The organism is Aeromonas sobria, assembly GCF_050266975.1.
In the GTDB taxonomy this organism is placed as follows: Bacteria; Pseudomonadota; Gammaproteobacteria; order Enterobacterales; family Aeromonadaceae; genus Aeromonas; species Aeromonas sobria_B.
Map to the genome: position 1 here is coordinate 1 of NZ_JBKISU010000022.1, position 57,671 is coordinate 57,671.

The window sequence follows — 57,671 nt, forward strand, 5'->3', positions numbered from 1 at the left end:
CATGGAGCCGACCAGGATCAGCGCCACCACGCCGAGGGCGATACACCGCACGGGATCTTGCGCCAATCCAGCCGAACGACCTTACGCCAGCTTCTTGCGGGTCACCCAGAGACTCAGCCCCATGGAGCCGACCAGGATCAGCGCCACCACGCCGAGGGCGATACACCGCACGGGATCTTGCGCCAATCCAGCCGAACGACCTTACGCCAGCTTCTTGCGGGTCACCCAGAGACTCAGCCCCATGGAGGCCACCAGAATGAGGGCCACCACGCCCAATGCGATGCCGGTCGGTATCTTGAAGATGTCGAGCAGCAGCATCTTGACCCCGATGAACATCAGGATGCAGGCCAGGCCGTATTTGAGCAGGGCGAAACGCTCGGCGACGCCGGCCAGCAGGAAGTACATGGCGCGCAACCCCATGATGGCGAAGATGTTGGAGGTCAGCACGATGAAGGGATCCGTGGTCACCGCGAAGATGGCCGGGATGCTGTCCACCGCGAAGATGAGATCGCTCACCTCCACCAGCACCAGGATGAGCAGCAGCGGCGTGGCGTAACGCACCCCGTCACGCCAGACGAAGAACTTCTCCCCCTCCAGGCGCTCGGTCACCTTGAAGCGGCGCCGCATCCAGCCCAGCAGGGCGTTGTTTTCCAGATCCGGCTCCTGGTCGGCGGCCCACAGCATCTTGGCCCCGGTCAGCAGCAGGAAGGCGCCAAACAGATAGAGGATCCAGTGGAACTGCTCGATGAGCCAGCTGCCCGCGAACACCATGCCGGCCCGCATGACGATGGCCCCCAGCACCCCGTACAGCAGCACCCGGCGCTGCAGCTCGGCCGGGATGGCGAAGTAGCCAAACAGCATCAACCAGACGAAGACGTTGTCCACCGCCAGCGCCTTCTCGATGAGGTAACCCGAGAGAAACTCCAGCCCCTTCTGGTTCGCCATCTCCCGCCCCAGGTGCAGGTCGGCCCAGTACCAGATGGCCAGGTTGAACAGCAGGGCCACGCTGACCCAGACCAGGGACCAGGCGCCCGCCTCCTTGAGGGAGACCTTGTGGGATCGGCCGCCCCCCACGAACCGCAAATCGACCCAGAGCAGGGTCAACACCAGGGCGAAAAACCCCAACCACATCCACCATTCACCCATGTTCAGCTCTCCTTGAAACGACAAAACCCACGACCGGGAGGCGTGGGTTTGCGTTTGGAGCAGCGTCACCTTGCCTCTCGGCAAGGTCTCACTTACAGCCGATTGGCATCGACTGCCCGGGTGCCGGGTGGCTTGCTGCGCAAACACACCGTAATGACGACAGACCGGCGAGAAGTTACTCCCCTTGTGGGGCGGATGGTAACAGCCTCGCACGGCGGCGCCAAGGCGCATCTTCACTCAGGCGCAAAAAAGAGGGGCGCCCGACGGGCGCCCCTGGCAGAGCCCTGGCCTCAGAGGGGATCCACTTTCAGGCAGGAGACGGCGTGATCGAAGTTGCCCTCAAGCACGGGCCGGGTCTTGGCGCACTCCGGGCCCGCCACCGGGCAGCGGGTGCGAAACACGCAGCCGGACGGCGGATTCATGGGGGACGGCAGATCCCCCTCCAGGATCTGGATGACCTTGCTGCGCTCGAGATCCGGGTCCGGGATGGGCACCGCCGACATCAGGGCCCGGGTGTAGGGGTGCAGGGGATTGGCGTAGATCTCCTTGCCCTTGCCCAGCTCCACCGCGTTGCCCAGATACATCACCAATACCCGATCCGAGATGTGTTTCACCACGGACAGGTCGTGGGCGATGAAGATGAGGGACAGCCCCATCTCCTTCTGGATGGACTTGAGCAGGTTGACCACCTGGGCCTGGATGGAGACATCCAGCGCCGAGACCGGCTCGTCGCAGATGATCATCTTGGGTTCCAGGATCAGGGCCCGGGCGATGCCGATGCGCTGGCACTGACCACCGGAGAACTCGTGGGGGTAGCGGTTCACCAGGTTGGGCAAGAGGCCCACCTTGGTCATCATGGCCCGCACCCGGCTCTCCACCTCCGCCTTGGGGAGCTTGGGGTAGAAGGTGATGAGGGGCTCGGCGATGATGTCCCCTATGGTCATGCGCGGATTCAAGGAGGCCAGGGGATCCTGGAAGATCATCTGGATCTCCTTGCGCTTTTCACGCAGGGCGTTCTGCTCGAGCTTGGTCAGATCCTGGCCGAGCCACACCACCTTGCCGTCGGTGGCCGGCACCAGGCCGATCAGGGCCCGGGCGAAGGTGGACTTGCCGCAGCCGGACTCCCCCACCACGCCGAGGGTCTCCCCCTCGTAGAGGCGCAGGGTCACGCCGTCCACCGCCTTGAGGGTGGAGGGCTTGGCCCAGGGCCAGGCCTTGTCGCTCTTGATGCTGAAGTGGACCTTGAGGTCGGACACCTCCAGCAGCAGTTTCTTGTCAGTACCCATTTAGTTCACTCCCTTGACCATGGCATCGGACACCCAGTGGCACGCACGGGTGCGGCCGTCGTTGAAGGGCAGCAAGCGCGGCGACTCCTGGCCGCAGCGCTCGTGCGCGCGGTGGCAGCGCTCCTGGAAGGGGCAGCCTTTGGGCAGACGCAGCAGGTTGGGCGGGTTGCCCGGTATGGTGGGCAATATCTCCCCCTCGGTGTCGAGGCGGGGAATGGCCCGCAGCAAGCCTTCGGTATAGGGGTGGCTCGGGCGATAGAAGATGTCGTTGACCCGGCCGTACTCCATGGTGCGCCCGGCATACATTACCAGCACCTTGTCGCAGATGCCGGCCACCACGCCCAGATCGTGGGTGATCATGATGATGGAGGTGTTGAATTCGCGCTTGAGCTCGTTCATCAGGGTCATAATCTGGGCCTGCACCGTCACGTCCAGTGCCGTGGTCGGCTCATCGGCGATGAGCAGCTGGGGCCGGCACAGGAGTGCCATGGCGATCATCACCCGCTGGCGCATGCCGCCGGAGAACTCGTGGGGGTACATGTTCATGCGCTGGCGCGACTCTGGGATCTTGACCGCGTCCAGCATGCGCACCGACTCCTCGAACGCCGCCGCCTTGGTCACCCCCTTGTGCAGCATCAGCACTTCCATCAGCTGATCCTTCACCTTCATGTAAGGATTCAGCGAGGTCATGGGGTCCTGGAAGATCATGGCGATCTTCTCGGAGCGGATACGGTTGAGCTTGGCTTCGGGGAGATTGAGGATCTCCTCCCCCTGAAACTTGGCCGAGCCGGTGATGATGCCGTTCTTGGCCAGCAGCCCCATGATGGCGAATGCGGTCTGGGACTTGCCCGAACCGGACTCGCCGACGATGCCGAGGGTCTCGCCTGCCGCCAGAGAGAAGTTGAGGTCGTTCACGGCCACCACGTTGCCGTCCGGGGTCTTGAACTCCACCCGCAGATCTTTTACATCCAGTAAATTCATTGAAAAATTCCTTATCGATCGCTCGTGATGCTTGCCTGCCCAGTCCGCTGGCGCCGCGCGCTCAGCGGATGGGGCTTGTGGCGCCTTTGGGGTCTTATCGAACCCTTGAGGTCTTATCGATCCCTTGAGGTCTTATCGATCCCTTGGGGTCTTATCGATCCTTTGGCGCCTTACCGATCCTTTGCCGTCTTATCGATCCTTTGGATCGAGGGCATCACGCAGGCCGTCCCCGAGGAAGTTGAAGCAAAACAGGGTCACCACCATGAAACCGGCGGGGAACAGAAGTTGCCAGATGGCCACCTCCATCGACTTGGAGCCTTCATCCAGCAGGGCACCCCAGCTGGTCATGGGCTCTTGCACCCCGAGGCCGAGGAAGCTCAGGAAGGATTCGAACATGATCATGCCCGGCACCAGCAGGGTGGCGTAGACCGCCACTATGCCGAGCACGTTGGGCACTATGTGGCGGGTGATGATCTTCCACTTGGAGACGCCGCACACATGGGCCGCCTCGATGAACTCCTTGCTCTTGAGGCTCAGGGTCTGGCCGCGAACGATCCGCGCCATGTCGAGCCAGCTCACCGCGCCGATGGCGATGAAGATGAGCGCCAGGTTGCGGCCGAAGAAGGTGACCAGCATGATGACGAAGAACATGAAGGGGAAGGCGTTGAGGATCTCCAGCACGCGCATCATCAGGCTGTCGACCCGGCCGCCGATGAAGCCGGAGGTGGCGCCATACAGGGTGCCGATGATGACGGCCACCAGGGCCCCCATGATGCCGACCATGAGGGAGATGCGCCCCCCCAAGAGGGTGCGCACGAACAGATCGCGCCCCAGGCTGTCGGTGCCAAACCAGTGGCCCGTCTCCATGTCAGGGGCCGCCTGCATGGCGCCCCAGTCCGGATCGTCGAAGGTGTATTGGGACAGGTGGGGCCCGACGATCACCGCCAGCCCGATGAGGGTGAGAATGATGAGGCTCACCAGTGCGGCCCTGTTGCGCAGGAAACGGCGGCGGGCATCCTTCCACAGGGAACGCCCCTCCACCACTTCCACTTTTTGCGCGAACGCCTCCACGGCTTCGCGTTTCTCAGTTGTGACAACCATGATGTACTCCCGGCTTAGTAACGGATCTTGGGATCGATGAAGGCATAGAGAATATCGACCACGGCGTTAAAGGTGATGGTCAGCGCCCCGACCAGAATGGTCAGGCCGAGCACCATGGAGTAATCACGGTTGAGCGCACCGTTGACAAACAGCTGGCCAATCCCCGGCAAACCGAAGATGGTCTCGATCACCACTGAACCGGTGATGATGCCCACGAACGCCGGACCCAGGTAGGAGACCACCGGCAGCATGGCCGGACGCAGGGCGTGTTTCAGGATGATGTGGCGCAGGGGCAGGCCCTTGGCACGGGCGGTGCGGATGAAGTTGGAGTTCATGGTCTCTATCATGCTGCCGCGCATGATGCGGGAGATGGCGGAGATGTAGTACATCATCATGCCAAACACCGGCAGCACCATGAACTGCACCCCGCCCCCCTGCCAGCCACCGGCCGGGAACCAGCCGAGATAGATGCTGAAGAAGAGCACCAGTAGCGGCGCCAGCACGAAGCCGGGGATCACCACCCCGGCCATGGCCGACGACATCAGCAGATAGTCGATGAGGGTGTTCTGCTTGAGGGCCGCTATGGTGCCGAAGGTGACCCCCAGCAAGACCGCAAACAGGAAGGCGAAGGCCCCTATCTTGGCGGAGACCGGCAGCGCCTGACTCACCAGATCATTGACCGAGAAATCCTTGTATTTGAACGAAGGCCCCAAGTCACCTTGAACCAGGTTGCCCAGGTAGGTGAGGTATTGGGTGCCGATGGGTTTGTCCAGGCCGTACTTGGCCTCTATGTTCGCCAGCACTTCCGGCGGCAATGCCCGTTCGCTGGTAAAGGGGTTACCGGGGGCGAAGCGCATCATGAAGAAGGAGACGGTGATCAGGACCAGCAGGGTCGGGATCGCTTCCAACAGACGTTTGAGGATGAATTTCAACATAGACATTTCCTGTCCTGTACTGCTTCCAAAGGGTCGCGGTTTTAATTAAGGCCCGCGCCGTGGCGGGCCTGCTTGTTATGCGACTGGTCGGGTTACTCAGTGGGCAACGACGTACATGTCTTTGCTGTAGAGGTTGTCGAGCGGGTTGGCCGGGTAGCCACCCACATAGGGTTTCACCATGCGGGCCGTCACGTACTGATAGATGGGGGCGATGGGCATGTCCTTGACCAGGATCTCTTCGGCCTGGGCATAGAGCTTGTTGCGGGACGCGTCGTCGACCTGATCCCGAGACTCGTCCATCAGCTCGTCGAACGTCGGGTTGGAGTATTTGCCGTCGTTGTTGCCGTGGGTGGTCTGCATCAGATCCAGCATGGAAGAGGCTTCGTTGTAGTCCGCAATCCAGCCGCGACGGGCCACATCGAACTGACCCTGCTTGAGGGTTTCCAGGTAGGTCTTCCACTCCTGGTTCACCAGGCTCACCTGCACGCCCAGCTTCTTCCACATGGAGGCGACGGCCACGGCCACCTTCTTGTGGTTGTCGTCGGTGTTGTAGAGCAGCTCGAACTTGAGCGGGTTGCCCGGGCCATAACCGGCCTCGGCCAGCAGGGCCTTGGCCTTGGCATCGAGCTCGGCCTGACTCAGCTTGGACCACTCGGGCGCCACCGGCTTGAAGCCGTCCACGAAGTCCGGCACCAGGGCATAGCTCGGGGTCTGACCCTGCCCCATCACCTTGTCGGCGATCACGTTGCGATCGATGGCATAGGTGAGGGCGGTACGCACCCGGGCATCGTCATAGGGTTTGCGCTTGGTGTTGAAGGTGTAGTAGTAGGTGCCCACATAACCGGTCACCTTCAGCTCATCGGGCTTCTCTTTCTTCATCTGTTTGAAGCGTTCGATGGGCATCTGATAGGTCATGTCCACCTCACCGGCCAGATAGCGGTTCAGCTCGGCGTTGGTGGACTGGATCGGCAGATAGGTCACCTTGTTGATGACGGTCTTGGCGTCGTTCCAGTAGTGGGGGTTGCGCTCCACATCGACCCGCTCGTTGACCACCCAGTCCTTCAGCTGGTAGGCACCGTTGGAGACCATGTTGCCGGGCTGGGTCCACTTGTCACCGAACTGCTCAATCACCTTCTTGGGGACCGGATAGGTGGTGGTGTGGGAGAGCATGCTGACGAAGTAAGGGATCGCTTTTTCCAGCTGCACCTCGAAGGTGTGATCATCGACCGCCTTCACCCCCAGGGTATCGGCCGGCTGCTTGCCCGCGATGATCTCGCTGGCGTTGACTATGGTCGGGATCTCCATGTACCAGGAGTAGGGAGACCCCGTCTTGGGATCCACCGCCCGCTGGAAGGCGAAGACGAAGTCATGGGCGGTGACGGGATCCCCGTTGGACCACTTGGCATCCTTGCGCAGGTGGAAGACGAAGTGCTTGTTGTCCTTGGTCTCCCAGGATTCGGCGACGCCGGGCAGCACTTCACCCTTGGGGCCCGAGCTTATCAGGCCTTCGAACAGGTCACGTTGAATATTGGATTCGACCGTTCCTTCGGTCTTGTGCGGGTCCAAGGTGGCGGGCTCGGAGCCATTGCCTTTGACCAGGACCTGCTCGGGGGCGAGCTGGGTGCCGGCGGGAACATCAGCGGCGTGGGCCAGGGAGGCTCCACCGAATAGCGCGGCCAATAAAAGGGTATTAATCATTGTTTTTTTATGAGTCATTTCCATTACTCCAACAAGAACATTCCATGCGTTTGTTCATCATGCGGGCCGAGGCACGCAGTCAGCATAATTCCCTGTCATTTCTGATAATGCAATAGATAGCATCAGGGCAGACGTGCGAGTTTGGTTAAATAAACAACTTTCAGCGAATTATTCAGCATTTAAATAGGCTGTGACGGTGTTTTTATATACAAAAACTGCTCGATTCTAGGAAATGGTTTACGAAAAAGAAACAATAAAAAGCCGGTCACAGGGACCGGCTACGACAAAACTGACTCATCTCACATCAGGCTGGGAAAGACTCCCTTGATCCCCGCCACCATGATCTCGATGCCAAGGGACATCATGATGAGGCCCATGATCCGGGTCACCACGTTGATGCCGGTATTGCCCATCAGCTTGAACAGCAAGGGGGCGGCGCGGAAGATGAGCCAGGAGCAGAAAGAGAAGATGACCACCACCAGGGACATGCCGAGCAGCTGCTGCCAGTGGCTCTGGCTGGCATAGACGATGACCGAGGAGATGGCGCCGGGTCCCGCCATCAGCGGCAACGCCAGCGGCACCACGGCAATGGATTCACGGGCGGCCAGCTCCCCCTTCTCCTGCTTGTTGTGTTTCACCTCCCCCAGCTTGCCCTGCAGCATGGACCAGGCGATCAGGGTGATGAGCGAGCCCCCTGCGATGCGAAATGACGCCAGCGAGATGCCGAAGCCATCGAGGATCAGCTGCCCCATGTACATGGCCACCAGCAAGATCACCATGACGGCGATGTTGGCCGTGGTATTGGTCTTCATCCGCTCGGACGGGGTCTGGTGATTGGTCAGGCTGACGAAGACCGGCAGCAGACCGAGCGGGTTGATGATGGCGATCAGGCCAATGAAAAACTTCAGATATAACGAGAAATCGATGTCAGCCACGGATGTCATCCACACAGGAGCGGCCACAAGGCCGGGGGTAATAAATTGTGCGTAAATTTACCCCATCGCGAGTAGGGTCACCAATCAAATAATTTCAGGCTGAAGCGGGCTCTCCAGTTAGTTCCTCTAATGTGTTATCAAATTTCGACATAAACGTTTGTTAAAAAACATTGTAGTGAATTAACATTTTGATAAACTCTCTTCGAACTTTATCTCGCCGTGGATCCTGGCGGCAATATTTCATCTCACGAAAAGAGGAGTTTGCAATGATAGATACGGATGTCACGCTGGATTGGCAACTCGATACCCTGCCGGCGGAGCGGGTTGCCGCCCTGACGCGGTTTTTCGGACAACTCCCGATCGACCCCTATATCGACGGCGATTTTCGCCGCCGCCGCTATGGCCGCTTCGAGAAACAGGGCCAGGGCTTTCACCGCCTCGACAACGGTGTCTTCTTCCAGGCCGCCGCCATCAACAAGTTTCTCGGGGATGTGCCGCGCACCTATGCCGATCTGGTGCCCGGCTTCGCCGAGCACGACGCCTTCCAGGCCATGCTGGCCGCCTTCGTGCGCCACACCGCCCTGGCGGATGGCCGCGAGATAGGGGTGCATCAGATGCGGATCTGCGCCGTCTCCGGCAGCGAGACCCCACCCGCCCCCGAGGGGGTGCATCAAGACGGCTTCGACTTCATCGGCGTCTTCTTCTGTGGCAGCCAGGGGGTCAGCGGCGGAGAACTTCAGCTCTATCATGGATTAAGGCAACCACCTTTTTTCCAACAAGCATTAACAACCGGCGAGTATCTGGTGCTCGACGATCGCCGTTTCTACCACAATGCGGCCCCCATTCTACCCACCGAGCAGCAGGGCCACTGGGATGTTGTCGTTTTAACTGCTTGATTTTAATGGCGTGAATGACCTTCACGCCCCCTCCTCTCCCGGCACTCCCCCTTCCCACAAGCCCGTAACATGCTCAAAACATGTATTGTGAAATAAAATTTCTTTTGTTCTTTTGTTACACATGATCCAGATCAAGCTTCGTCGACGGGAGACGACCCATAATCGATACCGAAAGCAGTTCAGTAAGACGTGTAAATACCCCATAGGGGTCAAGTCAACCTTGACACGGCGTCTATAATTGCCGGGCATTGCCAAGGTCTTACTAAACAGTTTTTCAAAATCATCAGGAGATAAACATGGCAGTAACCAATATGGCTGAACTGGATGCACTGGTTGCCCGCGTCAAAGAAGCACAGCGTGAATTCGCCAGCTTCTCGCAAGAGCAGGTAGACAAGATCTTCCGCGCCGCCGCCCTGGCCGCCAGCAATGCCCGTATCCCCCTGGCCCAGATGGCCGTGGAAGAGTCCGGTATGGGCATCATCGAAGACAAGGTCATCAAGAACCACTTCGCCTCCGAATACATCTACAACAAATACAAAGAAGAGAAGACCTGCGGCATCCTCAGTGAAGATGACGAGATGGGCACCATCACCATCGCCGAGCCGGTCGGCATCATCTGCGGTATCGTACCGACCACCAACCCGACCTCCACTGCGATCTTCAAGTCCCTGATCTCCCTGAAGACCCGCAACGCCATCATCTTCTCCCCGCACCCCCGTGCCAAGAACTCCACCAATACCGCCGCCAAGCTGGTACTGGATGCAGCCGTCGCCGCCGGTGCGCCGAAAGACATCATCGGTTGGATTGATCAACCGACCGTTGAGCTCTCCAACGCCCTGATGAAACACAACGACATCAACCTGATCCTGGCCACCGGTGGCCCGGGCATGGTGAAAGCCGCTTACTCCTCCGGCAAGCCCGCCATCGGTGTGGGTGCGGGCAACGTCCCCGTCGTCATCGACGAGACTGCCGATGTGAAGCGCGCCGTCGCCTCCATCCTGATGTCCAAGACCTTCGACAACGGCGTAGTCTGTGCCTCCGAGCAAGCCGTCATCGTGGTTGACGCCATCTATGACCAGGTGAAAGAGCGTTTCGCCACTCACAACGGTTATGTGCTGACCAAGGAAGAAGCGGACAAGGTGCGCAAGGTCATCCTGATCAACGGCGCCATGAACGCCAACATCGTGGGCCAGCCTGCCACCAAGATCGCCGAAATGTCCGGCGTGACCGTGCCTGCCACCACCAAGATCCTCATCGGTGAAGGTCTGGAAGTGTGTGAAGAGGAAGAGTTCGCTCACGAGAAGCTCTCCCCGACTCTGGGTATGTTCCGTGCCAAGAACTTCGAAGAAGCCGTCGAGATGGCCTGCAAAATGGTCAACCTGGGTGGTATCGGCCACACCTCCGGTCTGTACACCGACCAGGATCGCAACGCCGACCGCATCAAGTACTTCGGCGACAAGATGAAGACCGCCCGAATCCTGATCAACACCCCGACCACCCAGGGTGGTATCGGTGACCTGTACAACTTCGCCATTGCCCCGTCCCTGACCCTGGGTTGCGGCTCCTGGGGTGGTAACTCCATCTCCGAAAACGTGGGTCCCAAGCACCTGATCAACAAGAAGACAGTCGCAAAACGGGCAGAAAATATGCTGTGGCACAAACTTCCGAAATCCATCTACTTCCGTCGTGGCTCCCTGCCGATCGCCCTGGGCGACCTGGAAGGTAAAAAGCGCGCACTGGTCGTGACCGACCGCTTCCTGTTCAACAACGGCTACGCCGACGAAGTGGTTCGTCTGCTCAAGGGCCTCTCGATGGAAGTGGAAGTCTTCTACGAAGTGGAAGCCGACCCGACTCTGTCCGTGGTACGCAAGGGCGCCGAGATGGCCCACTCCTTCAAGCCGGACGTTATCCTGGCACTGGGCGGTGGTTCACCCATGGATGCGGCCAAGATCATGTGGGTCATGTACGAGCACCCGGAGACCGCATTCGAAGATCTGGCCATGCGCTTCATGGACATCCGCAAGCGTATCTACAAGTTCCCGAAAATGGGCGTGAAGGCCGAGCTGGTCTGCATCACCACCACGTCCGGTACCGGTTCTGAAGTAACCCCGTTTGCGGTCGTGACCGACGACGCCACCGGCATGAAGTACCCGCTGGCCGACTACGAGCTGACCCCGAACATGGCCATCGTCGATGCCAACCTGGTGATGGGCATGCCCAAATCCCTGTGCGCCTTCGGTGGTATCGATGCAGTGACTCACGCCATGGAAGCCTATGTCTCCGTGCTGGCCAACGAGTACTCCGACGGTCAGGCGCTGCAAGCCCTGAAACTGCTCAAAGAGTACCTGCCCTCCAGCTACCAGAACGGTGCCAACGACCCGGTTGCCCGCGAGAAGGTGCACAACGCCGCCACCATCGCCGGTATCGCGTTCGCCAACGCCTTCTTGGGTGTGTGTCACTCCATGGCCCACAAACTGGGTGCCGAGTTCCACATCCCGCACGGCCTGGCCAACGCCCTGCTGATCAGCAACGTCATCCGCTACAACGCGAACGACAACCCGACCAAGCAGACCGCGTTCTCCCAGTACGACCGTCCGCAGGCTCGCCGTCGTTATGCCGAAGTGGCCGACCATCTGGGTCTGACCGCCGCCGGTGACCGCACCGCCGCCAAGATCGAGAAGCTGCTGACCTGGCTGGATGAGCTGAAGGCCACCCTGGGCATCCCGGCCTCTATCCGTGATGCCGGCGTGACCGAAGCCGACTTCCTGGCCAAGGTTGACCAGCTGGCCATCGAAGCCTTCGATGACCAGTGCACCGGCGCCAACCCGCGCTACCCGCTGATCAGCGAGCTCAAAGCCATCCTGATGGACACCTACTACGGCCGTCCCTTCAGCGAGGAGGCCCAGGTGGTCGCCAAGGTTGAGGCCAAGGTCGAAGGCGGCAAGAAGAAAGCCAAGGCCTGATAAGCCGCCGCAGTGACTCAAAAGCCCGCGCTCATGCGCGGGCTTTTTGTTTGTCTATCTCTCTAATTTTGCTAGCTTGTGAGTAGGGTTTTGGCGAGGGAGTGCGTCATATGGCGCTGATAGAAGCATCCATAGAGCAGCTGCGGGTGGGTCACTATGTGCACCTGCCCGTGGGCTGGCAGCAGCACCCTTTTCTGTTCAACGCCTTCAAGATCAAGGATCAGCAGCAGCTCGACATCATTCGTCACCTGGATCTGGCCCTGCTCACCGTGGACACCGACAAGAGCGACCTGCCCCTGGCCCCCCTGCTGCACGGGGAGCCAGCCGTGGTCACGGCGCCGGATGTCCCTCCCCCCGCTCCCCTCACGACTGACACCCGCTTTGACGAGAAACGCTGGCGCCGCTCCCTGCGGGCGGCCGAGAAGGCCTATGGCCAATCGATATCGGATCTGCGCGAGGCGCTCGGCGCCCTCAACCTGAAACCGGACGAGGGGCTGGCCAACACGGCCCAGCTGGTGCGCACCCTGGCCGCCCGCCTGGCACAGCATGAGGGGCCCCTGGGCCTGCACCTCATTCGCACGCCCCACAGCGACATCCTGCTGCAACACAGCCTCAACGTCGCCTTCATCGCCATGCTGATGGCCCGCGAGCTGGGGATGCCCCCCCTGGTGGTCGAAGAGGTCGGCCTGGCCGGCCTCATCCACGACATCGGCGAGCTGAGGGTCCCCTCCCAGATCAGCCAGAAACGGGGCGAGCTGACCCGGGCCGAGCAGAACTACCTCAACATGCACCCCCAGTACGGACTGGAGATGCTCAATCAGCTGCAGGCCTTCGAGCCCAGGATCCGTCAGGCGGCCCACCTGCACCACGAACGGCTCGACGGCAGCGGCTTTCCGCTCGGGATCAAGGGAGGAGAGATACCGCCGCTGGCGCGACTCATCGGTCTGGTGGACTACTTCGACGAACTGCTGCACCCCAGAGGCGCCAGCCAGCCGGTCACCCCCAATCAGGCCATCAGCCTGCTCTACAAGCTCTCCCAGAAGAAGTTCGAACAATCCATGGTCAAGCTGCTCATCAAGCTGCTCGGCGTCTATCCCCCCGGCACCCTGGTACAGCTCTCGGACGGCGCCCTGGCCCTGGTGATCAGCACGGAGCCGACCCGCCCCCTCAGCCCCAAGATCCTCCCTTTCATCAAGGGCCAGCGAACCGAGGGGGTTAGCCTCATCGATCTGCGCGAAGATGGGCGCACCATCACTGCCGCCCTCAAGCCGGAGGAGCTTGATGAGGCCCAGCGCCACTTCTTCAATCTGGGGCGACGTTGCTGTTATTACTTTGCATTCTGAGTTATCCCCAGAAGCTGGGGATAACTCATTGGACAAACCTGAATAATTGCTCGAGCCCCTCCAGAATCGTCCGCCATTGGAGCTGGATAAAAAACGCCCAGCCTCGCGGCCAGGCGGAGCATGCCACCTCCGTGTGGCGCATCCTCGGGATGCATTCATGCTCACCACTTGAATACCAATTGTTTCTCATTTACACAAATATCAATTTAACTCACTGATTTTATATGTTTTTATTTCCACTCTCTGGCAAAATACTCAACAGGGTGCCGACTGAGCGGCCGCAGAACAAGATCCTGATCACGGTTTTCTAGCGATGGTTACCATTTGGCTCTCTCGCCATGAGGAACACTTTTTATGCAATTGATCCTCTCCCTGTTGCAGCAGATGAGCGTCTTTCTGGTCATCGCCTATCTCTTCTCCAAGACGCCCCTGTTTCGGCCACTGACCCACTTCTCGGTGCGCCTGCCCCACAAGGTACTCATCTATGTGCTCTTCTCTGGTTTCTGCATCCTCGGCACCTATGTGGGACTGGACATAGACGATGCCATCGCCAATACCCGGGCGGTGGGCGCCGTGCTCGGGGGTCTGCTGGGGGGCCCATTGGTCGGCCTGCTGGTCGGGCTGACCGGCGGCCTGCACCGCTACAGTCTGGGGGGCTTTACCGATCTGGCCTGCGCCATCTCCACCACCTGCGAGGGGCTGCTGGGGGGCCTTGTCCACTGGCGCCTGATGCGGGCCGGGCGGATGGATGCCCTGTTCGAGCCCAGAACCGCCTTCTTCGTCACCCTGGTGGCCGAGGTGATGCAGATGATCATCATACTGCTGGTGGCAGCCCCCTTCGACAAGGCGCTGCTGCTGGTGCGCACCATCGCCACCCCCATGATCCTGGCCAACTCCTGTGGCGCCGCGCTCTTCATCAGCATGATCCGCGATCAACAACAGATGTATGAGAAGTTCTCCCGGGTCTTCTCGGCCAAGGCCCTCACCATCGCCAACCGCACCGTCGGCATCATGAGCCGGGGCTTCACCAGCGATGCCAGCGAGAAAATCGCCCACATCATCAAGGAGGAGACCGGGGTCGGCGCCGTGGCCATTACGGATACCGACAAGATCCTGGCCTTCATCGGCACCGGGGAGGATCACCACAAGCCCGGCACCCCCATCACCTCCCGTCTCACCCAGCAGGCCATCAGCGAGAACCGGGTGCTGTTTGCCGATGGCAACAGCCAGCCCTATCGCTGCAGCATCTCCTCCCACTGCGAGCTGGGCTCCGTGCTGGTGATCCCCCTGCAGGGGGACATGGGGGTGATAGGCACCATCAAGCTCTACGAGCCCAAGACCCGGCTGTTTCTCAAGATCAATCACACCCTGGGGGAGGGGATCGCCAACCTGCTCTCCCAGCAGCTGCTCAGCGGCCGGATAGAGCAGCAGCAGCGGCTGCTGATGCAATCCGAGCTCAAGCTGGTACAGGCCCAGATCAACCCCCATTTCCTGTTCAACACCCTCAATACCATCAGCGCCATCACCCGCAGCAACCCGGACAAGGCCCGGGAGCTGCTGTTGCACCTGTCGCGCTTTTTTCGCAACAACCTCAAGCGCCAGAGCGGACTCGCCACCCTGCAGGAGGAGCAGGAGCACTGCCAATCCTACCTGGAGATAGAGCTGGCCCGCTTTGGCGACCGCCTGACCGTCATCAACGAGATCCCGCCCCATCTGGCCCAGCTGCGCCTGCCAAGCTTCACCCTGCAGCCCCTCATCGAGAATGCCATCAAGCACGGCATCTCCACCCTGCTCGGCCAGGGACGGCTGCGGCTGCTCGCCCAGGAGCACCAGGGGTGCGTGACCATCAGCGTCGAGGACAACGCCGGCTGCTGGCAGCCGGGGGCGAACGGCGACGGGCTCGGCCTCTCCATCGTCGACAAGCGGCTAAAGAGCGCCTTTGGCCCCCAATACGGCATCAAGATTCGCTGCGAGCCCGACCACTGGACCCGGGTCTCCTTCACCCTGCCCAAGGAGAGCACATGACCCCTTGCCCCCCGCAAAGAGACTGGCAAGGCCCCCGCGCCGAGGAGACAGGCCGGGCCGACGCCAGAGCCCCTTTCCCCCCGCAAAGAGACTGGCGAGGCCCCCGCGCCGAGGAGACAGGCCGAGCCGACGCCAGAACCCCTTTTCCATCACAAGGTGACAGACGAGGCCCCCGCGCCGAGGAGACAGGCCGATCCGACGCCAGAACCCCTTTTCCACAACAAGGCGACAGACGAGGCCCCCACGCCGAGGAGACAGCATGATCCGCACCCTGATCGTCGACGATGAACCCTATGCCCGGGACGAACTGGCCCTGCTGCTCGGCCAGGATCCCGCCATCGAGATCCTGGGCCAGGCGGCCAATGCCCTGGAGGCCCTCACCCTCATCAATGCCCTGAAACCGGACGTGGTGTTCCTCGATATCCAGATGCCCAAACTCAGCGGCATGGAGCTGGTGGCCATGCTCGATCCCCTGCCCCGCATCGTGTTTGTCACCGCCTTCGACGAGTACGCCATCCAGGCCTTCGAGGAGAACGCCTTCGACTACCTGCTCAAGCCGGTGGAGCCTGCCCGCCTCGCCAAGACGCTGGCACGCCTCAAGCAGGACATGCACCCCCAGCCCGTGGCCGCCCTGGCGCCGGCCATTCGCCACATTCCCGGCTATCTGCACAACCGGGTGCGGCTGCTGCCCATCGACCAGGTGGAGTACGCCTTCTCGGATCTGGGCGGGGTGCACGTGGCCTGCCAGGGGGAGCTGCTCCATACCCAGCTCACCCTCAAGGCCCTGGAGGAGAAGAGCCCGCTGCTGCGCTGCCATCGCCAGTACTTGATCCACCCCGCCGCCATCTTCGAGATAGCCCTGCTCGACAACCAGTTGGCCGAGATAGTCACCCCCAGCGGGGCCCGCGTGCCGGTCAGCCGCCGTTACCTCAAGGAGCTCAAGGAGCAGTTCGGCCTCAATTGAGCGTTATATCAACGCGGCACCGTGAGCGGGATCACAGATGCCCGCCGCTCGCGCCGCTACATGGCCGCTCAGGCTTTTTCACATGCGCTTTACACACCCGTCCCCTAGACTCCCCTTGCACACCACAATAACAAGCATTGGAGCGTAACAATGGTCTGGTTCTTCCTCTGTGTCGGCCTGCTGGTCGCCGGCTATTTCATATACGGTAAGTTCATCGAACGGATATTTGGCCCGAAACCCGAGCTCAAGACCCCCGCCATCACCATGGCAGACGGGGTGGACTATGTGCCCATGTCCGACAAGAAGGTCTACCTGGTACAACTGCTCAACATCGCCGGAGTCGGCCCCATCTTCGGCCCCATCCTGGGGGCCCTCTACGGCCCGGTCGCCATGCTCTGGATAGTGTTCGGCTGCATCTTCGCCGGTGCCGTCCATGACTACTTCTCCGGCATGCTGTCGGTACGCGCCAAGGGCGCCTCGGTGCCGACCGTGGTCGGCGAGCACCTGGGCACGGTCGCCAAGCACTTCATGAACCTGTTCGCCGTCATCTTGCTGATGCTGGTGGGCGTGGTGTTCGTGCTGAGCCCGGCGGGGCTTCTGGCCAGCCTCACCTCCACCGATCTGGTCTACTGGATTGGCGCCATCTTTGCCTACTACATACTCGCGACCATAGTGCCCATCGACAAGATCATCGGTCGCTTCTACCCCATCTTCGGCGCCCTGCTGGTGTTCATGTCCGTGGGTCTGGTCATCGGCCTCATGGTCTCGGGCAAGGGGTTCTACAACACAGGGATGGACTTCTCCAACCTGCACCCGACCGATCTGCCGCTCTGGCCGCTGCTGTTCATCACCATCGCCTGTGGCGCCGTGTCCGGCTTCCACGCCACCCAGTCGCCGTTGATGGCCCGCTGCATGCAAAACGAGAAATCCGGCCGCTTCATCTTCTACGGCGCCATGATTGGTGAAGGGGTCATCGCCCTGATCTGGTGCACTCTGGGTCTCTCCTTCTACGAGAGTACGGATGCCCTGAACGCCACCCTGGCCAGCGGCGGCCCCTCCGCCGTGGTCCACGAGGTCTCCACCGGCCTGCTCGGCACCGTCGGCGGCATCCTGGCCATCCTCGGCGTGGTGATCCTGCCCATCACCTCCGGCGACACGGCGTTTCGCAGTGCCCGCCTGATCGTGGCGGACTTCCTCAACATGACCCAGAAGCCCATCGTCAAGCGTCTGCTGATCGCCATCCCCATGTTCGTGGTGGGCTACCTCATCTCCAAGGCGGAATTCGGGGTGATCTGGCGCTACTTTGGCTGGGCCAACCAGACCACGGCGGTGATCATGCTGTGGGCCGGCGCCGCCTACCTGGCCAAGGAAGCCAAGCTGCACTGGGTCTGCACCATACCGGCCATGTTCATGACCGCCGTGGTCATCACCTACCTGGCCAACGCCCCCATCGGCTTTGGCATGGAGATGGGTATCTCCACCATCATTGGTCTGGCCTCCACCGCCGTCATCACGGTCGCCTTCCTGCTGAAGTACCGCCCGGCCCTGGTGAGCAATCCCAACGAGAGCTGACCCGCACCCAACAGACAGGCAACGACAAAAGGCCCGGCATCACTGCCGGGCCTTTCTCGTTGCGCCCCCGACGCGGTTGGCTGGCTCAGTTGCCGGCCCCCCCCTCCTCTTTGGGCGCTTCGGCCGGCGCCTGGTACCACTGCTCCCTGGCCACCAGCACCGCCTGCTCGGGCTGGGCAATGAAGTTGGGGGACATGATCTGCACGCCAAACTCGTTGAACACGTCCTGGATGTGGCCGTGAAGCTCGGTCTTGACCACGGCGGGCAGCAAGCCCGGCTTCATCCGCACCTGCAACTCGTACTCCACATACCAGTCCTGCAAATTGAGCTGGCGCACCAGGGGGGCCTGCTCCTGGTTGAGCTGCTCGCAGCGCCGGGCCGCCAGCTCCAGCATGGCATGGACCTGGCGCCAGGGGGTGTCATAGCCGATGGTCACCTTGGTGAGCAGGGCCACCCCCTTCTCCCCCGCCAACCGGGTGAGGTTGGTCACCTTGCCCCCCACCACCACGGCGTTGGGCAGGGTCACCTCGTGATCCTGGCGGGTCACCAGCTTGGTGGAGAGGGCGCTGAGCTCGGTCACCATCCCCTCCACCTCGCCAATCTGCACCAGATCGCCGGGGCGCAGGGCGCGGGAGTAGATGAGCACCAGGCCGCTCATGGCATGGTTCATGATGCCGGCGGAGCCCAGGGTCACCATGAGGCCGAAGAAGACGCTCACCCCCTTGAAGGCATCGGAGTTGGCCCCCGGCAGATAGGGGTAGGCCACCGTCAGGGCAAACAGCCAGATCACCACTGAGAGCAGGCGCCGGGTCGCCCCCACCGTCTCGGCGTGCAACCCCTGCACCCGGAACTGGCCACGCTCGATGCGATCGAAGACGATGGCCAGCATGCGGATGAACAGGCGAGTGATGACGAAGATGAGCAGCACAGTCACCAGCCCGGGCATGGCGGCCATGATCCCCCCCAGCATGTCGGCGCACAGGGCAAAGAGGGAGGACCCCAGTCGCTCGCTCCAGGCCCGGGTCTGGGGGAAGAGCGCCAGCACATAGGTGAGCCAGCCATAGGCGAGCATGAACAGCAGCAGCAGGGTGATGATCCCAAGCAGGCGGACCTCCACATTGCCCGCCACCTGGCGCCATTGATGGGGGATCAGCCCCTTTTGCAGCAGGAGGCGATGGGCCAACCACTTCCTGAACCGCCTGTGCCCCCATTGCAGTGACCAGACCAGGCCGAAGAAGATCAGACTGGCCAGCAGCGCCATGCCGCCGGCCTTGAGCAGATAGGGGGTGGAGTGCAACTCCAGGTACTTGAGCCGCACCTTGTCGAGTCGCGCCCGGACGCGCTCGCTCGCCTGATCCAGGGTCAGCTCATCCAGGGCCTCGAGATCCCCCTCCACCAGCACCAGGATCCGCTTGCCATTGACCAGAAACTCCCGCGTATCCTGACCAAAGCGCATGGCGCTCACCAGGGTGATGGGGTGTTCAAGGTCGGACGCCTGCAACCGTTTGAGCCGCTCCTTGACCAGGCGCACCCGGGCCGCCCCGTCCAGGCGCCCGAACTTGGCCTGCAGCAGAACGATGGGTTCATGGAGCAACACCAGGGTCTGCGCCTGCTCCTGTTCGGTGGGCGCCAGCCTGGGTTCGGCGCCAAAGGCCAGCGTGACCAGGGACAGATTGACCAGTACCAGCAACAGCCCGACCCATAACGCCTGCACTGCAAATTTATTTTTCATCTCGCCACACCCGCCTCCCTGCCCATGGTCCACCTGGCTTTACTCGGTCCATGCCCTGGTGCCAAGTCACATTCCGTGTGAAGAAAACCGCCGTTCCCCCTCTCCATAATAGGTCCCTGAATGAAGACTGTACCGCCAAGATCCGCACCTAATTTCCTCTTTGTGCTGGGAAAACATACTGTCATCATGGCGACGGATAGACTGTGGATGCTAGGCTGACATTGGCCTTGCCACTGGGATGCAAACGGGAGAGAAAGATGGCACTTGATTATATTGCCCTGGGTATATTGGTGTTCGTTGTCTTGGTCATGTTTTACGGAATCATCGTCATTCACGATATTCCCTATGAAATAGCCAAGCATCGCCAACACCCGCACCAGGATGCCATTCACGTGGCGGGCTGGGTCAGCCTGTTTACCCTGCATGTGCTCTGGCCCTTCCTCTGGATCTGGGCCACCCTCTATCGCCCCGAACGCGGTTGGGGTTTCAATCAGCGGTTGCAGAAAGATGAGAACGAATTAGCCTCGCTGAAGCAGGAGCTGGCCGACTTGAAGAGCCGCATCAACAATATCGAACAGAGCGAACAACAGGGATAACCCATGGACTTTCTATTAATCCTGACCTACACGGCCCTGTGTGTGGCCGTCTTCAAAATATTCCATATCCCGCTCAATAAATGGACTGTGCCCACTGCCGCACTGGGTGGCATCATCATCATTGGTACTCTGATCATGCTGATGAACTACAACCATCCCTATTCTGAACTGGCACGCAATTACTACGTCTCCACCCCCATCGTGCCCCTGGTCAAGGGCCGTGTCACCGAGGTGCCGGTGCAGGCCAACCAACCGGTGAAGCAGGGTGACGTGCTGTTTCGCATCGACGCCGAACCCTTCCAGCAGAAGGTCGCCAGCCTGACGGCACGGCTCGCCTCCAATCAGGATTACCTCAAGGCGCTCGACGCCAGGAAGCGCTCCGCCAGCCTGGACCGGGATCGCGCCCAGGAGCTGATGCGACGGGGCATCGGCAAGCAACGTGATCTGGATGTGACCCAGGCCAATGTGGATGACATCATCGCCCAGATAGACCAGCAAAAAGCCGCCCTGGATGATCTCAATGCCCAGCTCAAGATCGCTCAATATGATCTGGAGCAGACCGTGGTCCATGCCCCAAGCGACGGCCATGTGGTACAGCTGGCACTGCGCCCCGGTATGATCGCCGCCCCCTTCATGTACCGCCCCGTCATGACCTTCATCCACGAGGATGCCAATGCCTATGTCGGCTGGTTCTGGCAAAACAGCATGCAGCGTCTCAAAGCGGGCGATGAGGCCGAAGTGGTGCTCGATGGCATCCCTGGTCGCATCTTCAAGGCCAAGGTGCAGTCCGTGATCCCTGCCATGGCGCCAGGCAACATCCAGGCTCAGGCGGGCCTCATCGATCAGAGCTCGGCCCAGGTGCCGGGTCGCCTGCCCATCGTCCTCGAAATCACCGACCCCGAATGGGCCCAGTACCAGGTGATCGCAGGCTCCAGCGGCCAGGCCGCCATCTATACCGAACACTTCCACCATGTGGCCGTCATGCGCAAGATCCTGATGCGCATGGGCAGCTGGCTCAACTACCTGTTCCCCTTCCACTAAGCGCACCTTGGTGGTACCTGCGGGCCGGCAATCATGCCGGCCCGCTGTTTTTGTGGCCCCAAGATCCCTATAATGGCGCCATCCTGCGCCGCACCATGTCCACACGCCACGCCCTCATGTTCGTTCTCAGACCCTACCAGACCGACGCCGTCAACGCCGTCATCCGCCATTTTCGCCAGCACCCGGATCCCGCCGTGGTGGTGCTGCCCACCGGTGCGGGCAAGAGCCTGGTGATCGCCGAGCTGGCCCGCAAGGCCCGCGGCCGGGTGCTGGTGCTGGCCCACGTCAAGGAGCTGGTGGAGCAGAACCACGGCAAGTACGAGGCCTGGGGGCTCAAAGCCGACATCTTCGCCGCCGGCCTCAACAGCAAGCAGGCGAGCGCCCAGGTGGTGTTCGGCTCGGTGCAGTCGGTGGCCCGCAACCTGGATGCCTTCGATGGTGCCTTTTCCCTGCTCGTCATCGACGAGTGCCATCGGGTCTCGCTTGATGACGACAGCCAGTACCATCAGGTGATCGGGCATCTGAAAGCCGCCAACCCGGCCCTCAAGATCCTGGGCCTCACCGCCACCCCTTACCGGTTGGGTCTGGGCTGGATCTACCGGCGTCACTACCACGGCATGGTCAAGAGCCACGGCGAGCGGCTGTTTGGCGACTGCGTGTTCGAGCTGCCCCTGCGCTTCATGGTGAAAAATGGCTACCTGACGCCGCCGCGCATGGTCGATGCCCCCATAGTCCATTACGACTTCAGCAAGCTGGTGGCGCGGGAGAACGGCCTGTTCAGCGAGGCGGACCTCAATGGCGAGCTCAGGCGCCAGGAGCGGGTCACCCCCCACATAGTGAGTCAGGTACTGGAGTATGCCCGCGAGCGGCAGGGGGTGATGATCTTCGCCGCCACCGTCGAGCACGCCCGGGAAATCCAGGGGCTGCTCAGCGCCCAATCCCAGCGCGCTGCCCTCGTCACCGGCGAGACCCCGGGCCCGGAGCGCGATGCCCTCATCAACGCCTTCAAGGGGCGGGAAATCAAGTTTCTGGTCAACGTGGCGGTGCTCACCACCGGCTTCGATGCCCCCCATGTGGACCTCATCGTGATGCTCAGGCCCACCGAGTCGGTCTCGCTCTACCAGCAGATCGTCGGCCGGGGCCTTCGCCTCTCGCCGGGCAAGACCGATTGCCTGGTACTCGATTACGCCGGCAACAACTTCAACCTGTTCGCCCCCGAGGTGGGGGAACCCAGGCCCCACGCCGGCACCGAACCGGTGCAGGTGCCCTGCCCCGCCTGCGGCTTTGCCAACACCTTCTGGGGCAAGACCGACGAAGAGGGCAAGGTAGTCGAGCACTACGGCCGCCGCTGTCAGGGGCTGTTTGAGGATGACGAGGGCCACCGCGAGGAGTGCGACTACCGCTTTCGCGCCAAGATCTGTCCCGGTTGCGGCAGCGAAAACGACATCGCCGCCCGCCGCTGCCAGCACTGCGATCAGTTGCTGGTGGATCCGGACGACAAGCTCAAGGAGGCCCTCAATCTCAAGGACTGCATGGTGATCCGCTGCGCGGGGCTGACCCTGGCCGCCGGGCGTGGCAAACAGGGGGAGCGGCTGGAGGTGACCTATCACGACGAGGATGGCCTCACCCTGATGGAGTACTTTTCTTTCCACACTCAAGGGGCGCAACGCTTGTTTCAACAACGCTTTGTGCGTCATCATTGGCCCGCCCCGAGCCTGGAGCCCGAATTCACCACCCTGGCGAGCGTGCTGGCGGCAGAGCGCCAGTTTCGCCACCCGGATTTCGTCATCGCCCGCAAGTCGGGGCGTTTCTGGCAGGTGAAAGAGAAGATTTTTGATTACGACGGCCGCTACCGCACCGCCAACGCCCCTGGCTAGGACGGTGTCTGGCCCAAACAGATGAATATCTTGGTTTTCAGGGTTGGCCTTCCAGTGCCAGCCCCTTCGTTACGTTAGAGGATGTTATGCAGCGGCTCTTGATAGGTGTGTGTGCTCTCGTTTCCCTGGCGGCCCAGGCCGCCCCGCTGACCCCGCCCCAGGGCGGCCAATATGCCGTGATAGTGCAAGGCAACAACGGGGTGGAGTTCGCCCGTCACGCCGACGACATGATAGCCCCCGCCTCCACCATGAAGGTGCTGACCGCCCTGGCGGCCCGCCTCGAGCTCGGGGCCGATTTTCGTTTCAGTACCGAGATCCAGGCCAAACCCGGCGCCCGGCAGGGCAACGCCCTCAATGGGGATCTCTGGATCAACTTCGTCGGCGACCCCACCTTGTCGCGCATGGATCTGCTCGCCCTGTTCAAGCAGCTGGGCGTCACCCGCATTCAGGGCAACGTCTACGTCAACACCGGCGCCTACAACGGCTATGAGCGCGGCAACGGCTGGTCCTGGGGGGATCAGACCCTCTGCTTCGCCGCCCCCGTCTCCTCGGTCATCATCGACAAGAACTGCGCCTACGGCACCATCACCGCCACCCAGATAGGCAGGCCCGCCACCGGCAACGTGGCCACAGGGGTGCCCATCAGCATCAGCGCCGAGAACGTGGAGGTGATGAGCTATGGCGACATGGCACGTCAGTTCTGCGCCCTGGAGGTGGACATGGCCAAGGGCAATCACTACGAGCTCAAGGGCTGCATCACCCCAAGCAAGGAGCCCCAGGGGCTGCGCTTTGCCATCCACGACGTGGAGGCCTGGGGCTGGGACAACATCCGCTGGGCCATGGACAGGGCCGGCATCCGGCATGATGGCCTGCTGCGGGTCACCCACAAGGCCCCACAGGGCGCCGAGACCCTGGCGACCCACGCCTCGGCCCCCCTGCCGGTGATGCTGGCCAGGATGCTGAAAAAATCCGACAACACCTATGCCGATACCTTCTTGAAGACAGTAGGCCGTCACTACTACAACAAGCCGGGCAGCTATCGCAGCGGCACCATGGCGGTGCGTGCCATCCTGACCAAGCACGGCATCAACCTGGGCAACGCCACCCTGGCCGACGGCTCCGGGCTCTCCGCCCACAACCTCATCAGCGCGCGCCAGATGCTGTCGGTGCTCAGCTTCATCCAGAAGAACGACGCCGAGCTCGACTTCATCAAGCTGCTGCCGAGTTCCCAGGTGGACGGCACCCTGGCCTGGCGGCGCAGCGTCACCGCCCCCATGATGAAAAACAAGGTACATGCCAAGACCGGCACCATCACCGGCACCTCCAACCTGGCCGGCTTCATCGACACCGCGGGCGGTCAGCGCAAGGCCTTCGTGATGTTCCAGCGCGGCCTCTCCCAGGATCCGGCGACCCACGAGCGCTATCGCGCCAGCAAGGCGCCCTGGCCCTGGACCGTGTTCGAAAAAGGGGTGCTGGAGAGCATCTACCAGCAGCAACCCATCCAGATCGCCGGGCAGTAATGGGCACGGGCCGCCTTGCCAGCAAGGCGGCCCCATCACCCTGAACCCTGTTCGAGAAAGGGGTGCTGGAGAGCATCTACCAGCAGCAGCCTATCCAGATAGCCGGGCAGTCAATCCCAAATCGCCGGGCAGTGATGGACACGGGCAATCGAGCACCGCGAACAGGCGTATCGGAATTTTCAGCTTTGACTGGCCAGAAGCCGAGGCTATCCTGTCACCCGCCTCGTCTCAACGGCCTTACCTAACGGAGAGAAAAATGTTTGTAGAGATTTATGGTCGTCCCGGTTGCCCCTACTGCGTGCGCGCCAAGATGCTGGCCGAGCAACTGCGCGAAGCGCGCGACGATTTTGACTTCAACTACGTGGATATCAACGTGGCCGGGCTCACCAAGGACGATCTGGCCGCCAAGGCGGGCAAACCCGTCACCACAGTGCCGCAGATCTTCCTGGATGAGCAGCACATCGGCGGCTGCACCGATTTTGAGGCCTATGCCAGCGCCCACCTGGGCCTGTGACCAGACAGCTGTCCATGAAAAAGGCGCCCAGAGCGCCTTTTCTTATGCCGGCGTCCGGGTTTACGCCACCCGGGTGAAACGGCTCACCACCTGCCCCTGATACTCTGTGCTCCCCATGAACATGGTGAGCGGGCGGGCGTAGACGGCATCATCCTGCTCGGATTGGTAGACAACCAGGGCCTCCCCGGTTTCGGTGTGCCGGGCCAGGGTCAGCACCCGATAAAATCCCCCCTTGCAGTGACGATAACGCCCCGGGCCCGGCAAGGGGCCCCGCTGTTCCTGATCCATTCCCATCTCCCAGTCCATCTCCAGGGCCCCGTGGCCCGCCTGTACCTGCCCGCCCGACTGATGATGCCAGAGCCCGCCAGGGGGGAAAACGAGCGTTTTTCACGCAAGCCAATCGTGCCATAAGCACGCGCTAATTCAACACACTCGCTGTTGATATCAATGCCTTCCCTCATCTTTCACTGGTTATGTCGCCACCGAGCAAACGATCATGCTGAATTTAACAAAACAGCAACCCTGTTTGAATGCTAAAAATCAGGGAATTATTCTAAAAAGAAGATTGTTCTAGCATTCAATTCTGTGAAGAATAGAGGCAAAGAAATTTGATACTAAAAATCGCCTTTTTCGCCAACGCGCCCCAGGGGATCTCGTTCACTATGTTCACCATCGACAAGTCGCACAAGCTCGACGATGTCTGCTATGACATTCGCGGCCCGGTGCATAAAGAGGCTCGCCGTCTCGAAGACGAAGGCCACCGCATCATCAAGCTCAACATCGGCAACCCGGCTCCGTTCGGCTTCGAAGCGCCGGAGGAGATCATCAAGGATGTGATCCTCAACATGCCCCAGAGCCAGGGCTACTGCGACTCCAAGGGGCTGTTTTCTGCCCGCAAGGCGGTGATGCAGTACTACCAGCAGAAGGGGATGCGCAAGGTCGACATCGACGACATCTACATCGGCAATGGCGCCAGCGAGCTGATCGTGATGGCCATGCAGGCGCTGCTCAACAACGGCGACGAGATGCTGGTGCCCTCCCCCGACTACCCGCTCTGGACCGCCGCCGTCACCCTCTCCGGTGGCCATGCGGTGCACTACCGCTGCGATGAAGGGGCCGACTGGTATCCGGATCTGGACGACATCCGCGCCCGCATCACCCCGCGCACCCGCGGCCTGGTGCTGATCAACCCCAACAACCCGACCGGCGCCGTCTACGGCAGCGAGTTCCTGCTGGAGGTGATCGAGATCGCCCGCCAGCACAACCTCATCATCTTCGCCGACGAGATCTACGACAAGATCCTCTACGACGACATCTCCCACACCAGCGTCTGCACCCTGTGCGACGACGTCATGGTGGTCACCTTCAACGGCCTCTCCAAGGCCTACCGTGCCTGCGGCTTTCGTCAGGGCTGGATGGTCATCACCGGGCCCAAGGGCCGCGCCAGGGGCTACATTGAGGGGCTGGAGATGCTGGCCTCCATGCGGCTGTGTGCCAACGTGCCCATGCAGCACGCCATCCAGACCGCGCTCGGCGGCTACCAGAGCATCAACGAACTGATCCTGCCGGGCGGGCGCCTGCGCCGCCAGCGGGACAAGGCGTGGGAGCTGCTCAATGAGATCCCGGGGGTCTCCTGCGTCAAGCCCAAAGGGGCGCTCTACATGTTCCCGCGCCTCGACCCCAAGGTGTATGACATCCGCGACGACCAGAAGATGGTGTTCGATCTGCTGCAACAGGAGAAGCTCCTGCTGGTGCAGGGAACCGGCTTCAACTGGCCCGCGCCGGATCACTTCCGCCTGGTATTCCTGCCCCGGGAAGAGGAGCTGGAAGAGGCCATCGGCCGCCTCGCCCGCTTCCTGAAAGATTACAAGCAGTAAGATTGCAACCACCGGCATGACAAAGAGAGGCTCCCGCGGGAGCCTCTCTGGCTGGCGGCCTCTCCCGCAGGGGCCAGGCCGGATAGCAAAGGGCCCCGTCTGCAGCAGACGGGGCCCTTTCTCATGGCGAAGGCGAAAGCCTTACAGCTCGATCACGTCGAACTTCACGTCCGGATTGACATCCGCATCGTAATCCACCTCGTCCAGACCAAAACCGAACAGGCGCAGGAACTCCTGCTTGTAGCCGGTGTAGTCGGTGAGCTCACTGAGGTTCTCGGTGGTGATGGAGGGCCAGAGATCGCGGCAGGTCTGCTGCACGTCGTCCCGCAGTTCCCAGTCATCCATGCGGATACGGGCCTGATCGTCGAGCGCCAGCTCGGCGCCGTACAGACGGGTGCGCATCATGCGATCCACCTGCTCCATGCAGCCCTCGTGGATGCCCTTCTCCTTCATGATCTTGAAGGCCATGGAGATGTAGAGCGGCATCACGGGAATGGCGGAAGAAGCCTGGGTCACCACGGATTTGAGCACGGCCACGTGGGCGGTGCCGCCCTTGGCGGCCAGATCGCCACGGATGGCGGTGGCGGCGCGGTCCAGATCTTCCTTGGCGCGCCCCAGGGTGCCATGCCAGTAGATGGGCCAGGTCAGATCGGTGCCGATGTAGGAGTAGGCCACGGACTTGACGCCGTCAGCCAGCACGCCTGCATCGCGCAGGGCAGACATCCACAGCTCCCAGTCCTGGCCGCCCATGACGGTGATGGTGCTCTGGATCTCTTCCTCGTTCGCCGGCTCGACGGTGGCGGTGATGATCTGATCCTTGTTGGTATCGATGGCGGTGGTGGTGTAGGTCTCGCCGATGGGTTTGAGGGCGGAGCGCACCACTTCACCGGTGTCCGGCAGCTTGCGCACCGGGGAGGCCAGGGAGTAGACCACCAGATCGATTTGACCCAGATCCTGCTTGATGAGCTCGATCACCTTGGCGCGGCACTCGTGGGAGAAGGCATCACCATTGATGCTCTTGGCGTAGAGGCCCGCCTCTTTGGCGGCCTTGTCGAAGGCGGCGGAGTTGTACCAGCCGGCGGAGCCCGTCTTGGTCTCGGAGCTCGGCTTTTCGAAGAAGACACCTATGGTCGCGGCGCCGGAGCCAAAGGCGGTGGCGATGCGGGAAGCCAGGCCGTAACCGGTGGAGGCGCCGATCACCAGCACCTTCTTGGGCCCATTCTCGATGGTGCCCTTGGCCTGGGTGTAGGCAATCTGACGGCGAACATTGGCTTCACAGCCAACCGGATGGGTGGTGGTGCAGATAAAGCCGCGAACCTTGGGTTTGATGATCATGTGTTTTCTCTTATCCGTTTGATGGATGAAATCGGGCATAAGATACCTCATCTTGCCGAGATAAGGTGCTCTGATGTGTTGAACGGCCGGGAAAATAGACAAAAAAGGGGGCCCCGGGAGGGGCGATCCGGATCTCGGCAGGCTGGTCCATCCCTCGGCCGCCCTGGCGCCACCCCCGATCGCGGCCGTGCCACTTGCCGGTAAAGCGGACATAAACAACATGAAAACAGCGCATTACCCCCAATTACCCTCTGCTGTCGGCGAGGTAGTTGTACTAGTATTGAGCCGGTCGGATATCGTCAGAACAAAGCGTCAAAGGGGTCTCACGGAGGAGCGCCACATGTTTTGGAAACACACGGACAGCAATGAACAACGCGAAGAAACCGCAAGAGTCGCCGGGCTGGACGCCTTCGAGCAGGCGATCCAGTCCCAGGCGCCCTATATCCAGTTCACCCCGGACGGCATAGTCACCTTGGTCAACGATCGCTTCCTCGCCATCATGGGGTATCGGCGCGACGAGGTGCTGGGGCAGCACCACAGCACCCTCTGCTTCCCCGATGACGTCAAGACCCGCGACTACGAAGCCCTGTGGCAGGATCTGCGCAAGGGCACCTTTCGCAGCGGCCGCTTCATCCGCCAGGCCAAATCGGGCCAGGCCATCTGGCTGGAGGCCACCTATTTCCCCATCGTGGTCGAGGGCAAGGTGGTGCGGATCGCCAAGGTCGCCTCGGACGTGACCCGGCAGCAATCCTCCCTGGAGCGCAGCCAGGCGCTGCTGGCCGCCCTGGACAAGTCCCTGGCCGTCATCGACTTTCAGCCGGACGGCACCGTCATCACCGCCAACCAGAATTTCCTCCACTGCTTTGGCTACCGGCTCGAGGAGGTGACGGGCCAGCATCACCGGCTGTTTTGCGATGAGGACTTCTATCGCCAGCACCCCCACTTCTGGCGGGACCTGGGCACGGGCAACATCCAGTCCGGCCTCTTCATGCGCCTGGGGCACCAGGGTCAGAAGATCTGGCTGGAGGCCACCTACAACCCCATCTTCAACCACGAAGGCAAGGTGGTGAAAATCATCAAGCTGGCGAGCGACATCACGGAGCGGGTCGAGCAGGCCCTCTCGGTGCGCGAGGCGGCCAAGAAGGCCTGCGCCATCGCCAGCGAGACGGTCGCCAGCGCCGACAAGGGGCGAGAGGTGATCGACAAGGTGCTGGACACCTCCCGGCACATCAACAGCTCGGTCGAGGAGGTGACCCAGCAGATAGAGCGGCTCAACCAGCAGTCCAGGAGCATAGAGTCCATCATCTCCACCATCAGCGGCATCGCGGATCAGACCAATCTGCTGGCCCTCAATGCCGCCATCGAGGCGGCCCGGGCGGGGGAACAGGGACGGGGCTTTGCCGTGGTCGCCGACGAGGTGAGGCAGCTGGCGGCCAGAACCTCCTCCTCCACCAACGAGATCGTCTCCGTCATCAAGCTCAACTCCCAGATCACCTCCACCATCACCCAGACCGTCAGCGTGGTGTCCGACAAGGCGATGGCCGGGCAGGAGCAGGCCAACATCGTCTCCGCCGTCATCAAGGAGATCATCGAAGACGCCAACTCCGTCTCCGACACGGTCAAAAACCTCTCCATATGAATCACTCCCGACGAGGCGCCACCCCGGTGTCTCGTCGGGGGCGATGGCCTCAAGGGACCCGTCCCCGCCCCCCAGGGTTGGACAATTCACTAATAACCCTGCGGGCTTGCGGTTGTTTCTGACCCCCTAACATCAGATAATACCGCCCGCCTTCACAGCGGATAATCCAAATTCTGATGACTGAGTACCTGCTTTTACTGATTGGCACCGTGCTGGTGAACAACTTCGTGCTGGTGAAATTCCTCGGCCTCTGCCCCTTCATGGGGGTCTCGGGCAAGCTGGAAACCGCCATCGGCATGGGGCTGGCGACCACCTTCGTGCTGACTCTGGCCAGCGCCTGCTCCTATCTGGTGGAACACTATATTCTGCTGCCGCTCTCGGTTGGCTACCTGCGCACCCTGGCCTTTATTCTGGTCATCGCCGTGGTGGTGCAGTTTACCGAGATGGTGGTGCGCAAGAGCAGTCCGACCCTCTATCGCCTGCTCGGCATCTTCCTGCCCCTCATCACCACCAACTGCGCCGTGCTGGGGGTGGCGCTGCTCAACATCAACGAGCGCCACAACTTCATCCAGAGCATCATCTACGGCTTCGGCGCCGCCGCCGGTTTCGCCCTGGTGCTGGTGCTGTTTGCCGCCATGCGTGAGCGCCTGGTGGCCGCCGACATCCCGGCACCGTTTCGTGGCGTATCCATCGCCATGATCACCGCAGGCCTGATGTCCCTTGCCTTCATGGGCTTTACCGGCCTCATCAAGATATAGCGCTATGACTCACTTATTGTTTGCCATCCTGGTTCTGGCGCTGTTGGCCCTGGCCTTCGGCCTGATCCTGGGATTTGCCGCCATCAAGTTCAAGGTGGAGGCCGATCCCATCGTCGATCAGCTCGACGCCCTGCTGCCCCAGACCCAGTGCGGCCAATGCGGCTACCCGGGCTGCAAACCCTATGCCGAGGCCCTCGCCAATGGCGATGCCGTCAACAAGTGCGTCCCGGGTGGCGATGCCACCATGCGCAAGATTGCCGACCTCATGGGGGTCGAACCCCTGGCCATGGGGGACGGCCACGCCGCCGTGCCCATCAAGAAGGTCGCCTTCATCCATGAGGATCAGTGCATAGGGTGCACCAAGTGCATCCAGGCCTGTCCGGTGGACGCCATCGTCGGCGCCACCAAGGCGATGCATACGGTGATCACCGATGAGTGCACCGGGTGCGACCTCTGCGTCGATCCCTGCCCCACCGATTGCATCGAGATGATCCCGGTCCCCACCACGGTCGATAACTGGAAGTGGGATCTCAACAGTGTCGTTATCCCGGTCAAGATGGTGGAGTAGTCATGCAGTCTGTAATCGAACGCATCAAGGCCGGGGCCCTGTGGGATTTTCATGGCGGCATCCATCCCCCCGAGAACAAGCAGCAATCCAGCCTGAGTCCCGTGGTGCAGGCGGGGCTGCCCCCCGAACTCATCATTCCGGTGCGCCAGCACGCGGGCCTGGCCGGCGAACTGCTGGTCAAGGTGGGAGACAAGGTGAAGAAGGGCCAGCCCCTCACCGCCTTCGAGCGGGGCCGCTTCGTGCCGGTCCACGCCAGCAGCTCAGGGGTCATCAGCGCCATCGGCCAGCACACGGTCGCCCACCCCTCCGGCCTCTCCGATCTCTGCATCACCCTGATCCCCGACGGGGAGGACGCCTGGTGCGAGCGCCAGCCCCAGCCCGATTACTGGAATCTCGACCGGGTCAGCCTGCTCGAGCGCATTCAAGGTGCCGGCATAGCGGGCCTGGGTGGCGCCGTCTTCCCCACCCACAGCAAGCTCGATGGCCACGGCCAGCTCACCGAGATCCTCATCATCAACGGCCTGGAGTGCGAGCCCTACATCACCACGGATGACCGTTTGATGCAGGAGTATGCGGACGAGATCCTGGAGGGTATCCGGGTGCTCAAGCACCTGCTCAAGCCCAAGCTCTGCCTGATCGGCATCGAGGACAACAAGCCCGCCGCGGCCAAGGCCTTGCGCCAGCAGATCAGCGAAGAGGACATCCTGGTGCGGGAGGTCCCCACCAAATACCCCTCGGGCGGCGCCAAGCAGACCATAGAGCTGCTGACCGGTCGTCAGGTGCCCAAGGGGGGCCGGGCGGTCGATATCGGCATCATGGTACTCAACGTCGCCACCGTGTTCGCCATCAAGCGCGCCATCGTCGATGGCGAGCCGCTCATCGAGCGCATCGTCACCCTCACCGGAGACGCCTTCAAGCAGCCGGGCAACGCCTGGGTACGCCTCGGTACTCCGGTGCGCTGGCTGCTGGGGCGCTTCGAGTTGCAGCCGGAGCCGGGACAAAGGGTCATCATGGGGGGCCCCATGATGGGCTTCACCCTGCCCCACGCCATGGTGCCCGTGGTCAAGGCCACCAACTGCCTGCTCGCCCCGACCCGGGCTGAGCTGCCCCCACCCGAGCCGGAGCAGTCCTGCATCCGCTGCAGCGCCTGCGCCGACGCCTGCCCCGCCACCCTGCTGCCCCAGGAGCTCTACTGGTACAGCCGGGCCAAGGAGTATGACAAGGCAGAGAAGCTCAACCTGTTCGACTGCATCGAGTGCGGCGCCTGCGCCTGGGTCTGCCCGAGCCAGATCCCCCTGGTGCAGTACTACAAGATTGCCAAGGACGACATCCGCGAAGCCCGAGAGGAGGCCGAGAAGGCCGAACGCGCCCGCTTGCGTTTCGAGGCCAAGCAGGCCCGCTTCGAGCGGGACAAGGCCGCCCGCGAGGCTCGCCATGCCGAGGCCGCCGCCCAGCGCCGCCAGGCCATGACGGCCGCCACCGGGGAAGATCCCGTGGCCGCCGCCCTCGCCCGGCTCAAGGCAAAACAGCAAGCGACCCCAATCGAAGGCGCCCCGGACAACACGGCCATGGCCGCCGCCCGGGAGGCCCGCAAGCAGGAGGCCCTGGCACGCCGCGCCGCCAAGGCGGCCGAGGTCAACTCCCCCATGACAGAGCCCGCCCCATCCGAGGAGCCGGATCCCAAGAAGGCCGCCATCGCCGCCGCCCTGGCCCGCGCCAAGGCCAAGAAGGCCACCCAGAGCGCCGGGGACCAGGCCGCAGGCGACTCAACCGCCGCGCCCCTCGTCTCGAGCGAGGCGCCGAGCGAGCCGGTGACGGGATCTGCCCCCGAGATCGACCCCAAGAAGGCGGCCATTGCCGCCGCCCTGGCCCGCGCCAAGGCCAAGAAGGCCGCCCAGGCTGCCGAGGACCAGGTCGCAGGCGACTCAACCGCCGCGCCCATCGCCTCGAGCGCGGCGCCGAGTGAGCCGGTCGTCGAGCCCGCCTCAGAGGTCGATCCCAAGAAAGCGGCCATTGCCGCCGCCATCGCCCGCGCCAAGGCCAAGAAGGCCGCCCAGAGCGCCGGGGACCAGGCCGCAGGCGACTCAACCGCCGCGCCCATCGCCTCGAGCCAGGCGCTGAGCGAACCGGTCGCAGAGTCCGCCCCCGAGGTTGACCCCAAGAAGGCGGCCATTGCCGCCGCCATCGCCCGCGCCAAGGCCAAGAAGGCCGCCCAGAGCGCCGGGGACCAGGTTGCAGGCGACTCAACCGCCGCGCCCATCGCCTCGAGCGAGGCGCCGAGCGAACCGGTCGCAGAGCCCGATCCCAGGAAAGCCGCCATCGCCGCCGCCGTGGCAAAAGCCAAGGCCAGAAAGGCGGCCGAGGCCAAGGAGGCCCCCGCAGCACAGCACTGCGCCGAAACGGCCCCTGGCGCCGAGTCCGCCCCCGAGGTCGACCCCAGGAAAGCCGCCATTGCCGCCGCCGTGGCAAAAGCCAAGGCCAGAAAGGCGGCCCTCGCGGGCGCCACCACAGACAACGAGACGGTCAGCCCGGCTGACAGCAAGAGGGATACCTGAGTCATGTTCACTATCGCGAGCGCCCCCTTCGCCCACAACCGCAAGCAGACCCAGACTCTGATGCTGCTGGTGATCCTGGCCTGCCTGCCCGGGCTCGCCGCCCAGATCTGGTTCTTCGGCTGGGGCTCCGTCATCCAGATAGCCCTGGCCGCGGTCACCGCCCTTGGCTGCGAGGCCCTGGTGCTGCGCCTGCGCGCCCGGCCGATCAAGCCCGCCCTGCTCGATGGCAGTGCCCTGCTCACCGCCGTGCTGATAGGGCTGGCCCTGCCGCCCCTGCTGCCCTGGTGGATGACCCTGGTCGCCACCGCCTTCGCCATCATCATCGCCAAGCACCTCTATGGCGGCCTGGGCCAGAACCTGTTCAACCCGGCCATGGTGGCCTATGTGCTGCTGCTGGTCTCCTTCCCGGTGCAGATGACCAGCTGGCTGCCGCCGTCCGACATCGCCGCCTACGGCATCGGCTTTGGCGATGCCGTCTCCACCATCTTCACCGGCTTCAGCCTGGACGGCTACAGCATGACCCAGCTCAAGCAGGGGGTGGATGGCCTCACCATGGCCACGCCGCTCGATACCCTCAAGACGGGACTGGGCCAGGGGCTGACCGCCAGCGAAGTGATGACGCATTCCGTGTTCGAGGGATGGGGCGGCATCGGCTGGAGCTGGGTCAACCTGGGCTACCTGCTGGGCGGCCTTTTCCTGCTGCAACAGAGGGTGATCGCCTGGCGCATCCCGGTGGCCATGCTGGCCAGCCTGTTTGCCGCCGCCACCCTGGGCTATCTCATCAGCCCGGACGCCACCGCCACCCCCATGTTCCACCTGTTTTCCGGCGCCACCATGCTGGGGGCCTTCTTCATCGCCACCGATCCGGTCAGCGCCTCGACCACGGCCCGGGGCCGCCTCATCTATGGCGCCCTCATCGGCGTGCTCATCTACCTCATTCGCCGTTTCGGCGGCTATCCGGACGCCATCGCCTTCGCCGTGCTGCTGGCCAACCTCTGCGTCCCCATGATAGACAGCCTGACCCGTCCCACATCCTATGGGGAGCGTCGCAAGTGATAGCCGTATTCCATCCCCAACGCCCACATAGTGCAGTCAGCCAATCTCTGCGTATCCCCGTGGAGATTGACAGCCTGACCCGTCCCACATCCTATGGGGAGCGTCGCAAGTGACAACCATGTCCCAGGCCCAACGCCCACATAGTGCAGTCGGCCAACCTCTGGGTATCCCCGTGGATAGACAGCCTGACCCGTTCCACATCCAATGGGGAGCGTCGCAAGTGACCCGTGTTTTTCCCCTCTCCCAAGGAGCGCCCCTATGTTGACCAGCATGCGCAACCATGGCCTCACCCTGGCGCTGTTTGCCCTCGTCTGCACCAGCGTCGTGGTGGCGACCCATCTGCTGACCCAGGACAAGATTGCCCACCAGCAGCAGCGGGAGAAGCTCAATACCCTGAGCGCCCTGCTGCCGGTGGGCAGTTATGACAACGATCTGGTGGCCAGTTGCAAGCGGGTCAGCAGCCCGCTGCTCGGCACCAGCCAGCCCATGCCCCTCTACACCGCCACCCTGGCCGGCCAGGTGACCGGCTACGCCATGGAGACGGTGGCGCCCGATGGCTACAGCGGCGCCATCCGCCTCATCGTCGGCACCGATGCCGGCGGCAAGGTCCAGGGGGTGCGGGTGCTGGCCCACAACGAGACCCCGGGCCTTGGCGACAAGATAGAGCTGAAAAAATCGGATTGGATTGAGAGCTTCGTCGGCAAGTTCCTCACCCAAGACAACGAGGCCAGCTGGGCGGTCAAGAAGGATGGCGGTGACTTCGATGCCTTCACCGGCGCCACCATCACCCCCAGGGCCGTGGTCAAGGCGGTTGCCAACCTGCTGCGTTTGCAACAGACTCACCCTGCCTTGTTGCAAGATGCGCCCCCCTGCGACGGGGCCGGAGAGAACCCATGAATCATCAACCCCAAGCGGGCGAGATCAAGGAGCTGATGCTCCAGGGCCTGTGGAAGAACAACCCCTCCCTGGTACAGGTGCTGGGGCTCTGCCCCACCCTGGCCGTCTCCTCCACCTTCACCAATGCCCTGGGGCTGGGGCTGGCCACCATGGCGGTGCTGATAGGCTCAAACCTGGCGGTCTCCCTGGTGCGTCACTGGGTGCCGCGGGATATCCGCATCCCCATCTATGTGATGATCATCGCCTCCCTGGTGACCTGCGTGCAGCTGCTGATGAACGCCTACACCTATGGCCTCTATCAGGCCCTTGGCATCTTCATCGCCCTCATCGTCACCAACTGCGTCATCATAGGCCGGGCCGAGGCCTACGCCTCCAAGCAGCCTCCCCTGCTGGCGGCCCTCGACGGCCTGATGATGGGGCTGGGCTTCACCCTGGTGCTGCTGTTGCTGGGGGCCATGCGCGAGATCATCGGCATGGGCACCCTGTTTGACGGCGCCGAGCTGCTGCTGGGGGACTGGGCCCGATCCCTGCGCATCGAGATCTTCTCCCACGAGTCCGCCCTGCTGCTGGCCATCCTGCCTCCCGGGGGCTTCCTTGGCCTGGGGCTGCTCATCGCCGCCAAGAATGCCATCAACGACTGGCTGGGACGCAAGCAGGCGACCGAGCAGGCCCCTGGCCGCGTGCCGGCGCCGGGCGCCCGCGCCACCGAGCTATAGAAACGACAGAGTGTGAGCAAGAGATGAACAACGACAAGCGCCGCCAGATCCTGACCCGGCTGCGGGAAGACAATCCGGCGCCCAGGACAGAGCTCAACTACAGCACGCCGTTCGAGCTGCTGATCGCCGTGCTGCTGTCGGCCCAGGCCACGGACGTGGGGGTCAACAAGGCGACCGCCAGACTCTATCCGGTCGCCAATACCCCGGCCGCCATCCTGGCCCTCGGGGTCGATGGCCTCAAGGAGTACATCAAGACCATAGGCCTGTTCAACACCAAGGCCGAGAACGTCATCAAGACCTGCGCCATCTTGCTCGAACGCCATGGCGGCGAGGTGCCCGAGAACCGCGAGGCCCTGGAGGCCCTGCCCGGCGTCGGGCGCAAGACCGCCAACGTGGTGCTCAACACGGCGTTTGGCTGGCCCACCATTGCCGTCGATACCCACATCTTCCGGGTGTCGAACCGCACGGGCCTGGCGGTGGGCAAGAACGTGGATCAGGTGGAAGAGAAACTGCTCAAGGTGGTGCCGGCCGAGTTCAAGCTGGATGTGCACCACTGGCTGATCCTGCACGGGCGTTACACCTGCCTGGCGCGCAAGCCGCGCTGTGGCTCCTGCATCATCGAAGATCTGTGCGAATACAAAGAGAAGGTCTACCCGGAGAGCTGACGGCGGTCCTGATATTCAACCGTTAGCCTCACGACCTAGATTGAAGGCTGTACCCATCACCAACCCGGAGAATTGAGCAATGAGAATGCTGCATACCATGCTGCGAGTGGGCGATCTGCAACGCTCCATCGACTTCTACACCCGCGTGCTGGGCATGACCCTGCTGCGCAAGAGCGAGAACAGCGAGTACAAGTACACCCTGGCCTTCGTCGGCTACGGTGACGAGAAGAGCGAGGCGGTCATCGAGCTGACCTACAACTGGGGCGTGAGCGAGTACGAGCTGGGCTCGGCCTATGGCCACATCGCCCTGGAAGCGGACGACATCTATGCCACCTGCGACGCCCTGCGCGCCGCCGGCGCCAAGATCACCCGCGAACCGGGTCCCGTCATGGGCGGCACCACCGTCATCGCCTTCGTGGAAGACCCCGACGGCTACAAGATTGAGCTGATCGCCAAGAAAGATGCCGGCCACGGCCTGGGGGAGAGCGTCTGACCGGCGCCCCTTCCCATCAAAAAGAGCGCCAGGGCGCTCTTTTTTCATCTCTGATGGCGGCGGTCAGGACAGTCAGATGGCACCGCTACGCCCCATGCTGATCACCACGCGCCGGTTCTTGGCTCGCCCCTCCTCCGTCTCGTTGGAGGCGACGTGCTGCTTCTCCCCATGACCTTCCACCGAGATCTTGCCCTCCTCCAGACCCAGGTCGAGGAACACCTTCTTGATGGCGTCGGCCCGCTTCTCGGAGAGCTTCTGGTTCGGCCAGCGCCCGCCATAGCTGTCGCTGTAGGCGTCGATCACCACCACGTCTATGGTGCTGTCCGCCTTGATGAACTCCCCTATCATGGCGAGGCGGCGCCGTGAGGCGGCGGAGAGGCGATCGCTGTTCTTGTCATAGGTGAGCACGCTGAAGGCGATGTCGTTGAAGCTGTAGGGCAAGAGGCCGTTCAGGCAATCCATGAAGGCCTGGTATTTGACCCGGAAGTTGACGCTGGAGAGGGAGACCCGCACCGCCCGGTTCTGGCGATACCAGTCCCGGTACTGGAAGGTGGGCATGCGGCCGCTCTCCAGCTCGTCGAGCATGGTCCAGGCGGTCTGGCCATCCACCAGGCCATCGAACTGCTTGAAGAAGCGGATCTGACTGATGTCGCGCCCGGCCAGCCCCGGACGCCAGCTGGGGGGCATGCTGCCCAGGCTCACCGTCTGGGTCTGTGCCTGCTGGCGCAGGCCGCTCAGTTCGAAGTCGAGGTTGATCTTGCGCCCGGCCCGGGTGACGAAGGCCCCGGTGCCCCACCCCGGGATGGGGTGCTCCAGGCGGCACTCGATCTGGCTGTCGGCGGTCAGGCGCCAGACGGATTGATCCAGGCCGGCACCGAATTCGGTGACCCCCGCCTGCAACTGCATGCTCACCGACATGCCGACCAATCCCACAATCCAAGCGTTCAACTGCCTGCCCTCCATACCATCTCGGATTATCTATCGGCAGAGGCAGGACAAGCTTTAGGGCAAAACCCTCAGCGGGGGGTCTCCATCAATTTGAAGCTGGCGATGCGCCCCGCCAGCTCGCGGGCCAGCTGATCCAGCTCGGCGCTGTTGCGCTGCAGCATGTCGGAGTGCTGGCGATGGGCCTCGTACACCTCCCGAATGGTCATCACGTTGTGCTGGATGTCGTCCGTGACGTAGCGCTGCTGCTCGGTGGCGGTGGCCACCTGGGCGCTCATGTCGCTCACCTTGCTCACCTCGCTCACGATGTAACCCAGCTCGCTCCCCGCCCGCCTGGCCTCGGTCACGCTCAGGCCCGCCTGCTCGCTGCCCAGGTGCATGGCGGTCACCGCCTGGAGGGCCCCCTGGCGCAGGCGGGTCAGCATCTGCGCTATGTCATCCGCCGCCTGCTGGGTGCGCGAGGCAAGGGCCCTCACCTCTTCGGCCACCACGGCAAAGCCACGGCCGGACTCACCGGCACGGGCCGCCTCTATGGCCGCGTTGAGGGCCAGCAGGTTGGTGCGATCCGAGATCTGCTTGATGAGGCTCAAGGCCTCGCCGACCGACTCCGTCTCTGCCTGCAGATTGTCCACCAGCTGCCGGGTATCGACCAGGGTGCCCGCCACCTGCTCGATGGCATCTATGGTCTGCACCACCTCCTTGTCCCCCTGATGGGCCCGGCCGATGGCCTGCTGGGTCGCCAGGGAGGTCTGGGTGGCATTGCGCGCTATCTCGGCCACCGTCGAGGCCATCTCGGTGGCGGCGGTCGCCACCAGATCCACCTGGCCAAAGCCTCTGGCCACACCGGCATTGACCTCCGCTATCACGCCGGCCGAGGCGGCGGCGCTGCGGGCCAGCACCTCGCAGGAGCGGCGCACCGCCAGCAGCAAGCCTTCGAGATGGGCGAGAAAGTGGTTCAGATCCCGCGCCAGGGCCCCCAGCTCGTCCCCGGCGTGCCAGTCGACCCGCACCGTCAGGTCGTTATCCTGCACCAGTCCCTTGAAGGTCTGGTGCAGCGCCATGAACCCCAGATGCAGACTCCGCACCACCCGCCAGCAGACCAGGGTGGTCAGCACCACGCACAGCAGCACCCCGAAGGCGGCCCAGCCAAGATCCCTGGCGCTCTGGGCCCGCATCTGCTCGACCCGGTCAAACAGCTGCTGATAGAGGCGATCCTCGCTCTCCTTGAGCAGGGCTATCTTGTCCGTGCTAAGGGCAAACCAGGCCTCGGCATCGATGCCAAACCCGCCGCTGGCCGCCTTGTCCAGCGCCAGGGTCTCCATGGCAGCCACCTTGGCCACCACGGGCGAGGCCAGGCTGTCGGCCAGCAGCTGGCGCTGAGCCGGGCTCGCCACCGCCTGGAAACGTTCGAGATAGGTCTGCTGGGCCGCCAGCAGGGAGATGAACTGCTGCAACAGCGCCGGGGTGAAGCTGTCGCGGGCGAACACATTGCTCAGTGTGGCCCGCTCCAGCCCCATCCGCTCCTTGCTCTGCAAGAAGGCGGCGTAGGCATTGGTCTGCAGCGCTATGGTGGCGTCCTGGCTGTTGAGGCTCACCCCGTCCACCACCGCCAGCAGCCGGGTGATGAGGCGGGTATAGACGCCGACCTGCTCCGCCACCTCGACCCCCAGGGCATCGACCCGCTCGCGGATGGCTGTCAGGCCCGCCAGCTCCTGCTGCACCTGCACCAGCGCCAGCAGGGCGGGATCCTGGCGAAAACGCACCAGCAGGGTGTCGACCACCTTGCGCTGGGTCGGCAGGGCATCGCGAAACTTGCCTCCGCCAGAGCCGAGGAAACCGGCGGACATGCCGCGCTCCTTTTGCAGCTCATGGGCCAGCTGCGCCGCCTCTCGCACCACATGGAGCGAGGCCAGCGCCTGACTCATCTCCTGCTCGACCCGGTAACGCTCGTAGACGTATCGACCGGAAAAAAACAACAGGGCCAGCAGTGGCAGACAGACCACCAGCACCATCTTGTGCGCCAATCCCAGCTTTCTCATCGTGTCTTCCCATCCTTGGTTGAAGTGGCCAATTATAAGCACAAGCCCCCCCATCACATCCATCCTCTCGCTCATGACGGTGCAGGAGGGACAAGGGCCCGCTTTTTTGCCATAATGCCGCCTCATTTCAAGCCGACCGAGATCCCATGACCGACGCCGTTAACACTCTCAAAGGCCGTTTCCGAGGCTTTTACCCCGTCGTCATCGATGTTGAAACCGCCGGATTCAATGCCAAGACGGATGCCCTGCTCGAAATTGCCGCCTACACCCTCAAGATGGACGAGGCCGGCTGGCTGATCCCCGATCAGATCTTCCACTTCCACGTCGCGCCCTTCGAGGGGGCCAACCTGGAGAAGGCGGCGCTGGAATTTACCGGCATCGACCCCTACAACCCGCTGCGCGGCGCCGTGGACGAGAAGGAAGCCCTCACCGAGATCTTCAAGGGGATCCGCAAGGGCATGAAGGAGCAGGATTGCAACCGCGCCATCGTCGTGGCCCACAATGCCCCCTTCGACCATGGCTTCGTCATGGCCGCCGCCGAGCGCGCCGGGCTCAAGCGCAATCCGTTCCACCCCTTTGCCACCTTCGACACCGCCGCCCTCTCGGGCCTGGTGCTGGGTCAGACGGTGCTCGCCAAGGCGTGCCAGAGCGCCCGCATCCCGTTTGACAACAAGGAGGCCCACTCCGCCCTCTATGACACCGAGCGCACCACTGAGCTCTTCTGTCATATCGTCAATCGCTGGAAGGCACTGGGGGGCTGGCCCCTGGCCGAGGCCGAAGATGGCGTGGATGAGGCCGCCCAGGGCGCGGCGGCATCCGGACAATAGCGCTGCGCTGACCCTGCCGGCAAAGGCGGCTTCATCCCCCTTTCTTGAGGTCGGTCAGTCAGCATGATTCAACGGTTTACGTGAATTTTTACTCGACTTTTGGGCCAGTTTTCGCAAACTAACGCCCTTTCACACGCCAGACAACAACGCATCATTATAAGGAAGTCACATGAATCCTGTTGTTATCGCAGTCTCGCTGATGCTGGTGCTCAGCCTGCTGCGGATCAATGTGGTCGTCTCACTGTCGGTCAGCGCCATCGTCGGCGGCCTGGTCGGCGGCCTCTCCCTCGAACAGACCCTGAGTACCTTCAGCGGCGGCCTGGGGGGCGGCGCCGAAATCGCCCTCGCCTACGCCATGCTGGGGGCCTTCGCGGTGGCCATCTCCCGCTCCGGCATCACGGATCTGCTGGCCCGCAAGGTGATAAGCCAGCTCGGCAAGGATGCGAGCCACTCCCGGGTGCTCTGGGTCAAGACCCTGCTGCTCACCTCTGTGCTGGCGGTCTCCGTCGCCTCCCAGAACCTGATCCCGGTCCACATCGCCTTCATCCCCATCCTGATCCCGCCGCTGTTGCACGTGATGGCGCAGATGAAGATCGATCGGCGCCAGGTGGCCTGCGTCATCACCTTCGGCCTGACCGCCACCTACATGCTGCTGCCGGTCGGCTTTGGCGGCATCTTCCTCAACAACATCCTGGCCAAGAACCTCATCGACAATGGCGTCACCCTGGTCAACAGCCAGATCCCCATGGCCATGGCGTTGCCGGTGTTTGGCATGTTCCTCGGCCTGCTGGTCGCCGTCTTCATCAGCTATCGCAAGCCGCGCCAGTATGATCTGACCAAGATCCTGGCCGCCGAGCCGGAGACGGTCACCCTCAACCTGACCCACATCTGGGTCGCCCTGGTCGCCATCGCCGTCGCCCTTGGCTTGCAGCTCTACACCGACAGCATCGTCCTCGGCGCCCTGGCCGGCTTCATCATCTTCACCTGCGGTGGCGTCATCAAGTTTCGCGAGAGTCAGGATGCCTTCACCCAGGGGGTGCGCATGATGTCCCTCATCGGCTTCATCATGATCTCCGCCGCCGGCTTCGCCGCCGTGATGAAGGAGACCCAGGGGGTCGAGAGCCTGGTGCAGTCCGTCGCCGGCCTCATCGGCCACAACAAGGGGGTCGCCGCCTTCCTGATGCTGCTGGTGGGTCTGCTCATCACCATGGGGATAGGTTCCTCCTTCTCCACCGTGCCCATCATAGCGACCATCTATGTGCCGCTCTGCCTGCAATTTGGCTTCTCTCCCATGGCCACCATCGCCCTGATCGGCACCGCCGGCGCCCTGGGGGATGCGGGCTCCCCCGCCTCCGACTCCACCCTGGGCCCCACCTCGGGTCTCAACGCGGATGGCCAGCACGACCATATCTGGGACTCCGTCGTGCCCACCTTCATCCACTACAACATCCCGCTGATCCTGTTTGGCTGGGTCGCCGCCATGGTGCTCTGATCCAGGCCTCAACCAAGGTCCCCTCTCAAACCCTCGCCCTGCGAGGGTTTTTCGTCTCCAGGGTGGCGGCCGGAGTCAGGGAAGAGGAGCGCCCGGCAAGGGGCCTCTATACTTCCACTGACCCACAAGGAGAGAACGTCATGAAACCTGCGTACTGGCTGATCCCCCTGCTGTTTAGCGCCAATGCCCTGGCGTTTCACTGCCCGGCCGACATGAAACAGATAGACGACGCCCTGGCGACAGGGCCGGCAATCAGCGCCGAGCAGCTGGCCGAGGTGAAGACCCTGAGGGCCGAGGGTGAGGCCCTGCACCAGGCGGGCAGGCATCAGGAGTCCGTCGATACCCTGGCCAAGGCCAAGGCGCTGCTTGGCATCGACAAGACCTGATCCCCCCGTGAGCAGACCAGAAAAAGCCCTCACCGACCCGGCGAGGGCTTTTTCATGATGCAATCAGGCTGACGATCAGCGCCGGGCGGCCCCAGATCGGGCAGGAGGACGTCCCGGCGGCGTCAGTCGCCCTCGACCCGGCCGCTGTAGACCAGGGTGCTGTAGTGGAAGCCAATCTGGCCGTTCACCCCATGGCGGTCAAACTCGCGGCGGATCAGCGCCGTCATCTCGTCATGGGCCCGGGTGCCGGCCACGGGCGCATAGGAGGAGGAGTTGAATCGCCCCAGCACGCCGTCCAGATCGAACCACTGGCTATTGTCGAAGCGACTGAGCCGATACTCCCCCTCGAAGAAGGCCCGAAAATCCGCCTCCCCCAAGTTGCGGTGGTTCACCTCCTCATAGTCTGCCGAGTAGGCCCGCAGCCCCGCCTCATAGGCCTGAAGGAAGGGGGTATTGCACAGCCTGTCGTTCCAGATGAGGGCGACCCGGCCACCGGGCCTGAGCAGGCGCCGGCATTCGGCCTTGAAGGCGGCCCGATCGAACCAGTGAAACGCCTGGGCCACTGTGATGAGATCCACCGAGCCCGCCGCCAGAGCGGTGGCCTCGGCGCTGCCGCGGGACCAGCCGACGTTGCCGACCCCCGCCAGCAGCGCCTCGGCGGCGGCGCGCATTCCGTCATTGGGCTCCACCGCCCACACCCGCGCCACCCTGGGGGCGAGCAGGGCGGTCAGTATGCCGGTGCCCGCCCCTATGTCGGCCACCTGGGCCTCGGGTCCCATGGCAAGCTCGCTTGCCAGAAAGTCCAGCATGGCGGCCGGATAGCCGGGTCGATACTTCGCATAGGCCTCGACCCGGGTCGAGAATCGTTCGCTGTTGTCCAATGGTCTGCTCCTGTTCGTTCACAAAAAGAGGGCGAAAGAGTGGGCGAGCGTTACTGCGTCAGCCAGTCGATGGCGGCGCACTCCTCCTCGAAGGCCCGCACCTCCCCCGAGATAAACCAGCCGCCGACGCGGGCCGCCAGTCCCTGCCAGCCCGGCTGGCCATAGAGGGCTATCTTGCCAAATGCATGGCCATGTTTGAGCCCAAGCTTGAGATCGTCCCAGGCGGCGCGCAGCTCCCACCCCTCCAGCTCACGGGCATCGAGCAGCACCCTCACTCCCTGCCCCTCGACCCGATTCAGGGCCGCCTCCAGCATGGGGGTGATGGCCAGATAGTCCTCATGACTGAGTCTGCCGACCGCCTTGATCGAGATGAAGGAGACATCCCCCACCCGTGCCAGCCCCAGGATCAGGCCATGTTGCCGCCGCTTCATCCCCTTGCCTCCATGCATGGCCGCCACCCGGCCACCCCTGGTTTGAGTCTAACTCGCGGCGAAGAGACGGTCATGGCCCGGGGAGAAAGCACAACCGGATACTGCCGCCAGACGCACGTTCGAGGCCAGGATACTGATGGGCAAGATAGATATCGCCGCCATCGAGGCGGCGCGCCTGATCAACCGTCTGCGGGCGCCACAAACGACAAGGCCACCCGCAGGGGTGGCCTTGTCACTGCATCCACACCAAAAAAACAGCCCGACAAGGGGGTGCCTGCCGGGCTGTAGGTGACTGACGATCAGATAACTCACGTCAACAAGCGGTTCGCCATGCCATCCAGCAGTTCTTTGGTTTTTTCCCAACCTGGCATCACCTGACTCATCAGCCGGTAAAAGTGCTCGCTGTGGTTGTGCTCGGCGATATGGCAGAGCTCGTGCAGGATCACGTAATCGATGCACTCTCGGGGCGCTTTGACCAGATGGGGGTTGAGCGTGATCCGGCCATGGGGGGAACAACTCCCCCACTGGGTCTGCATGGTCAGGATGCGCAGTGGTGGACGCTCGGTGACCCAGATGGCCTGATCGAGCATGGCGTTGAGGCGTCTGGCAAACACCTCTTTGGCACGGGCCTTGTACCAGTCAGCCAGCAGAGCCTGGACTTTCCCGGCGCTCTTTGCGCTATCAGTGACGGGACTCCTGACCGACACCTCCAGCTTGCCGCGTAGCATCTTGACCCCCTGCACGGCATCAGGTGCCGCTATCACCTTGAGCAGGTACTGCTTGCCGAGATAATAGTGACTCTCCCCACTGATGTACTGGCGTGGGGTGACGTGCTCCAACTGCTGGCGAAAGTCGCGTAACTGCTCGTAGATCCAGCGTCCGCGCTTCCTGACTGCCGAGAGCACCGCATCGTTGTCAGCCTCAAGCGGTGCAGAGACGACGACACGGCAATCGGGATGCACCTTGATAAGCACCTTGCCGAAGGCTTGTGGCCGCACGACACGCTCGAAGGCGATCAGTTCATCGCCGTAGCGAAAGCTAAAGGATGGAGCTGGAGCCTGAGCATCACCCTTGGCCCGAATAGGCACATTCATTCCGATCAGACTCCGCTCAAGCCAACGCGGGTGATCTGCACCACCATCTCGACGATCTTCTTGGCCTGCTCCATGCCGCTGCCGATGGCTTTGCACTCCTGGAACATGCGCGGCAGCAGTTGCTTGCGAATACCCGCCTCGATGTTCTGCGGGTTGATGGAGTGCTCGGCCACCGACGCATCCACGACCGTATCGATCTCGAAGGCCAGCGCTATCCATTTGTCCTCTACCTGACTGTCGGTGATGGCAAACACTTCCGGCAGCACCTTCTTGAACACGCCAAAGTAGGCCTGCGCATGGCGATGACCGGCAAAGGCGTCGGGCATGTCACCAAGACGCCGCTCCTGCACCTGCTCTTCGAACTCCCGAAACAGCATGTACTGCTTGAGCGGGTGTTCGAACAGCTTCTCCGCATCAAGGATGGCCTGGCGCAGCAACTTGGAGAAGGCTTCCTGGGCATAAGGGTCGTCACGCAGCTCCTGCTCAATCATGCGAGTAACGCGGGTCTTGATGATGTCGGTCTCGTTGCGGGTCTTGTTCTCGCTCCACTCTTCTGGCTGTTTCTGGCCCATCTTGCCGACTTCGTAGACGCCACCCGGCTCTTTAACCTCCACACCGACCACATGTTTATCCAGCAGCTTCTTCACCTGCTCGGCGTACTCGTCGTAATCAACCTTTTCGCCAGCATCCTGCTGCACCAGTTGGCGCAGGCTGGAGAGCTGTTTCACCGTCTCCTTGTAGTGACGGCGATCCGCCTCGCTAAAGGCGCTGTCTTCAAAGAAAGAGGCCGACTGCAACGCGACTTTCAGACAGCTGGCAAACGCCGTGAGCGCCTCGTAGAAGTCTTCGCGCACCTTGAGGTTCACATCCACCAGTTCGCCCTTCTCCCCTTCCCCGTTCGGGGCCTCCTCCATCCTGGGCACCAGCCGCTGGCGCAACTGCTCGATATCCTGCTTGTTCTTCACCCCGGCGAAGATGTTCCACAGGGTCTGGTAGAGCTGAGGCAGCCGCTTATATTCGGTGCCCATCTGGTTGTAGAGACCTTTGAGGTCGTCAACGTCATAGCCACCCTGAGTACGGGAAGCGAGATCCTGATACTTGCCGATGGTGGTATCGAGTTCTGCCAAAATGCCGCGATAGTCAATAAGCAGGCCAAACTGCTTCTTCGGGTGCAGCCGGTTGACCCGCGCAATCGCCTGGATCAGGTTGTGCTCTTTCAACGGCTTGTCGATATAAAGCACTGTGTTCTTTGGCTCATCGAAGCCGGTCAGCAGCTTGTCCACCACGACCAGCAACTTGAGGTCGTCATCCTGATCGAAACGGTTCACGACCTGTCTGGTGTACTCCTGCTCATCCCCAGAACCAAAGAAAGCACCGACATTCTCCTTCCACCATTGGGTAACCAGCGGAGTGGTCGATTCATCAACCTCGGTGTTGCCTTCGCGGCTGTCGGGTGGGCTCATCACCACTGCAGATTCGAACAGCCCTGCCTCGTCGAGGTACTTTTTATAGAGCACCGCCGAGGCCTTGCTGTCACAGGCCAGCTGACCCTTGAGCCCCTCGTCGATGTTATTGGCAAAGTGACTGGCGATATCGAACGCAATGAGCTTGATGCGATCTTCCGCGCTGTAGATCTCGCCCTTGCGGGCGAATTTGCGTTTCAGATCGGCCTGCTGCTGTTCGTTTAACCCCTGGGTGATGCGGTCAAACCAGCTGTCGATGGCCCGCTCGTTGACCTCCAGATCGGGGATACGCTCCTCATAGAGCAGCGGGGTCACCGCCTTGTCCAGGGCCGCCCGCTGCATGGTATAGGCATGGACGATGGGGCCAAACTTGTTGGTGGTCTTGTCATCCTTGAGCAGCGGCGTACCGGTAAAGGCGACAAAGGCGGCATTGGGCAGCGCCTGCTTCATGCGAATATGGTTCTCGCCCCCCTGGCTGCGGTGGCCCTCGTCGATCAGCACGATAAGGTCCGGGCTCTTGTTGATGCATTCCGGCAACTTGGTGGCTGAGTTGAACTTCTGAATAAGCGAGAAGATGATGCGCTCGCTACCCTTGCCGATCTGCTGCGCCAGACGCTTGCCCGAGGTGGCCATGGCCGCCTCTTTATCTTTCTTGCCAGCGAGTTCACCGCTGGAGGCGAAGGTCTTGCTGAGCTGGCTCTCCAGATCCACCCGGTCGGTCACCACCAGCAGGCGACACTGTTTCAAACTGTCGTGCAGGATCAACGCCTTGCTAAGGAATACCATGGTGAACGACTTGCCCGAGCCGGTGGTGTGCCAGATCACCCCGCCCTCACGGCCACCCGTGGCATTTTTTTGATTGATCCGCTCGATAAGGCGCTTGATGCCAAACACCTGCTGGTAGCGGGCGACGATCTTGCCCGCCTTCTTGTCAAACAGGGTGAACAGCCGGGTCATCTCCAGCAGCCGATCCGGGGAGAGCAGGCTGATGAGCAAGCGGTCCTGATCGCTGACAGCCAGCTCGCCAGCCGCAATCAGCGTCTGATACCAGTCCAGATCGGCGGCAGGTCGGTGGTTGAACAAGGCAGATAATTGCGTAGTCGAAAGAGGCTGGTTCTTGATAGCCGCCATCTCGCCATCGCCGATGTCCTCCTCGCGCCAGGCGGCCCAGAAGGTCTCCGGCGTACCGCAGGTGCCATATCGACCCTCGATACCATTGATGGAGAGCAGCAACTGGCTATAGGCAAACAGCAGCGGGATCTCGCCCTGGCGCTGGTTGCGCAGGCTCTGGGAGATCCCCTCCTTGATGGTCGGGCCTTTCTTGGCGTTGCCATCCGGGCGCTTGGCCTCGATCACTACCAAGGGCAAGCCGTTGACGAAGCAGACGATATCGGGGCGGCGATGCTCTTGAAACGAAGAACCGATACCACCTGAACGAGTGACTCGAAACTCCTCGGTAAAGGTAAAGCGGTTGTTGTGCGGGTGATACCAGTCTATCAGGGGGATGGTGGGGCTCACCTTCTTGCCATCGACAAACTCGGTGACCGACATGCCGTAGAGCAGGTGGTTATAGAGCCGCTCATTGGCCGCCTGCAAGCCGTCATTGAGCGCAGGACTGCACAGTTCGCTCACCAGATTGTCCACCGATTTGGCTGACAGCGGATGGGTTTTGCCGGCAAACACAAAGGTGCGCTCGGCCAGCACGCTGCGCAGTTGTTGGCGCATCACCACCTGATCGGGTTTGCCATCCCGCGCCGCCAGCGCCTGCTCCGGGGAGAGAAAGGTCCAGCCCAGCTGAGTCAGCAGGGTCAGGGCCGGGATCTTGGCGCTGTACTCTTCTTGGAATTTCGGGATGGGTTGTATCATTGCTCGCCCTTCTTTTGGCTTGGCGGCTGCCATTTCAACAACGCAGCAATGTCCTGTTCACCCTGTAGCTCTTTTAACTGCCGCTGCTGCTTGGCGTAACGCGCGTATTCGGCTTCCGCCTTGTTTTCTGCTTGCTGCTTGCTGACATGCCCTGCCCCGCTGAGAATGTCACGATCGTTGAACGTCAAGAATTGGTCCAGCTTGATCTGCCAGTCTTGCAGGAATATCTGCTGGCGCCGCTCGGCCTGATCTTCGGCAAAATCCAGCCACATGACGACGATGCGGTTCAGTTCCCGGATTTCGCGTTCTGTCAGATAGTTTTTGGCGTTGGTAATATCACCCTTGCGAACCTCTGCTCCCTTGACGGTCATCAGGCCCATATTGGGTTTATCGGCATCGACCCGCTGATGGATAAGTTCAGCAGCGGTGAGGCCGGAACAGGCAAAATGCAGCTTGTTCTGGATGATCTGAAAGAAACGGGTGGTCTCCTTGAAAGAGGGCTGATAGTCGGCCGCTAGCGCAAAGATTTCACGCACCCGCAGATAGACGCGCCGCTCACTGGCACGGATGTCCCGGATCCGCTCCAACAATTCATCAAAGTAATCCGGCGCTATCGACGTGCCGACCGATGGATTCTTCAGGCGCTCGTCATCCATCACGAAGCCCTTGGTCAGATACTCGCCCAGGGTGCGGGTGGCCCACTGCCGAAATTGGGTGCCACGGGTCGAACGCACCCGGTAGCCAATAGCGACGATCATGGGCAGGGCATAAAGCAGTGTCAGATACTCTTTTCCATCGGCGGCAGGTGTAAACTTGCGGTTTACAACTGCCCCCTCAGCCAGCTCCCCCTCTGACAAGATGGCCTTCGCATGCTTGCCGATGTTCTGTTTACTGGTCTGGTAGAGCTCGGCCATTTCCTGCTGGGTTAGCCATATTTGGCCCCCCAGCTCGCGTAGCACTAGATGGGATTCGCCGTCATCTGTGGTGTAGAGGATCAGATCGTTTTCGTTCATCCCACGCTCCCCTTTCAGTGCAAACAGCACTGCTTGAATTTCTTGCCGCTGCCACAGGGGCATCGCTCATTGCGCCCGACCTTGGCGGCGGCGTTGGCCGGCAGGATGGTCGAGAGTGCTGACGCTAGTGCGGCTACCGGCATCGTATTTGCCCCCTGCAGGGCCTGAAAATGGCCGTGCAGCCGCAGCGCGGCGGGGGCCACCTCGGCCACGCTCTGTTGGTATTGCGTTAGCGAGAGACGGGTCAACTGCGCCAACTGCTCATCACTGCCATGCAGGCGAATAAGCGCCAGCGCCTCTTGTAGCGCGGATTCCTGCTCGGATTGTTGCTCGGATTTTTGTTCGGATTGCTGCCCGGGCAGTAGCTCGGGCCAGTTGCCCAATGCCACGCCGCGCAGATAACCCGCACACCACCATTTGGCGATCTCGATGGGGGGCTCCATATTGGGGGCAAGGGTAAAAATGGGCTCGAACTCGTCATGCTGCTCGGTAAGGGCATAGGAGAGGAATGCCAACTGGATCATCACCTGTTGCATAAAGCGATCCCGCTCGGCCCGATCGCGCCATGCGGGCTCGACCCCACCCCAGATGGCGAGCCACCAGCGGTCCATGGGCGGCTGCTGTGGGCTGGAGATAACGGCGGTCAGAAAGCCATCCAGCTCGGAGAGGTTGCGAATGGCATTGGCGTTGCCATATTCGCGCAAGCGCGCTTCCAGCCAGCGGTTCTCCGCCTCATCGGCGGCATCTATCATGAGTGGGTTCATCTTAAGCGGCCTCCTCGACCTTGACCCGCCGTTTGCCGGTCAGCAGTTGTTGCATCAATGCCTTTTTCTCTTGCTTTAGGGCAGCCAGTTTTTGTTGCAGGGCAGTGATTTCCTGATCGGCAGTGGAGAGCACTGCGGCTATTTTTTGTTGTTCATCTAGTGATGGCAAAGATACTTTCAGTGAGAAAAAATCTGTTGGTTTTACATTCAATAGGCCATGAGCTCGGCCCCCCTCATGTGCAATTTGTGAGAGACCATTATTTAGTAATCCAGATTCAAAATAGTGCTCCCAAAAATCACCGTTTGCCTTGGTTGGTTCAGATATTTCAAAGCAGATATACAAGGTGGTTACAACACCATCGGTGTAGCGATTGAGACGCTTAATCGCCCCCATAGGATAACCATTTGAATAGCTTTTGTTGTATGCGAACTGCCCTTTCATTAGCAAGAAGTAGCCATCAAGGGTGTCAGATGCGACTGATTTTTTAAAAAAGTCCTCTTGGCGGATTAAGCCATGTTGTCCAGAGATAGTGACAACATTGGTACTTTTACCATCATTTTTGGTTGTCACTCTTTCAAATATTTTTGATAGCTTGGCTAGTTTCCACTCCCCACTAAACCTGACGCCATTGCTATCCCGCAGGCGTTTTTTACCGGTCAACAGTTGCTGCATCAGCGCCTTTTTCTGCTGCTGGCTATTGGCCAGCAGTTGCTCGGTGGCGCTGATCGCTTTATCCCAAGTGAAGAGGATTTTGGTAATTTTATTCTGCTCTGCGAGTGGCGGTATAAGTAATGGGATTTTCTCAAGTGACGCTTTGTTAAGTTTGTAACGACCAGCACCTTGACGGCTTAGAAAACTGAATATGTCACGATGCATAAAATAGTAATAAAACCACTCTCTTGTGGCTTTACTTGTGCCCTCTATAATATGCGCGTGATTATTAACAGTACATTTCCCATCAACAAGCTGAGTCATTGACTGAGTTTCATATTTCAGAAAATGATCGCCATCTTCGCCGATTAAAGCGTATGAGCCATCCTGCTCAAAGGTCCCAATGTTGCCTTGAACTTTTGTCGGACCATAGTAAGGATAAATTCCCGGATTTTTCTCACGCTCATTTTCGTTGATTGGTTTACGCAGATTATTTCTAATGTTAAAAGTTATACCTATATAGCTAAACGACCAGCTATCAGGAATATTTCTTATTCTGGCCTGCATCAATTCAAGTTGAGAATATTGTTTAGACACCATATCCCAACTCCTCCAGATACTTGGCCATCTCGGCTTCCAGCTCGGCCAGTTGGGTTTTTAGCTGCTCCCGCTCGGCACGCACCGCCAGCAGATCGATTTCCTCTTCTTCCTCGAAGGTATCCACATAACGGGGAATATTGAGGTTGTAGTCGTTATCCTTGATCTCTTTAAGCGAGGCAAGATAGGCGTATTTATCGACACTGCCGCCATTGCGATAGGTGGCGACGATTTTGGCGATATTGTCCGCGCTCAACAGGTTCTGGTTTTTACCCGCCTTGAACTCACGGCTGGCGTCGATAAACAGCACATTGTCATCCACCTTCTGCTTTTTAAAGATCAGGATGGCGGCGGGAATGCCGGTGCCGTAGAAGAGCTTCTCCGGCAGGCCGATCACCGCATCGAGCAGATTCTCATCGATCAACTGCTGGCGAATTTTCCCCTCAGAAGAGCCCCTAAACAGCACGCCGTGAGGCACCACCACCCCCATGCGACCGCCTTTTTGTCCACGAGATGCCGGTTTCAGGGTTTCAATCATATGGAGGATAAAGGCGTAATCCCCCTTGGTTTTGGGCGGCAGCCCGCGCTTGAAGCGACCGAACTTATCGTGCCCGGCCTCCTCATAACCCCATTTATCCAGCGAAAACGGCGGGTTGGCGGTCACGATATCGAAGCGCATCAGATCGCCGTTAATATCCAGCAGCTTGGGGTTGCGGATGGTGTCGCCCCACTCGATCTTGTGGTTGTCTTCCCCGTGCAGGAACATGTTCATCTTGGCCAGCGACCAGGTAGAGCCGATGGCCTCCTGCCCGTAGAGGGCGTAGCGCTTCTCGCCATGGTTTTCCACCACCTTGCGGCCGCACTTCATCAACAGCGACCCCGAGCCACAGGCCGGATCGCAGATGGTGTCGCCCGGCATCGGCTCCAGCAGCTCGGCGATGAGATCGGAGACTTCCGGCGGGGTATAGAACTCCCCCGCCTTCTGGCCGCCGCTGGCGGCGAAGTTTTTGATGAGATACTCATAGGCGTTGCCGATCACATCCAGGGTGCCGACCCGGCTGGGCTTGAGGTTGAGCTCATCCTTGGCAAAATCTTCTAGCAGGTGGCGCAGTATGGTGTTCTTCTGCTTCTCTTCGCCGAGGCGGTCGGTGTTGAAGCTGATGTCCTGAAACACGCTCTTGCCCGCGTCTTTGAGCTTGCTGCCGTTGGCCTCTTCGATGGCGTGCAGCGCCTGATCGATCCGCTCGCCGTTGCCCGGCTCGTGACGACGCTCGAACAGGCTGTAGAAACTGGCCTGTTTGGGCAGCACGAAGCGCTCGTTTTTAAGCATCTCTTCGATCAGCTCCGGCGCGTCACCGTACTGCGCCTGATAGCCGTCGTAGTGATCCTGCCAGACATCTGAGATGTATTTCAGGAACAGCATGGTAAGCACGAAGTCTTTATAGGTATCGGCGCTGATGGTGCCCCGGAAGGTATCGCAGGCAGACCAGAGGGCCTTGTTGATATCGTCCTGGTTTATCGAGGTAGTCATAAGTCACAATTCCTTGGGCAGTGGCCGGATAAACGGGAAAGCGCTGGCGCTTGAGCGGGGTGCTGGAGTGATCGTTCAAGCCCGCTGGCCGCCATGGCAGGCACTCTTTTTCGAGCGCTGTTCGGCTCTGTTCGTTGCTGCGTTGCAGTTCGTGTTGCAGCAGCGGCTGCGCTTTGCGCATGGTGATGATGGCCTGCTGGGTTGCCAGCATCGGATAGCAATGGGATCTTGCGGCACGGGTTAAAGCCCGACACTGAGAGTGAAATCCGACACAGAGGGTGGCAAGCCGCGGCAAGTTCACAAAACATCGCGTTATCGCCAATGATGCGGCGGCAGTCTGTCGCAACTGGCGCAGGTGCGTCAATAGTGCCAGCTCGCATTTTGCCTCTATCGCCATGATCGCTATAAAGAGCCGACCGCGAGCGGGCCATCGGCGCTAACCAGCGTCACTTATATTGCGCAATCAATGCACAACATGCACAGCACAAATAGAAAGACCCTGCGATGCAGGGTCTTTGTGTTTCCAACGTCAATGTCACGGTTTCCAACTTGAATGGCCGTGATCAGCTACATCACTCCCCGACGTAATCCTCGGTCGGGATGCAGGAGCAGAACAGGTTGCGATCGCCGTAGACGTCGTCGATGCGGTTGACCGAGGGCCACAGCTTAGCGGCGCGCACCGCGTCGGACGGGAAGACCGCCTCGGCGCGGGTGTAGCCGCGGCTCCACTGCTCGTCCATCACGTCATCCTGGGTGTGGGGCGCATGGACCAGGGGGTTGTCGGTCAGGCTCCAGTGGCCGTCCTGCACCTTGGCAATCTCGGCGCGGATGGCGGTCATGGCTTCCACGAAGCGATCCAGCTCGCGCTTGGATTCCGATTCGGTCGGCTCGACCATCAGGGTACCCGCCACCGGGAAGCTCATGGTCGGCGCGTGGAAGCCGTAGTCCATCAGGCGCTTGGCCACGTCCATCTCGCTGATGCCGGAGGCCTCTTTGAGCGGGCGTATGTCCAGGATGCACTCGTGAGCCACCCGGCCGTTGCGCCCGGTGTAGAGCACTGGGAAGGATTCCCCCAGCTTCTTGGCCAGGTAGTTGGCGTTGAGGATGGCGACCTGGGTGGATTTTTTCAGCCCCTCGTCCCCCAGCATGGCGATGTACATCCAGCTGATGGGCAAAATGCTGGCCGAACCGAAGGGTGCCGCCGAGACGGCGCCGTTGTCACGGCTCTCCTTGTCGGTCTTGACCACGGCATGACCGGCCACGAAGGGTGCCAGGTGCTGCTTCACGCCTATGGGGCCCATGCCCGGGCCGCCACCGCCATGGGGAATGGCGAAGGTCTTGTGCAGGTTGAGGTGCGACACGTCAGCGCCGATAAAGCCCGGTGCAGTGAGGCCCACCTGGGCGTTCATATTGGCGCCGTCCAGGTACACCTGACCGCCATATTGGTGAACGATGTCACACACCTCCTTGATGGTCTCCTCGTACACCCCGTGGGTGGAGGGGTAGGTCACCATCAGGCAGGAGAGCTTCTCCCCCACCTCGGCGGCCTTGGCACGCAGATCGTCGAGATCGACGTTACCGAACTTGTCGCAGGCGGTGACTATGACCTTGAGGCCCGCCATCTGGGCGGAGGCCGGGTTGGTGCCGTGGGCCGATGCCGGGATGAGACAGACATCGCGATGCCCTTCGCCGCGGGACTCGTGGTACTTCTTGATGGCCAAGAGGCCCGCGTATTCCCCCTGAGCGCCGGAGTTCGGCTGCATGCAGACAGCGTCATAACCTGTCACCTTCACCAGCCAGTCTTCGAGGTCTGCCAGCAGCAGCTGGTAACCCTGGGTCTGGGCCAGCGGGGCGAAGGGGTGCAGCTTGCCAAACTCGGGCCAGGTCACCGGTATCATCTCGGCGGTGGCGTTGAGCTTCATGGTGCAGGAGCCCAGGGAGATCATGGCGTAGTTCAGGGCCAGATCCTTGGCTTCGAGACGGTGGATGTAGCGCAGCATCTCGGTCTCGGAGTGGTACTTGTTGAACACCTCGTGGGTCAGCACGGCGTCGGTGCGCAGCAGATCCTGCGGGATGGCGTGGTGAGCCTGGGCCTTGGCATCCAGGGCCGCGACATCCAGGCCATGGCCTTGACCGAGGAACAGATCGAACAGCTCGGCCACGTCATCGCGGGTGGTGGTCTCGGAGAGGGACACGCCAACCGCACCGTCCAGATCAGTGCGCAGGTTGATGCCCAGTCCTTCGGCCTTGGCAATCAACTCGGATTTGCCCGTGGTCAGCACTGTGAGGGTGTCGAACCAGCTGTCGTGCTTGAGGGTCAGCCCCTTGGCGGTGAGCCCCAGTGCCAGGATGCTGGTCAGACGATGGACACGGGAGGCGATGGTCTTCAGTCCCACAGGGCCGTGGTAGACGGCGTAGAAGCTCGCCATGTTGGCCAGCAGTACCTGGGCGGTACAGATGTTGGAGTTCGCCTTCTCGCGGCGGATGTGCTGCTCGCGGGTCTGCATGGCCATGCGCAGGGCACTCTTGCCACGGGCATCCTTGGAGACGCCTATGATGCGGCCCGGCATGGAGCGCTTGTAGGCATCGCGAGTGGCGAAAAACGCCGCGTGGGGACCACCGTAGCCCATGGGCACGCCGAAGCGCTGGGCGGAGCCGAACACCACGTCGGCCCCCAGTTCACCCGGGGATTTGAGCAGCAGCAGGGAGAGCATGTCGGCGCCGACGCAGGCCAGCCCCTTCTGGGCCTGGACGGCGGCGATCAGGGAGCGCAGATCGGTCACATTGCCGGTGGTGGACGGGTACTGGAACATGGCACCGAACACCTCCTCGCTCACCGCATCAGAGGCGGGGCCCACGGCCACGTCGAAACCGAAGTGCACCGCGCGCTCCTTGACCACGTCGATCACCTGGGGGTGAACGTCGTCGGCCACGAAGAAGAGATTGGACTTGGACTTGGCCATGCGCTTGGCGAGCGCCATGGCTTCGGCGGCGGCGGTGGCTTCATCGAGCAGGGAGGCGCTGGCCAGATCCATGCCGGTCAAGTCCAAGGTGAGCTGCTGGAAGTTCAGCAGGGCCTCGAGACGGCCCTGGGCCAGCTCCGGCTGATAGGGGGTGTAGGCGGTGTACCAGCCCGGGTTTTCCAGCACGTTGCGCAAGATGACGTGGGGCACGTGGGTGTCGTGATAGCCCATGCCGATGTAGCTCTTGGCGATCTGGTTCTTGGCCGCATAGCCCTTGAGCTTGGCCAGGGCTTCCACTTCGGTCATGGGGGCGCCGATGCCGAGCGGGCCCAGGCGGCGGATGGCGGCGGGGACAGTCTGCTCAATCAGATCGTCCAGACTCTCGGCGCCCACGGTGGCGAGCAGGGCCCGCACTTCTTCCTCACCCGGGCCTATGTGGCGGCGGATGAAATCGGTTTTTTGCTCGAGTTCAAACAGTGACTGGGTCATTTCCCTATTTCCTAGTGGCTATGCCTGATAGCAGTTCTTGATGGTCGCGGCCGCCCGCAGGGGATGGGGCTGGCACGGCGCCGCCTCGCGCGATGGGAGGGGCCATAGCAAAGGGCCCCGCGCGATGCAGGGCCCGGGGCGACATTACTCTTCGTCAACCACGTTCTGGTAGCCGTCGGCATCCAGCAGGTTGGCGAGCTCGCCCTCGTCATCGAGCTTGATGCGGAACAACCAGCCGGCGCCGTAGGGGTCGGAGTTGACCAGCTCTGGGCTGCTTTCCAGCTCTTCGTTGACGGCGATGATCTCGCCGCTCACCGGGCTGTAGATGTCGGAGGCGGCCTTGACGGACTCGGCCACGGCGCAGTCATCACCGGCACCGACCTGCTTGCCCACTTCCGGCAAGTCAACGAACACCATGTCCCCCAGCAGATCCTGGGCGTGCTCGGAGATGCCGACCACGGCCTCGCCGTTGGCTTCGACGCGGATCCACTCGTGGGAAGTGGCATATTTCAGTTCGCTCGGGATATGGCTCATTTGTGCTTCCTTTATTCACT

Annotated in this window: 46 protein-coding genes; 24 read left to right on the forward strand and 22 right to left on the reverse strand. The window is 61.7% G+C overall.

Translation table 11 applies throughout. The annotated features are described in order from the left end of the window. Positions 1 to 201: 201 nt before the first annotated feature. The 7 genes from ACLHZ1_RS13325 to ACLHZ1_RS13355 all read right to left on the reverse strand — a co-directional run bounded on the left by ACLHZ1_RS13325 (position 202) and on the right by ACLHZ1_RS13355 (position 8,082). The gene (locus ACLHZ1_RS13325) at positions 202 to 1,146 is read right to left on the reverse strand and encodes a TerC family protein (RefSeq protein ID WP_408796795.1); all 945 of its coding nucleotides are present in this window, start codon (positions 1,144 to 1,146) and stop codon (positions 202 to 204) included. Positions 1,147 to 1,436: 290 nt separating this feature from the next. Beyond that, positions 1,437 to 2,432 carry a murein tripeptide/oligopeptide ABC transporter ATP binding protein OppF gene (gene oppF, locus ACLHZ1_RS13330; RefSeq protein ID WP_427262483.1) on the reverse strand — a complete coding sequence of 332 codons (996 nt, stop codon included), beginning with the start codon at positions 2,430 to 2,432 and terminating at the stop codon, positions 1,437 to 1,439. Then, positions 2,433 to 3,413: an ABC transporter ATP-binding protein gene (locus ACLHZ1_RS13335; RefSeq protein WP_408796797.1), complete on the reverse strand. Its 981-nt coding sequence runs from the start codon at positions 3,411 to 3,413 to the stop codon at positions 2,433 to 2,435. A gap of 189 nt (positions 3,414 to 3,602) precedes the next feature. Further along, positions 3,603 to 4,514 carry an oligopeptide ABC transporter permease OppC gene (oppC, locus tag ACLHZ1_RS13340; RefSeq protein WP_427262484.1) on the reverse strand — a complete coding sequence of 304 codons (912 nt, stop codon included), beginning with the start codon at positions 4,512 to 4,514 and terminating at the stop codon, positions 3,603 to 3,605. A gap of 14 nt (positions 4,515 to 4,528) precedes the next feature. Next, positions 4,529 to 5,449: an oligopeptide ABC transporter permease OppB gene (oppB, locus tag ACLHZ1_RS13345; RefSeq protein WP_041994937.1), complete on the reverse strand. Its 921-nt coding sequence runs from the start codon at positions 5,447 to 5,449 to the stop codon at positions 4,529 to 4,531. 96 nt (positions 5,450 to 5,545) lie between these two features. Beyond that, positions 5,546 to 7,165 (reverse strand): ABC transporter substrate-binding protein, encoded by a 1,620-nt coding sequence (locus ACLHZ1_RS13350; protein WP_427262485.1) that lies wholly within the window; start codon positions 7,163 to 7,165, stop codon positions 5,546 to 5,548. A gap of 281 nt (positions 7,166 to 7,446) precedes the next feature. Continuing rightward, positions 7,447 to 8,082, reverse strand: a complete 636-nt coding sequence (locus ACLHZ1_RS13355; RefSeq protein ID WP_408796800.1) for a YchE family NAAT transporter — start codon at positions 8,080 to 8,082, stop codon at positions 7,447 to 7,449. A gap of 266 nt (positions 8,083 to 8,348) precedes the next feature. Here ACLHZ1_RS13355 and ACLHZ1_RS13360 point away from each other — a divergent pair, with 266 nt between their 5' ends. The 6 genes from ACLHZ1_RS13360 (at position 8,349) to ACLHZ1_RS13385 (ending at position 17,845) form a co-directional block, all read left to right on the forward strand. Continuing rightward, complete coding sequence (locus ACLHZ1_RS13360; protein ID WP_427262486.1) at positions 8,349 to 8,978, forward strand: 2OG-Fe dioxygenase family protein; 630 nt, start codon at positions 8,349 to 8,351, stop codon at positions 8,976 to 8,978. Between the two features lie 296 nt (positions 8,979 to 9,274). After that, positions 9,275 to 11,941 (forward strand): bifunctional acetaldehyde-CoA/alcohol dehydrogenase, encoded by a 2,667-nt coding sequence (gene adhE / locus ACLHZ1_RS13365; protein WP_427262487.1) that lies wholly within the window; start codon positions 9,275 to 9,277, stop codon positions 11,939 to 11,941. 110 nt (positions 11,942 to 12,051) lie between these two features. After that, positions 12,052 to 13,284 (forward strand): HD-GYP domain-containing protein, encoded by a 1,233-nt coding sequence (locus ACLHZ1_RS13370; RefSeq protein WP_427262488.1) that lies wholly within the window; start codon positions 12,052 to 12,054, stop codon positions 13,282 to 13,284. Positions 13,285 to 13,638: 354 nt separating this feature from the next. Further along, positions 13,639 to 15,309, forward strand: a complete 1,671-nt coding sequence (locus ACLHZ1_RS13375) for a LytS/YhcK type 5TM receptor domain-containing protein (RefSeq protein WP_427262489.1) — start codon at positions 13,639 to 13,641, stop codon at positions 15,307 to 15,309. 259 nt (positions 15,310 to 15,568) lie between these two features. Continuing rightward, positions 15,569 to 16,273, forward strand: coding sequence for a two-component system response regulator BtsR (gene btsR, locus ACLHZ1_RS13380; protein ID WP_427262490.1), 705 nt, complete (start codon positions 15,569 to 15,571; stop codon positions 16,271 to 16,273). Between the two features lie 150 nt (positions 16,274 to 16,423). Next, positions 16,424 to 17,845 (forward strand): carbon starvation CstA family protein, encoded by a 1,422-nt coding sequence (locus ACLHZ1_RS13385; protein WP_427262491.1) that lies wholly within the window; start codon positions 16,424 to 16,426, stop codon positions 17,843 to 17,845. A gap of 85 nt (positions 17,846 to 17,930) precedes the next feature. Here ACLHZ1_RS13385 and ACLHZ1_RS13390 read toward each other — a convergent pair whose 3' ends face one another. Next, positions 17,931 to 19,577 (reverse strand): mechanosensitive ion channel family protein, encoded by a 1,647-nt coding sequence (locus ACLHZ1_RS13390; protein WP_427262492.1) that lies wholly within the window; start codon positions 19,575 to 19,577, stop codon positions 17,931 to 17,933. A gap of 257 nt (positions 19,578 to 19,834) precedes the next feature. Here ACLHZ1_RS13390 and ACLHZ1_RS13395 point away from each other — a divergent pair, with 257 nt between their 5' ends. The 5 genes from ACLHZ1_RS13395 (at position 19,835) to ACLHZ1_RS13415 (ending at position 25,125) form a co-directional block, all read left to right on the forward strand. Next, the gene (locus ACLHZ1_RS13395; RefSeq protein WP_408797010.1) at positions 19,835 to 20,173 is read left to right on the forward strand and encodes a DUF3302 domain-containing protein; all 339 of its coding nucleotides are present in this window, start codon (positions 19,835 to 19,837) and stop codon (positions 20,171 to 20,173) included. Between the two features lie 3 nt (positions 20,174 to 20,176). Next, complete coding sequence (locus tag ACLHZ1_RS13400) at positions 20,177 to 21,214, forward strand: HlyD family secretion protein (protein WP_427262493.1); 1,038 nt, start codon at positions 20,177 to 20,179, stop codon at positions 21,212 to 21,214. A gap of 116 nt (positions 21,215 to 21,330) precedes the next feature. Further along, the gene (locus ACLHZ1_RS13405) at positions 21,331 to 23,091 is read left to right on the forward strand and encodes a DEAD/DEAH box helicase (RefSeq protein ID WP_427262536.1); all 1,761 of its coding nucleotides are present in this window, start codon (positions 21,331 to 21,333) and stop codon (positions 23,089 to 23,091) included. Positions 23,092 to 23,177: 86 nt separating this feature from the next. Next, positions 23,178 to 24,611 carry a D-alanyl-D-alanine carboxypeptidase/D-alanyl-D-alanine endopeptidase gene (dacB, locus tag ACLHZ1_RS13410; protein WP_427262494.1) on the forward strand — a complete coding sequence of 478 codons (1,434 nt, stop codon included), beginning with the start codon at positions 23,178 to 23,180 and terminating at the stop codon, positions 24,609 to 24,611. Positions 24,612 to 24,867: 256 nt separating this feature from the next. Beyond that, positions 24,868 to 25,125: a GrxA family glutaredoxin gene (locus tag ACLHZ1_RS13415; protein ID WP_408774053.1), complete on the forward strand. Its 258-nt coding sequence runs from the start codon at positions 24,868 to 24,870 to the stop codon at positions 25,123 to 25,125. Between the two features lie 60 nt (positions 25,126 to 25,185). On the opposite strand, the gene ACLHZ1_RS13420 is transcribed toward ACLHZ1_RS13415, so the two are convergent. Next, a complete protein-coding gene (locus tag ACLHZ1_RS13420) occupies positions 25,186 to 25,413 on the reverse strand; it encodes a DUF1653 domain-containing protein (protein WP_408797004.1) in 228 nt (75 codons plus the stop codon). 374 nt (positions 25,414 to 25,787) lie between these two features. On the opposite strand from ACLHZ1_RS13420, the gene ACLHZ1_RS13425 reads away from it, so the two are divergent. Continuing rightward, a complete protein-coding gene (locus ACLHZ1_RS13425; protein WP_427262537.1) occupies positions 25,788 to 27,002 on the forward strand; it encodes a pyridoxal phosphate-dependent aminotransferase in 1,215 nt (404 codons plus the stop codon). 141 nt (positions 27,003 to 27,143) lie between these two features. Here the strand turns inward: ACLHZ1_RS13425 and fabV are convergent, their stop codons facing one another. Continuing rightward, positions 27,144 to 28,337, reverse strand: a complete 1,194-nt coding sequence (gene fabV, locus ACLHZ1_RS13430) for an enoyl-ACP reductase FabV (protein WP_427262495.1) — start codon at positions 28,335 to 28,337, stop codon at positions 27,144 to 27,146. A 340-nt stretch (positions 28,338 to 28,677) separates the two neighbouring features. Between fabV and ACLHZ1_RS13435 the strand changes: the two genes are divergently transcribed. From ACLHZ1_RS13435 to gloA, 9 genes are all read left to right on the forward strand, one after another. Continuing rightward, complete coding sequence (locus ACLHZ1_RS13435) at positions 28,678 to 29,976, forward strand: methyl-accepting chemotaxis protein (RefSeq protein WP_427262496.1); 1,299 nt, start codon at positions 28,678 to 28,680, stop codon at positions 29,974 to 29,976. Positions 29,977 to 30,152: 176 nt separating this feature from the next. Beyond that, the gene (gene rsxA, locus ACLHZ1_RS13440) at positions 30,153 to 30,734 is read left to right on the forward strand and encodes an electron transport complex subunit RsxA (RefSeq protein WP_005909250.1); all 582 of its coding nucleotides are present in this window, start codon (positions 30,153 to 30,155) and stop codon (positions 30,732 to 30,734) included. 4 nt (positions 30,735 to 30,738) lie between these two features. Continuing rightward, positions 30,739 to 31,302 (forward strand): electron transport complex subunit RsxB, encoded by a 564-nt coding sequence (rsxB, locus tag ACLHZ1_RS13445; protein WP_408797000.1) that lies wholly within the window; start codon positions 30,739 to 30,741, stop codon positions 31,300 to 31,302. A gap of 2 nt (positions 31,303 to 31,304) precedes the next feature. Then, positions 31,305 to 33,857: an electron transport complex subunit RsxC gene (gene rsxC / locus ACLHZ1_RS13450; protein ID WP_427262497.1), complete on the forward strand. Its 2,553-nt coding sequence runs from the start codon at positions 31,305 to 31,307 to the stop codon at positions 33,855 to 33,857. A gap of 3 nt (positions 33,858 to 33,860) precedes the next feature. After that, positions 33,861 to 34,913, forward strand: coding sequence for an electron transport complex subunit RsxD (rsxD, locus tag ACLHZ1_RS13455; protein WP_427262498.1), 1,053 nt, complete (start codon positions 33,861 to 33,863; stop codon positions 34,911 to 34,913). A 258-nt stretch (positions 34,914 to 35,171) separates the two neighbouring features. Further along, positions 35,172 to 35,810, forward strand: a complete 639-nt coding sequence (rsxG, locus tag ACLHZ1_RS13460) for an electron transport complex subunit RsxG (protein WP_427262499.1) — start codon at positions 35,172 to 35,174, stop codon at positions 35,808 to 35,810. Further along, on the forward strand, positions 35,807 to 36,526 hold the full coding sequence (locus ACLHZ1_RS13465; RefSeq protein ID WP_427262500.1) for an electron transport complex subunit E: 720 nt from the start codon (positions 35,807 to 35,809) through the stop codon (positions 36,524 to 36,526). Before rsxG ends, ACLHZ1_RS13465 begins: the two co-directional genes overlap by 4 nt. Before the next feature lie 23 nt (positions 36,527 to 36,549). Next, positions 36,550 to 37,191 (forward strand): endonuclease III, encoded by a 642-nt coding sequence (gene nth / locus ACLHZ1_RS13470; protein ID WP_408796994.1) that lies wholly within the window; start codon positions 36,550 to 36,552, stop codon positions 37,189 to 37,191. A gap of 79 nt (positions 37,192 to 37,270) precedes the next feature. Next, positions 37,271 to 37,684 (forward strand): lactoylglutathione lyase, encoded by a 414-nt coding sequence (gene gloA, locus ACLHZ1_RS13475; RefSeq protein ID WP_427262501.1) that lies wholly within the window; start codon positions 37,271 to 37,273, stop codon positions 37,682 to 37,684. A 72-nt stretch (positions 37,685 to 37,756) separates the two neighbouring features. Here the strand turns inward: gloA and ACLHZ1_RS13480 are convergent, their stop codons facing one another. Beyond that, positions 37,757 to 38,632: a flagellar protein MotY gene (locus ACLHZ1_RS13480; protein WP_209434923.1), complete on the reverse strand. Its 876-nt coding sequence runs from the start codon at positions 38,630 to 38,632 to the stop codon at positions 37,757 to 37,759. A gap of 68 nt (positions 38,633 to 38,700) precedes the next feature. Further along, positions 38,701 to 40,668: a methyl-accepting chemotaxis protein gene (locus ACLHZ1_RS13485; RefSeq protein WP_427262502.1), complete on the reverse strand. Its 1,968-nt coding sequence runs from the start codon at positions 40,666 to 40,668 to the stop codon at positions 38,701 to 38,703. 146 nt (positions 40,669 to 40,814) lie between these two features. Between ACLHZ1_RS13485 and rnt the strand changes: the two genes are divergently transcribed. The 3 genes from rnt (at position 40,815) to ACLHZ1_RS13500 (ending at position 43,373) form a co-directional block, all read left to right on the forward strand. Then, a complete protein-coding gene (gene rnt, locus ACLHZ1_RS13490) occupies positions 40,815 to 41,495 on the forward strand; it encodes a ribonuclease T (RefSeq protein WP_427262503.1) in 681 nt (226 codons plus the stop codon). A gap of 169 nt (positions 41,496 to 41,664) precedes the next feature. Further along, positions 41,665 to 42,987 (forward strand): Na+/H+ antiporter family protein, encoded by a 1,323-nt coding sequence (locus ACLHZ1_RS13495; protein WP_427262504.1) that lies wholly within the window; start codon positions 41,665 to 41,667, stop codon positions 42,985 to 42,987. 140 nt (positions 42,988 to 43,127) lie between these two features. After that, positions 43,128 to 43,373 carry a hypothetical protein gene (locus ACLHZ1_RS13500; RefSeq protein ID WP_041999532.1) on the forward strand — a complete coding sequence of 82 codons (246 nt, stop codon included), beginning with the start codon at positions 43,128 to 43,130 and terminating at the stop codon, positions 43,371 to 43,373. Positions 43,374 to 43,495: 122 nt separating this feature from the next. Here ACLHZ1_RS13500 and ACLHZ1_RS13505 read toward each other — a convergent pair whose 3' ends face one another. The 10 genes from ACLHZ1_RS13505 to gcvH form a co-directional block, all read right to left on the reverse strand. After that, positions 43,496 to 44,254: a class I SAM-dependent methyltransferase gene (locus ACLHZ1_RS13505; RefSeq protein WP_427262505.1), complete on the reverse strand. Its 759-nt coding sequence runs from the start codon at positions 44,252 to 44,254 to the stop codon at positions 43,496 to 43,498. Between the two features lie 50 nt (positions 44,255 to 44,304). Next, positions 44,305 to 44,685: an STAS/SEC14 domain-containing protein gene (locus tag ACLHZ1_RS13510; RefSeq protein WP_427262506.1), complete on the reverse strand. Its 381-nt coding sequence runs from the start codon at positions 44,683 to 44,685 to the stop codon at positions 44,305 to 44,307. Between the two features lie 308 nt (positions 44,686 to 44,993). Then, a complete protein-coding gene (locus tag ACLHZ1_RS13515) occupies positions 44,994 to 45,779 on the reverse strand; it encodes a M48 family metallopeptidase (protein ID WP_427262507.1) in 786 nt (261 codons plus the stop codon). A gap of 5 nt (positions 45,780 to 45,784) precedes the next feature. Further along, positions 45,785 to 49,108: a type I restriction endonuclease subunit R gene (locus tag ACLHZ1_RS13520; protein ID WP_427262508.1), complete on the reverse strand. Its 3,324-nt coding sequence runs from the start codon at positions 49,106 to 49,108 to the stop codon at positions 45,785 to 45,787. Further along, positions 49,105 to 50,121 (reverse strand): virulence RhuM family protein, encoded by a 1,017-nt coding sequence (locus ACLHZ1_RS13525; RefSeq protein ID WP_427262509.1) that lies wholly within the window; start codon positions 50,119 to 50,121, stop codon positions 49,105 to 49,107. Before ACLHZ1_RS13525 ends, ACLHZ1_RS13520 begins: the two co-directional genes overlap by 4 nt. A 14-nt stretch (positions 50,122 to 50,135) precedes the next feature. Further along, positions 50,136 to 50,885, reverse strand: a complete 750-nt coding sequence (locus tag ACLHZ1_RS13530) for a UPF0149 family protein (protein WP_427262510.1) — start codon at positions 50,883 to 50,885, stop codon at positions 50,136 to 50,138. 1 nt (position 50,886) lies between these two features. Continuing rightward, positions 50,887 to 52,137 carry a restriction endonuclease subunit S gene (locus tag ACLHZ1_RS13535; protein WP_427262511.1) on the reverse strand — a complete coding sequence of 417 codons (1,251 nt, stop codon included), beginning with the start codon at positions 52,135 to 52,137 and terminating at the stop codon, positions 50,887 to 50,889. Continuing rightward, the gene (locus ACLHZ1_RS13540) at positions 52,127 to 53,665 is read right to left on the reverse strand and encodes a type I restriction-modification system subunit M (protein ID WP_427262512.1); all 1,539 of its coding nucleotides are present in this window, start codon (positions 53,663 to 53,665) and stop codon (positions 52,127 to 52,129) included. Before ACLHZ1_RS13540 ends, ACLHZ1_RS13535 begins: the two co-directional genes overlap by 11 nt. A 572-nt stretch (positions 53,666 to 54,237) precedes the next feature. Next, positions 54,238 to 57,117 carry an aminomethyl-transferring glycine dehydrogenase gene (gene gcvP, locus ACLHZ1_RS13545; RefSeq protein WP_427262513.1) on the reverse strand — a complete coding sequence of 960 codons (2,880 nt, stop codon included), beginning with the start codon at positions 57,115 to 57,117 and terminating at the stop codon, positions 54,238 to 54,240. A gap of 144 nt (positions 57,118 to 57,261) precedes the next feature. Beyond that, positions 57,262 to 57,651: a glycine cleavage system protein GcvH gene (gene gcvH / locus ACLHZ1_RS13550; protein ID WP_427262514.1), complete on the reverse strand. Its 390-nt coding sequence runs from the start codon at positions 57,649 to 57,651 to the stop codon at positions 57,262 to 57,264. Positions 57,652 to 57,671: the final 20 nt, after the last annotated feature.

Excerpts from the sequence above, each read along its gene's own strand:
- ACLHZ1_RS13325 (WP_408796795.1), bottom strand. The coding sequence starts at position 1,146 with ATGGGTGAATGGTGGATGTGGTTGGGGTTTTTCGCCCTGGTGTTGACC.
- oppF (WP_427262483.1), bottom strand. The coding sequence starts at position 2,432 with ATGGGTACTGACAAGAAACTGCTGCTGGAGGTGTCCGACCTCAAGGTC.
- ACLHZ1_RS13335 (WP_408796797.1), bottom strand. The coding sequence starts at position 3,413 with ATGAATTTACTGGATGTAAAAGATCTGCGGGTGGAGTTCAAGACCCCG.
- oppC (WP_427262484.1), bottom strand. The coding sequence starts at position 4,514 with ATGGTTGTCACAACTGAGAAACGCGAAGCCGTGGAGGCGTTCGCGCAA.
- oppB (WP_041994937.1), bottom strand. The coding sequence starts at position 5,449 with ATGTTGAAATTCATCCTCAAACGTCTGTTGGAAGCGATCCCGACCCTG.
- ACLHZ1_RS13350 (WP_427262485.1), bottom strand. The coding sequence starts at position 7,165 with ATGACTCATAAAAAAACAATGATTAATACCCTTTTATTGGCCGCGCTA.
- ACLHZ1_RS13360 (WP_427262486.1), top strand. The coding sequence starts at position 8,349 with ATGATAGATACGGATGTCACGCTGGATTGGCAACTCGATACCCTGCCG.
- adhE (WP_427262487.1), top strand. The coding sequence starts at position 9,275 with ATGGCAGTAACCAATATGGCTGAACTGGATGCACTGGTTGCCCGCGTC.
- ACLHZ1_RS13370 (WP_427262488.1), top strand. The coding sequence starts at position 12,052 with ATGGCGCTGATAGAAGCATCCATAGAGCAGCTGCGGGTGGGTCACTAT.
- ACLHZ1_RS13375 (WP_427262489.1), top strand. The coding sequence starts at position 13,639 with ATGCAATTGATCCTCTCCCTGTTGCAGCAGATGAGCGTCTTTCTGGTC.
- btsR (WP_427262490.1), top strand. The coding sequence starts at position 15,569 with ATGATCCGCACCCTGATCGTCGACGATGAACCCTATGCCCGGGACGAA.
- ACLHZ1_RS13385 (WP_427262491.1), top strand. The coding sequence starts at position 16,424 with ATGGTCTGGTTCTTCCTCTGTGTCGGCCTGCTGGTCGCCGGCTATTTC.
- ACLHZ1_RS13390 (WP_427262492.1), bottom strand. The coding sequence starts at position 19,577 with ATGAAAAATAAATTTGCAGTGCAGGCGTTATGGGTCGGGCTGTTGCTG.
- ACLHZ1_RS13395 (WP_408797010.1), top strand. The coding sequence starts at position 19,835 with ATGGCACTTGATTATATTGCCCTGGGTATATTGGTGTTCGTTGTCTTG.
- ACLHZ1_RS13400 (WP_427262493.1), top strand. The coding sequence starts at position 20,177 with ATGGACTTTCTATTAATCCTGACCTACACGGCCCTGTGTGTGGCCGTC.
- ACLHZ1_RS13405 (WP_427262536.1), top strand. The coding sequence starts at position 21,331 with ATGTTCGTTCTCAGACCCTACCAGACCGACGCCGTCAACGCCGTCATC.
- dacB (WP_427262494.1), top strand. The coding sequence starts at position 23,178 with ATGCAGCGGCTCTTGATAGGTGTGTGTGCTCTCGTTTCCCTGGCGGCC.
- ACLHZ1_RS13415 (WP_408774053.1), top strand. The coding sequence starts at position 24,868 with ATGTTTGTAGAGATTTATGGTCGTCCCGGTTGCCCCTACTGCGTGCGC.
- ACLHZ1_RS13420 (WP_408797004.1), bottom strand. The coding sequence starts at position 25,413 with ATGGATCAGGAACAGCGGGGCCCCTTGCCGGGCCCGGGGCGTTATCGT.
- ACLHZ1_RS13425 (WP_427262537.1), top strand. The coding sequence starts at position 25,788 with ATGTTCACCATCGACAAGTCGCACAAGCTCGACGATGTCTGCTATGAC.
- fabV (WP_427262495.1), bottom strand. The coding sequence starts at position 28,337 with ATGATCATCAAACCCAAGGTTCGCGGCTTTATCTGCACCACCACCCAT.
- ACLHZ1_RS13435 (WP_427262496.1), top strand. The coding sequence starts at position 28,678 with ATGTTTTGGAAACACACGGACAGCAATGAACAACGCGAAGAAACCGCA.
- rsxA (WP_005909250.1), top strand. The coding sequence starts at position 30,153 with ATGACTGAGTACCTGCTTTTACTGATTGGCACCGTGCTGGTGAACAAC.
- rsxB (WP_408797000.1), top strand. The coding sequence starts at position 30,739 with ATGACTCACTTATTGTTTGCCATCCTGGTTCTGGCGCTGTTGGCCCTG.
- rsxC (WP_427262497.1), top strand. The coding sequence starts at position 31,305 with ATGCAGTCTGTAATCGAACGCATCAAGGCCGGGGCCCTGTGGGATTTT.
- rsxD (WP_427262498.1), top strand. The coding sequence starts at position 33,861 with ATGTTCACTATCGCGAGCGCCCCCTTCGCCCACAACCGCAAGCAGACC.
- rsxG (WP_427262499.1), top strand. The coding sequence starts at position 35,172 with ATGTTGACCAGCATGCGCAACCATGGCCTCACCCTGGCGCTGTTTGCC.
- ACLHZ1_RS13465 (WP_427262500.1), top strand. The coding sequence starts at position 35,807 with ATGAATCATCAACCCCAAGCGGGCGAGATCAAGGAGCTGATGCTCCAG.
- nth (WP_408796994.1), top strand. The coding sequence starts at position 36,550 with ATGAACAACGACAAGCGCCGCCAGATCCTGACCCGGCTGCGGGAAGAC.
- gloA (WP_427262501.1), top strand. The coding sequence starts at position 37,271 with ATGAGAATGCTGCATACCATGCTGCGAGTGGGCGATCTGCAACGCTCC.
- ACLHZ1_RS13485 (WP_427262502.1), bottom strand. The coding sequence starts at position 40,668 with ATGAGAAAGCTGGGATTGGCGCACAAGATGGTGCTGGTGGTCTGTCTG.
- rnt (WP_427262503.1), top strand. The coding sequence starts at position 40,815 with ATGACCGACGCCGTTAACACTCTCAAAGGCCGTTTCCGAGGCTTTTAC.
- ACLHZ1_RS13495 (WP_427262504.1), top strand. The coding sequence starts at position 41,665 with ATGAATCCTGTTGTTATCGCAGTCTCGCTGATGCTGGTGCTCAGCCTG.
- ACLHZ1_RS13500 (WP_041999532.1), top strand. The coding sequence starts at position 43,128 with ATGAAACCTGCGTACTGGCTGATCCCCCTGCTGTTTAGCGCCAATGCC.
- ACLHZ1_RS13510 (WP_427262506.1), bottom strand. The coding sequence starts at position 44,685 with ATGAAGCGGCGGCAACATGGCCTGATCCTGGGGCTGGCACGGGTGGGG.
- ACLHZ1_RS13515 (WP_427262507.1), bottom strand. The coding sequence starts at position 45,779 with ATGAATGTGCCTATTCGGGCCAAGGGTGATGCTCAGGCTCCAGCTCCA.
- ACLHZ1_RS13520 (WP_427262508.1), bottom strand. The coding sequence starts at position 49,108 with ATGATACAACCCATCCCGAAATTCCAAGAAGAGTACAGCGCCAAGATC.
- ACLHZ1_RS13525 (WP_427262509.1), bottom strand. The coding sequence starts at position 50,121 with ATGAACGAAAACGATCTGATCCTCTACACCACAGATGACGGCGAATCC.
- ACLHZ1_RS13530 (WP_427262510.1), bottom strand. The coding sequence starts at position 50,885 with ATGAACCCACTCATGATAGATGCCGCCGATGAGGCGGAGAACCGCTGG.
- ACLHZ1_RS13535 (WP_427262511.1), bottom strand. The coding sequence starts at position 52,137 with ATGGTGTCTAAACAATATTCTCAACTTGAATTGATGCAGGCCAGAATA.
- ACLHZ1_RS13540 (WP_427262512.1), bottom strand. The coding sequence starts at position 53,665 with ATGACTACCTCGATAAACCAGGACGATATCAACAAGGCCCTCTGGTCT.
- gcvP (WP_427262513.1), bottom strand. The coding sequence starts at position 57,117 with ATGACCCAGTCACTGTTTGAACTCGAGCAAAAAACCGATTTCATCCGC.
- gcvH (WP_427262514.1), bottom strand. The coding sequence starts at position 57,651 with ATGAGCCATATCCCGAGCGAACTGAAATATGCCACTTCCCACGAGTGG.